Here is a 57671-nt window from a genome sequence, read left to right as displayed (position 1 = left end):
TGGCGCCGTCGCAACCGATAAGCCAGTCCGCTTCAAGCGTGTAAGGTCCATCCGGTGTCATCACCTTCAGGGTGACATGATCGTCGTGTACTTCGACGCTGTCCACACGGTTCTTGCCGCGCAACTGGATCGGGGCACCCTTGTCCTGCAGCTCGCGCAGACGGTCGATCATGTATTGCTCGAAATAAGGCTGCTGCAGATTGATGAAGGCGGGGTATTTATGCCCGTCTTCCGGCAACAGGTTAAATTCGAATACCTTGTCATCGCGATGGAATACCTTACCGAGATTCCAGACAACGCCTTTTTCGAGCATCGGTTCGCCGCAGCCATAGCGGTCGGCCACTTCCAGGCAGCGCTTTGCGAAACAAATCGCCCGACTGCCCATGCCGATGCCCTCATGATCATCAAGCACAACCACCGGAATACCCTGGCGGCCGAGGTCCAGGGCTGTGGCGACTCCGATCGGCCCGCCGCCCATGACCACAACCGGGTGACGCACCGGTGCGTCAATATCCTGATCGGGCGACTTCTCGTATGGATAGCTCTTGTAGGCGAGCGTGTAACGGTCATCAAACATTGGAAAATCCCCTCCCTTCAGGCGTTCAGCCTTGCAGTTGCTCCCACATTTCCAGATCCCGCTGCGCCGTCCAGATACGTGGCGTGTCGATGCCGCGGGCTTCGTCATAGGCGCGCGCAACATTGAACGGCAGGCAGTGTTCGTAGATCGCGTAGTCAGCGAATTTCGGGTCGCACGCGTCACGTACAGCGTCCCAGGCATCTTTCAGGCTGCCGCCGCTAGCGGCGACACGAGCGGCCGGGCGATAGGTGCTTTCGACAAAATCCCGGGTGGACTCGATTGCTGCTTCAACCATGTCTTTTCCGAGCAGAGCATCACCGCGGCCGGGCGCGATAGCATCGACGTCAAATGCGGCGATATTGTCCAGAGTGCCACCCCAATCGTTGAAATGGCCGTCGCCGCAATAGCAGGCCGAGTGGTACTCGACGATGTCACCGGTAAACATGACGTTCTGGTCGGGGACGTGAATGACGATGTCCCCGGCAGTATGAGCGCGACCAAGATGCATAAGATCGACGCGTCGATTTCCAAGGTAGACGCTCATGCGATCCTTGAAGGTCGTGGTGGGCCAGGTCAGTCCGGGAATGCTTTCATGGCCTTCGAACAGACGTGGAAAACGCTGAAACTCACTGTCCCAATCTTCCTGACCACGCTCGACAACCTGCGCCCGGGTTGTTTCGGACATGAGAACCTGATCTGCGCCATATGCTGAAGCACCTAGAACACGAACCGCGTGATAGTGAGTTAGCGCCAGATGTGTGATCGGTTTGTCGGTAACTTCACGGACCTTCTCAATCACCTTGCCAGCCAGACGCGGCGTGGCCTGCGCTTCGACAATCATGACACTATTATCGCCGATGATCACGCCGGAATTGGGATCACCTTCAGCAGTAAAGGCCCAAAGCCCTTCACCCACTTCGGTGAAGCTAATCGTCTTTTCACCCAAATCTCCCTGAGATGCGAATGCCTTAGCCATTGTGTTCTCCCGAAGTATGTCGCTCACGTGACTCGTTTTGTTTCATTTGCAACGAATATCGTTACATATGAAACTAAAGTCAATGCCGTTTCGTTTGGAGTTACGTGTTTGAACTATTGTTGCTGAGTGCATTCGAAGATTTTTTGCGAAGTTGCCGGCGTAGAAAAATGTTGTCCATTCCCGCTATTTTTGCAGCCAATCATGCCGACCGCCGTAAAGAACTGCTGTTCAATTAAGCGTCTGATGGACCCAATGTGGTGGTTCAAGGCTTAGCGCTGACGGCGATCATGGTTGAGAAGCTTCTGAAACAGAAACGACACCGGCGACGCTACATTTTTCGCCATGTGAGCCGGAGACTGCCTCAGTGAGTCACAGGTCTACGCCCACCAGCATCCAGCACCCAGCATTTGGTGCCTTCGAACACGGCGGTGGTCAGGGCGTGGCCATAGCCTGCACCTGTATCCAGATTGACACGGTTTCCATGATGTTCAGGTGCGGCCACGTGGCTGTGGCCATGGACTACCAACCATGGATGTGGATCTTTATGGTTCAGGAATTCCTCACGAATCCATATCAGATCGTCGTGGTCTTGCTGATCCAGTTTCACCCCGGGTCGAATACCTGCATGCACGAACAGCAATGCGCCGTCCTGATGGAACGGCTTTAGCCCGTTCAGAAAATCTATGTGAGCCTGAGGGACGGCCTTCTTGGCCTTGGCGTGAACTTGATAGATTCTGTCCACGTTGGTGGTTTCAACCCCATAGGACTGCAGCGTTTCGATCCCGCCGATCCGAGGATGAAGCCAGTGATACCCGACCAGCAGGCGCGCATCATTGCGCGGATAGTCCTCCATGAACATTGCGCACATCTGGTCATGATTGCCACGTAGAAAGACCCAGTTCTTACCGTCGGCGTTCCCCCGGACCAGCAGATCCAAAACCCCGCAACTTTGCGCACCCCGGTCCGTATAATCACCAAGAAACACGATCTTGGCGTCTGGTCCTCCATCCCGCTCGATCCGGCCCAGTGCGTCTTCAAGCATCCCCAGTTGGCCATGGATATCGCCGATTGCGTAAATCGGATCTGACATGAGTGTTCCTTGTAGTCGTCTTCAGGCGGTAGTTGATTTGGGATCAGCCCACCCAGTCAATGCTAATGTCTTCGCGAAAAGCAAACCGTACCAGATGCGCTTCGATGACTTCCTGCCAGCGGGTCAGATCTCCGCGAGGGCCGGTTTCAGCCGTCAGCGAAAGGCTGGATTCACCCGCGACCAAGGTCAGCCGGTTTCCGCCCGGAAATTCCACGCTGCCGTGGTTGTCGTCGAAAGCCACCTGGGCCTTGTGGGACCAGTGCTTGCACAATTGCTGCAGGTATTTGCTGGCTGCTTCCGTTTGGGCAACACCCGAGATGCTTTGGTCAGGTAGCAACGCCAAGGCTTCATCGGCGGCACGGCGCACCGCCTGCGCGAACAAAGTAACGTCGATGTTTGTGGCCAGGAAGGTCGCCCCCAGATCCAGACATTTACGCTGCATGGCCGGATCAAGTGTCAGTATCCCGGCAAATTTGCCTGCCGCGACGACCCGAGTTATCGCGTCCAAAACAGCCTCTACCACTTCTGTATGACCAGCATCACCGATATGGCCCATATCAGCGGCCAGATCGGAGGGGCCGAGAAAGACCCCATCAACATCAGAGGCAAGAATATCGTCCAGTGCCTCTAACCCGGCGCGGTTTTCCACCTGAACGAGCAGGCAGATCTGTTCATCCGCAGTTTTCAGATAGTCCGGGATCGCCGCAAAGCGCGAGGCCCTGGCCAACGCTGAACCTACGCCCCGAACTCCGTGGGGCGGGTATCGCACCGCCCGCACCAAATCCCGCGCCTGATCTCCGCTTTCGACCATCGGCACCAGAATATTCTGAACGCCGGCATCGAGGTATTGCTTGATCATCCAGGTTTCACCGATCGGCAAACGTGCGACCGGTTGGCTGCCGCTTCCTTCGATGACCCGCACCTGTTCCAGGATTGAGCGAAGATCGTTTGGGGCGTGTTCTCCGTCAACAAGCAACCAGTCGAAATGGGACGTGGCCGCGATTTCGGCGGCATAGGTGTCGGCCATTCCAATCCAGCAGCCGACCTGCGGCTGACCAGCCTGCAGCGCGGCCTTGAAAGCGTTTAGTGGCGCAGGCATCCCGGCCTCCTTCAGGCAAAGTTGATATCGACCGAGCCAAATGGTCCGAAATCAGCGTGGATTTCGGTGCTCGGCGGGCATTCGACGGGTCGAATAAAGCTACCGGACAAGACCACCTGGCCCGGTTCTATGTTTTGGTCGTACTGCGCCATGCGACGGGCCAGCCAGACGACGCTTTCAACCGGATCATTGAGAACACCCGCACCCAGACCGGTTTCCTCGATCTCACCATTGCGGAAGGTCAGAGCGCCGACCCAACGCAAATCAAATGCGTCTATCGCGTGACGCTCAGGGCCTAACACGATGCCCGCATTGGCGGCGTTGTCGCTGATTGTGTCATAGACGGTACGCGTCTGTCCGGTTGCGGGGTCGGCACGCTGAATACGCGTGTCGAGGATTTCAATCGAAGGCGCGACGTAATCCGTGGCGGCAATGATGTCGTCACGGGTGACGTTCTCTCCGCCTACCGCAGATTTCATGACAAAAGCAATCTCGGCCTCGATCCGGGGCTGGATGAACCGGCCCGCAGGAACGGTTCCACCGTGATCGAACTTCATATCATCGAACAAAATTCCGCTGTCGGGGATGTCGATATTCAGCGCATATTGCATCGCTTTCGAGGTCAACCCGATTTTCCAGCCGATCACCTTGCGCCCTTCGGCCAATTTCTGTTGATAGATGGCGTTCTGCACCTCATAGGCGTCGCTCATTCCCATTTCGGGATGGCGCAGTGTCAGAAGGCCAATCTGTTCGTGCGAACATTCAGCCTGCAATAAGTCGGCTGCGGCACGAGCGTGATCTTCCGGGGTCATGCCCTCTCATCCTCTACTGTGTTGCGCAGAGTGCCAATGCCCTCGACTGAGATTTCCACTACGTCACCCGGTGCCAGGTACTTCGGTGGATCAAACCGCGCGCCCGCACCCGTCGGGGTGCCGGTGACGATGACGTCACCGGGCAGAAGCGTCATGAAGGTCGAGATATATTCGATCTCGCGCCGGATCGGGAACATCATGCGATTCAGCGTATCGTCCTGGCGCAACTCACCATTCACATGGGTCTGAATTCGGGCATCGTCCAACTGGGCCGCGTCGGTGAATGGCACTAGCCACGGACCGATGGCACCGGAATTGTCCCAGTTCTTTCCCTGTGTGACGTTGAACTTGGCATGGCGGACCCAGTCGCGAATTGTGCCTTCGTTACACAAGGTTAGGGCTGCGATGTGGTCATAGGCATCTTCCTGTGAAATTCGCCGACCGGATTTGCCAATCACGATAACGACCTCGCCCTCGTAATCCAGCGTGTGGTTTTCTGGAGGACGGATCAGCGGGCGGTCGTGCCCGGTGAAACCGCTGGCAAAGCGCGGAAACAACGACATGTATTTCGGTTGTTCGCTGCCGTCTTTGTATTCTGCGTTGCGGTCGGGAAAGTTCACTCCGACGCAGAGGATGCGGCGGACATCCGGCATCACCATTTCGTAAGTGAATTCCTTGTGGGTTACTTCCCGGCCTGCTGCGGCCTCGGTCAACTGTTCAAACGTGCCCGCGGCGATCACCTCATAAAGGCTGGCCTGATCGGGAAAGGCGTCGTTTAGCGCAATTGCACCGTCCTTGGTGATCGCGCCGAAAAAAGTTGCTCCGTTTGCGGTGAAAGTTGCAAAGCGCATCAGGCCTCCTCGGCGGCGTCAATGCCACCCATGCACAAGTATTTGAGTTCCATGAAGTCATCCAGCCCATGGCGCGACCCCTCGCGCCCCAGACCTGACATCTTAACGCCTCCAAAGGGCGCTTCGGCAGTTGAGATCAGGCCGGTGTTGATCCCGACCATGCCATATTCCAATGCTTCTGACACGCGCCAGACACGGGCCATGTCGCGCGAATAAAAATACGAAGCGAGGCCGAATTCGGTATCATTGGCGGCTGCGATAACTTCGCTTTCCCTGTCGAATTTGAACAAGGGCGCGACTGGGCCGAAGGCTTCCTCGGTCGCCACCGCCATGTCTGCCGTCACGCCAATCAGGATGGTCGGCTCGAAGAATGTGCCGCCAAGGGCGTGCGGCTTGCCACCCAGTGTGACTGTTGCACCCTTGGCGGTTGCGTCCTTGATGTGCTCAGACACTTTCGCGACTGCGGCTTGATCGATTAGTGGGCCAAAGACGGTGCCCTCGTCAAAGCCGTTTCCAGTTGGCAGTTTTGCGACCTTAGCGGCCAGTTTTTCGGCGAACGTGTCGTAGACCCCAGACTGGACATAGATGCGGTTGGCGCAGACGCAGGTCTGGCCGTTGTTTCGGAACTTGGCGATCACCGCCCCTTCGACGGCCGCGTCCAGATCTGCGTCGTCAAAAACGATAAACGGCGCGTTGCCCCCCAATTCCAAACCTAGTTTCTTGATCGTGGGTGCGCATTGCGCATAAAGCATCGCGCCGATTTCGGTGGACCCGGTAAAGGTCAGTTTCTGCACGATTTTGCTCGAGGTCATCTCACCTCCGATGGCGCGCGCTGATCCAGTGATGACCGAGAACAATCCTGCAGGCAACCCAGCTCGTTCGGCCAGAACTGCCAGGGCGATAGCCGAGAACGGCGTCTGGCTGGCAGGTTTGAGCACCATGGAACAGCCTGCCGCCAGTGCCGGTCCCGCTTTTCGCGTGATCATGGCATTGGGGAAATTCCACGGCGTGATCGCGGCGACAACCCCGATCGGTTGTTTGATTGTGATGATCCGCTTGTCCGGCGCGTGGCCGGGGGTGACGTCGCCATAGGCGCGGCGGGCCTCTTCAGCGAACCATTCGATGAAGCTGGCACCATAAGCGATTTCACCCTTGGCCTCAGCCAGCGGCTTGCCCTGCTCGGCGGTCAGGATAGCGCCAAGATCATCCTGGTTTTCGATCATCAGGTCATACCAGCGGCGCAGAATTTGGCTGCGGTCCTTCGCTGTGAGCTTGGCCCAGCCCTTCTGTGCACGGTGCGCTTCGGCGATTGCTTCGGCCGTTTCGGCCGTCCCAAGATTGGGGACTCGTCCGATTAGATCACCAGTTGCCGGGTTGGTCACTTCCAAATAAGTGGATACCTCGTTGGCACCGACCCATTTGGAGCCAACCCGCGCCGCTTCGATAAGCAACGTGGGGTCGTTGAGACGTAAGTCTGTCATTTGCAGGATTCCCGTGTCTCGGCCTCAGACCGAAAAGCTGATATTTGCCTGACCCGTTCCGGAACTACCGAAATACGGGGTGTAGATGTCGATCTCGCCTTTGTAACTGCCCCATCCCAACGCACCGAACAGCAGGGCAGTGTCGTTCATCGCACACTCGCCCGTACATTTTTTGGCGTAATCTGGCAGAAGTTCCAGGAACTCTTCGAAACGGCCCTGCTGCCACAATTCGAGAACGCGCATATCCATCTGGCGGTTGAACTCGCCATTCACTGCGTTCAGACCTTCGACAGAGCGCTCATTCGGCGTGAAGTCATGACTTAGAGACCCGGATGCCAGAATAGAAACATTGCGGTTCGAACGCCGGATGCCTTCGGCGATGGCTTCACCCCAAACGCGGTTCTCGGCGATTGACGAGAACTGGTTGACCGCAACTGGCAGCACCCGGGCATTCACACCTTCATTGATAAAATGCATCGGCAAAAGGGTACCGTACTCCATTCCCATGTCGGGATGCGAATGACCCAGTGCCCGTTCCCCTCGCTCTCTCAGAACGTCAACGATAGTTTCACCAAGGTCGTGATCACCGCGATAGTCGAACTCCATATCCGCCAGCATGTGTGGCAGTTCGTGGCTGATGAATCGGCCTTTATGGCGCTCTTTTGTGTTCAGGTGAAAGCCCTGATTGGTGATCCAATGTGTATCGAAAACGATGAAGGTGTCGACCTCGCGGTCAATCGCGTCCTGACGCAGACGTGCGTAACCATCTATCGCAGGTTGCCGGATACCTTTGTATTTCGGCATCGTGTGGGACATCCAGATGCTGGGCACATGTGTGATCTTAGCAGCCTGTACAATCTTTCCCATGACAGTTCCTCCTCATATAAGGTGGCGTCTGACCGCTTTGGAAGGGAGAGCGGACGACCAGACGTCGTTTGGTCCGACTCTCAAAGAGTTCATGGACCATAGATGTGCGCGAGTATCCTAACTTTTTACGAGCGGCACCTTGTCCAGACGTCGCTCGGAAGGCGTTACTTTCCCAACTGCATAATCTTGTGCTGACCAGTGGCAAAGCCCACGTGTTTCTGCTCCATATAGAAGTCAAAGCTCCAATCACCGCCGTCGCGACCGATACCTGACGCCTTTACCCCGCCAAAAGGTGTGGGCAGGTGGCGAACATTTTCCGAATTCACCCAGATCATCCCAGCTTCCAACTTATCGGTAAAGCGCAGGGCACGTGTAAGGTCATTGGTCCAGACATAGCCGGTTAACCCATAGGGCGTGTCATTGGCGATCTGCAGCGCTTCTTCTTCGGTCGAGAATGGAATGGAAGTTAGCACGGGGCCAAATATTTCCTCTCGCGCGATGCGCATGTCGTTGTTGGCATTTGTAAACAATGTCGGGCGTACGAAATATCCGTCATCACCAATCTTGACGCCACCGGCCGCGACGGTCGCGCCATCCTCTTTTGCGATGTCAAAATATGAGGTCACCTTGTTGCAATGCTCCTCGGTGACCAGCGGGCCGATCTCGGTCGCAGGGTCCAGGGGGTGTCCGACCCTGATGTTGTTCACTCGCTCGACCAGTTTGGCCTCGAACTCTTCCTTGATAGTGTCCTGCACCAGCAGCCTCGAGGACGAGGTGCAGCGCTCACCGTTGATCGAGTAGATCATGAAAATCACTGCATCCAGAGCCCGGTCCAGATCGGCGTCATCAAACACGATAACGGGGTTCTTACCCCCCAGTTCCAGGTGCATCCGCTTGAGCGTATCGGCGCCCTGCTTTGTGATGATGCTGCCTGTCCTGCTTTCTCCGACAAAAGCGATGGCTTTGATCAAGGGATGCTCTGTCAGCGCCTTACCGGCATCAGGGCCAAACCCGTTCACAGTATTCAGCACGCCCTTGGGCAGACCCGCCTCTTCGGCGATTTCCACCAACAGGCGGGCGGACAAAGGCGAGTCTTCGGCTGGTTTGTGGACCACGGTACAGCCCGCGGCCAGAGCTGGCGCGATTTTCCAAGTCGAAAGCATGAAGGGCGTGTTCCACGGAGTGATCACACCAACTGGGCCAATAGGTACACGAGTGGTGATATTCATCAACGTCGGCGATTTCAGGTGTTGCCCGTCGCGAGCCTGCACGACTTGATCCGCAAAGTAGCGAAAATTCTCGGCACCGCGCAGCGCCGCCTTGGACATGAACCGCAATGTCTGACCCGTATCCCAACACTCACACAGCGCAATTTCTTCTGCCCGGGCTTCGATCGCATCGGCAACGTTTAGCAGGATCCGGCGGCGTTCGGTGGCGGGCATGTCACGCCATTCAGTAAAGGCAGCATGGGCCGCTTTGACCGCCGCGTCGATATCGTCGGACGTACCGTGCGCAACGTCGCAGATTACTGATTTATCCACCGGAGAGGAGGATTGGAAAACACCCGCTGCGCCGTTCCGGTCTTCGCCTGCGATACGGTTCTTGATGCCTGTTACTTTGAACCGGGCCAGAAAGCCTGCCAGTTTCTCGATATTCGTATCCAGTACGCTCATGCGTCAGGTCTCCTGCTTTGTCGCAGCCAAATGATTCCGGATTGTGCCGGTCTTGGGCGAAAGGTCTGGGTCGATGTCACGCATCTCTAGTGAAAGCGCGATAGAGTGTTTCGAGAAGGCCTGTTCCAGATACGCCTCAACCGCGTCAAAGATACGCTGTGTTGCGTCCTTCTTAACGTCGTCAAGACGGCCAGCGCGCAGGCGGATTGAGATGTCCACAAAGCCATGCTTGGGATCTCCATCCGCAATGGAAAAATAGTCAACACGCGTGGCGCGGACGCGAATTCCCGGCATTGGAAAAGCCTCAATCCCCGCAGCGGTGTCTCGTATGCATTCGCACAAGCCACCGATGTCGACCCGATCGTCCAGATTGCCGGAGTATTCGACGTGGAAGTGTGGCATGACCTCTCCTTTACTACTTAACATGTTTAGTAAATTGTATCGCGACCGTCAAGAACTTGCTTTGTTAATCTTTGCAATTCCTGAAATGGCGTTCTAGAAGGCTGGAATGAACCGACAAAGCCATACCACGAGAACCTCTCGCGCTCTTCCGATCGCCCTGCTGCGCGCACGCGAAACCGTTATGGCCCCAATTCGGGATATGCTGCAGGGGATACAGCTGACCGAGCAAAAGTGGCGTATCCTTCGTGTTCTGGACGAAATGGGCGAAGTGGAACAAAGCACTATTGCAAATGAGGCCTGCCTTTTGCTTCCCAGCCTGACGCGAATTCTACGAACGATGGAGACTGATGGGCAGATATCCCGCCGTCAGGGCAGCACGGATAAGCGCCGCACCATGGTGAAGATCACCGATGAGGGGCGTCAAATTCTTGAAGAGAACCTTGCGACCTCGCTGGCGATTCACAATACAATCGAGGCGCAAATGGGACAGGAAAAAATCGACAACCTGCTGAATCTACTTGAGGAATTGCAGGCCGTAAAGGTTTGACCCCGACCTTGAAGACCGGGGCCAGCGTGATCACTACAGGCTCGCTAGTCCTGTATCTAGGGCTGACAGGATCTTGGCTACGTCATCAGACGTGATGACCAGCGGTGGAGACAATATGATGTTGTTTCCAGATACACGGACCATCACGCCATCTTCATAGGTCGCTTTTTGAACCTGCAGCGGATGATGTTTGGCAATTGGTGCCTTGGTCGCACGGTCCGAAACCAACTCTAGCGCACACATCAGGCCTTCACCCCCTCGCACGTCACCGACTACGTCGTATTTGTCGGCCAGTTTTTTCAACCCGGCAAACAACTCATCCCCCCGTGCAGCTGCGTTTTCCCAAACTCGCAGGCGGTTGATCTCGGCCAGCGTGGCCAAGGCTGCGGCCGCGCCAACCGGGTGCCCGGAATAGGTGTAGCCCTGATCGACAGAAGCTCTGCCGGTAGTGTCGCTTTCGAACACCTCCGCAACCGCGCCAGAGATCATTGCCGCGCCGAATGGGAAATAGCCGTTTGTGATGGCTTTGGCCGTTGTCATGATATCGGGCTGCACCCCCCAGTGTCTCGCGCCACTTTCGCTGCCTGTACGCCCAAAGGCAGTAATGATTTCGTCCGAAATCAGCAGAATTCCGTGTTTCGAGCAGACCTCACGCACCATGGGCATAAAGCTCTTGTGCGGCGGGATCACTCCGCCTGCGCCCAAGATTGGCTCCATAATAAATGCGGCGACGGTGTTTGCACCCTGGAATGCGATTTCGGCCTCCAGCGCTTTTACGCAAAGCTGCGCAAGACGCTCAGGGTCCGTCTCATCGAACGGATTGCGATAGGTCCAGGGTGCGGGCACGTGGAAACAGCCCGGCATCATCGGCTCATAAGCCGCGCGGAACTTCTGATTGCCATTGACCGAGGCAGCAGCGAAATGGGTGCCGTGATAGCCCTGTTTCAGGCTGATGAACTTGGTACGGCCAGCCTCGCCCCGAACTTTGTGAAACTGACGTGCAAGTTTCAGCGCGATCTCAACCGAATCCGATCCACCCGAAGTAAAGAATGCACGGGTCAGCCCGTCAGGCGCAAAGAACTGCGCCAGCTCATAAGACAATTCGATCGCCTTGTCGTTGCTGGTGCCGCGAAAGGTTGAATAATAGGGCAATGCGTTCAGCTGATCGGTGATGGCCTGCTTCACCGGATCACAGGAATAGCCCAGATTGACGTTCCACAAGCCACCTACTGCATCCAGCGCCTTGTGACCATCTACATCAATGATGCTGACCCCTTCACCTCCGGTCAGAATGGTCGGCGGGTTTTTCTGGCTGTCGGCCGGGTGCGCCATTGGTTGCCAGAAATGTCGGGCGTTGTTTTCCTTCAGAAAGTTGGAGTCTTTCATGTAGCGTGTCTCCGGAGATTAAGTCCGCCCGTCAATCATGGGTGGAATTCGGTTGGGAAAGTTTCGGGCATCTGGCCGCCAAAGTTTGCGGTCAGTTCTTTCGAAAGGGTGTGGAGTGAGGTCAAAATCAGCGGCTGTCGCGCGCTGGTTGCACGAATTTCGGGAACGGCAATCGCAATGGTTCCAATCGCGATCTGATCAATGCCGAAGATAGGCGCCGCATATCCGAAGACACCATCTTCAAAGCTGCCATTACTATTGGCCCAGCCGGCCTGGCCGATTTGTGTAACGCGGTCACGAATAAGTTCCGGGTCCGTCACTGTGGCCTCGGTAAATCGGGTGAGTGTGTCGGATTCCAAGCGTTCCAGAAGGAAAGCCGGACCGAAGCTCAGCATGCATAATCCCGAAGCAGTCGCGTTGACCGGAATAATTTCGCTAGGGTCGAGACTTACGCGAACGCTGTGCTGCGTGGTTTCAACCACCAGCGCGGTTTGCAGAGTGTCTTTTTCAAGTAGAGTAAGGTGCAGGCTCTCGCCAACCTCATGCATCGCGGCCTGCATTTTCTGGCGTGCACCATCAAGGCCAGGCTTGGCAATTTCGCGTAGGGCGGCCAACCGTAGAGCAGCTGGTCCGATGGCATATGATTTCGTCTGCGGATTCTGCTCGATCAGGCCGAACTCTTCCAGTGCTCGTAAGTGGCGGAGGGCGGTCGCCTTGTTCAAACCAGCCAGGCGCGCAATGTGACTCAGCCCGATTTCCGGCTGAGAGCTTGAAAAGTACTCTAGCATTTTCAAGGCATTAAGTGCGGTGCCCATGTGTTTTGCCTCCTCCCGGTCAGGTTATACTTGACAGAATTAACTTAACAACGCAACATTATTATTGTTAACGCGGTTCATTTATTGAACCACTAACGGGAGGTGTCAATGAAGAAATTTCTAGCAACCGCCGCATTTGTAGCGTCAGCAACCGCTGCACTGGCAGAGTATCCAGAGAAACCGGTAACTTTCGTGGTTCCATGGCCTCCGGGCGATCTTGAGGACGTGCTGACGCGAATGATCGCGGACGAATTTCAAGCCATGTACGACGTCCCGGCCGCGGTCGTGAACAAGCCCGGCGGCGGCGGCGGTCCGTTTCCAGGTGCAGTCGAAGTCGCCACCGCCCCGGCGGATGGTTACACCATCGGCTCTTTCGTCATTGGCGTTCCCGTCATTGGACCGGAAATCGGTATCCCTGAACTGAACCCGAACCCGTTTGATCCGATCGGTATTTTTCTGACGTACCCGTTCGTAATCGCATCCAGCAAGGATGCGCCGTTCTCGAACTGGGAAGAACTGGCGGAACACGGCAAGGATAACGATTTGGCGCTTGGTCACTTCGGCTCGGTCTTGCCGCCCACGCAGGTCACCTTTGCTGCTGCTGTCAGCAGCGGATTTGATTTTGCAAGTGAAGCAGCCTTTGATGCGTTGGATTGCAACACGCTGGCATCGGGTGACGTAGACGTCATCAACACCACGCTTCAACTTGTACTACCTTGCCTGGATGACGTGAATATTCTGGCGAGCATTGGCGGCGAGCGGATTTCGCTGATCCCCGATACGCCGACGATCGTCGAGCTCAACCCGGATCTGCCGCTGGCATTGTGGAACGGCCTGTTCGTTCACAGGGATACACCACCCGAGGCACGCGAAAAAATCACTGCAGCAGCACAAAAGGCGGTGCAGTCGGACAAGGCCAAGCAGCTTGCTGAGGAAACCGGTGCTCTGATCTACTGGCAGGACCCAGACGCATCCAACGCTCAGATTGAGCAAGACAAATCCTCTTTCGCTAAGATTGAAGAAATTCTGGGCGAGTAAGATCCAGAATGGGCGTGGGGCACTGCCTCACGCCTCTTTCAGGTTGGGAGGAAACGATGATTGCAAAGACTTTACAGGACATGTTCAAAAGATATCGCCGACCCGGCGATGTCGTTTTCGCCGTACTGTTTCTGGCATTCGCGGTGTTTCTTTTGTCCCAACTGGGTGATCAGACCAAGGTCGTCAAACGAACCAAATGGTTCGCGCAGCCGGGTCTTTGGCCCACAATTGCAATCTGGTGCATGGTGGTGTTCGGGTTTCTGCATTGGCTTAGCTCGGCCTTGTCAGACCGGATCAGCGGCCGCTGGACCGAGGTCGGGTTTTGGGTTCGTTCGTTCGAATATGTTGCCTATTTCCTGATCTATGTGCTGGTGGTTCCGCAGCTAGGATATCTGCCCTCAACCATGTTGTTCGCAGTCTTCCTGACCCTTCGTGTAGGGTTTCGTGGTGCAAATGCTATCGGAATAGCTGCGTTGTTCGGCTTTGTGGTCACCATCGTTTTCCGTGGCTTTCTTCAGGTCAAAATCCCCGCCGGAGCGGTCTATGAATACCTTCCGGATTCCGTGCGCGCCTTTGCGCTGACCTATCTGTAAGGGGCCACTATGGAAACGCTTCTTTCCGGTATTTCAATCCTGCTACAATGGCAGGTAATCGTGGCCCTGCTGATCGGTTCGATCGGCGGCGTCATCATCGGGGCATTGCCCGGCGTGGGTGCGGCGGTGGCCATCGCAATCCTGTTGCCTGCCACCTTCGCGTTCGAGCCCATCGTAGGACTAACCCTGTTATTGGGTATCTACGGCTCGTCCATGTATGGCGGCGCCATTCCCGCGATTCTGATCAACACCCCCGGCACAGCGGTGAACGCGCTGACCACTTATGACGGATATCCCATGACCAAACGGGGGCAGGGCCACCGTGCGCTGTCTCTGGCGTATTCGGCCTCGTTCTTCGGGGGCGTGTTTGCGATCATCTGTCTGATGGTGTTGTCACCGGTTCTGGCCCTTGTCGCCCCACATTTCGGCAGCCGCGAGATTTTCCTGGCCGCGCTATTGGGTATCATTCTGGTTGTGCTGGCCCACCGGGGGCAGATTTTTGCCGCTGGTATGCTGGCGGCCTTCGGTATTTTCCTGAATTCGGTGGGGTTGGAGCCCGTGAAATACACCCGCCGGTTCACCTTTGATCAAAGTTGGTTGGCTTCGGGCGTTGATCTCATTGTGGTCGTGCTGGGTCTGTTTGCGATTAGCCAGGCATTTCTGCTGCTATTGGAAAAGAACCACGCGCCAGGCGACACCCATGTAAGTGGCAATATCTTTGCTGGCCTCAAAGAACTTCTGGGCGTGAAACGCGTTGCTACTGTGTCCTCAAGTATCGGTGTTTTCATGGGCATGGTGCCGGGCACGGGCGAGTTTACATCGCAATTTTTGTCCTACACCTATGCTCAAAAGACGTCAAAGAACCCAGAAAAGTTTGGTGATGGCTCACCCGAGGGACTTGTAGCGTCCGAGGCGGCGAACAATGCCGTCCCAGGCGCTGCGATGATTCCTCTGCTGGCTCTGGGTATTCCCGGCGAGGCGCTGACGGCGATGATGCTGTCGGTGTTTTACGTCCACAACGTGATCCCCGGACCGCAGCTGTTCGAAAATCAGATGGATTTCGTATTGGCCCTGTATATGGCGCTGATCCTGCTTAACGTGATCGTCCTAGTGTTCCTGCTGTTTTCGACGAACTTGCTGCTCAAGATCATCCAAATCCCGACCCGGTTTCTTGGTGTCATGATCCTGATTTTGGCATTCGTGGGGGTCTATAGCCTGCGCAACTCGATCACCGACTGCGCCATCGCCGCTGGGTTTGGTGTCTTTGGTCTGATCCTCAAACGGCTGGACCTGCCAATTGTTCCAATCATTTTGGGCATGGTTCTTGGCGGTATCATGGAAACCAAGCTGCGCAGCGCAATGGCACGGGTCAAAACGCCGCTCGACTTCATCGACCGGCCCATCGCGGCAATTCTGTTTGGTCTGATCGTTCTGATCCTGATCCTGCACTGCCGAACGCTGTATTTCGAATTCAAAAACAAACTGCGACCGGAACCTACGATGCAACCCGTGGATTCCGATAATCCGAACCAGCAAGGATAAGCGACCTATGGATCAACTTGCCATCGACGCGCTACGTGGTCAGCCCGTACAGGCCCGGAGCCTTCTGATTGATGGGCGTCACGAGGCCGCAGCGGCAGGAGGGCAACTGGATGTCCTTTCTCCAATTGACGGTCAGGTTCTAACGCAAATTGCCGAGGGCACCCCCGAGGATATGGAGCGGGCTATTGCGGCGGCCCGTACGGCGTTTGAAGACGGACGCTGGTCGCGGGCTGCACCTTCTGTACGCAAGAAGGTGTTGTTGAAACTGGCCGATCTGATTGAAGAACACGCTTTGGAACTGGCCGTTCTGGGCGTGCGGGACAACGGCACTGAGATCAACATGGCCATGAAGGCCGAGCCGATGTCGGCTGCGGGCACGTTCCGCTATTATGGCGAGGCCATAGACAAGATCTATGGTCAGATTGCGCCCACAGCTGAAAATGTGCTGGGTCTTGTGCATCACGCGCCTGTCGGCGTTGTCGGGGCGATTGTGCCTTGGAACATGCCAATGATGATCGGTGCGTGGAAGATCGCGCCGGCGCTGGCGGCGGGTAACTCGGTGGTGTTGAAACCTGCGGAATCGGCCTCGCTATCACTTTTGCGATTGGCCGAGTTGGCGCTTGAGGCAGGTGTGCCGGACGGTGTCCTGAACGTCGTCACAGGCAAAGGCAGCGTGGTTGGTGAAACACTGGCCCTGTCGATGGATGTAGACATCATGGTTTTTACCGGCTCGGGCGCGACAGGACGGCGGCTTCTGGAGTATTCCGCGCGATCGAACTTGAAACGTTGCTACTTGGAACTTGGCGGAAAGTCCCCCAACATCGTGTTCAACGACGCCCCCGATCTCGCGCAGGCGGCCAAGGTCTCCGCCGCAGGTATTTTCCGAAATTCAGGTCAGATTTGCGTCGCGGGATCGCGCTTGCTGGTTCAGGAGGATATTCACGAAGACTTCGTCGCCGAGATCGTTAAACACGCGCAGGCCTTCCGCGTCGGCGATCCGCTGGATTTGAGCACTCAGATCGGGGCAGTACACTCATTGCCGGAATTGGAAAGCAATCTGGATTTTGTCGCCCAAGCCGAAGCTGAAGGTGCTGAGCGCCGTGCCGGCGGTGACCGAATTCTGACCGAAACGGGCGGCTATTATATGGCACCCACTGTAATTAACGGGGTCAAACCTACAGACAATCTGTTCCGCAATGAGGTCTTTGGTCCGGTTCTGGCCGTGACACCGTTCAGGGACGAAGATGAGGCATTGCGCCTGGCAAATGACAGCGTTTATGGATTGGCCTCGGGCGTGTGGACTGCAAACCTGAGCCGTGCGCATCGCATGGTGGCGGGCATTCGCTCTGGCGTCGTTCATGTCAATACTTACGGCGGTGCTGACGCCACTGTGCCTTTGGGTGGTGTAAAACAGTCGGGCAACGGCCACGACAAGTCTTTGCACGCAATGGAAAAGTACTTCGATCTGAAAACAGCCTGGATTCAGTTGTAAGACGATAGCCTGCGAGGAGAAGATTACCATGGGCGACAAGACTATCTTGCTGATCGGCACCTATGACACCAAAGACCCCGAGATGCGCTACATCGAAGAATGCATCACTGCGCAGGGTGGCAACGTGCTGACCATGGATGTCTCGGTTCTTGGGTATCCGACCACGCCCACAGACATTTCCAAACATGATGTGGCCGCGGCAGGTGGTATGACCATAGAAGAGGTGATCGCGCTCGGTGACGAAAACAAGGCTTTTCGCGTGATGTCGCAGGGCGCAGCAACGCTTGTGGCGCAGGTCTACGCCGAGGGCAAATTTGATGGTATGCTCGCAACAGGTGGCACGATGGGCACCGATCTGGCGCTGGATTGTGCGCAGGCTTTGCCAATGGGCGTGCCGAAATACATCGTTTCTACGGTCAGTTTTTCACCGCTGATTCCGCCGCACCGTTTGGCGCCGGATATTCAGATGATCCTGTGGGCGGGCGGGCTTTATGGTATGAACTCGGTTTGCCGCTCATCGCTAAGCCAGGCCGCAGGCGCTGTTTTAGGCGCAGCCCGCGCCGTCCAACGCCCCCGGCGCGATCGCCCGATGATCGGAATGACCTCGTTGGGCTCATCCTGCCTGCGTTATATGAAAACCCTGAAACCTGCTTTGGAAGAACGGGGATACGAAGTGGCCGTGTTCCATTCAACGGGCATGGGCGGTATGGCATTCGAGAAGCTTGCGGGTGAGGGTGCGTTCTGCTGTGTAATGGATTTCTGCATGCAGGAATTTGCCAACATGCTTGCAGGTTCGCTGGTGTCCTCGGGGCGTGACCGGCTGACAAATGCCGGGCGCGTGGGCGTGCCGCAAATGGTGGCCCCTGGCGCGCTGGATCTTTTGGATTTTGCCGGTTGGCAGGACATTCCCGACCAATATGCCGACCGCCCGTTCCATGAACATAATCGCCTGATCAAAAGTGCGGTGTTCAATGCAAAAGAGCGACGGGCCGCTATTCGGGAAATGGCTGATCGTCTGAAACAAGCCACCGGCCCAACCCATTTTTTCCTGCCCACCGGCGGTGTTGAGGAATGGGATCGCGAAGGTCAGGAAGCGCATGACCCGGAAGCGCTTGCCGAAATGGTGGACGAGGCCCGCAACGTGATGCCTGCGGTTGCATCAACTACAGAAATTGATGCCCATATCAATGACGACGCCTTCTGCGAGGCTGCACTCAAACAGTTCGACAAATGGATGAATGAAGGGGTGGTTAAGGCGACATGACCAGAAAAGCCAAGAACATCCTGTTTATTATGTTCGATCAGCTGCGGTACGACTACCTGAGCTGCACCGGACATCCGAGTTTGAACACCCCCCATCTGGATGCGCTGGCGGCCAAGGGCGTGCGGTTTTCCCATTGCTATGTTCAATCGCCCATCTGCGGTGCTTCAAGGATGAGCTTTTACACAGGGCGTTACGTACACAGCCACGGCGCTGCCTGGAATAATTTTCCGCTCAAGGTCGGAGAGGTCACGCTGGGTGATCATCTGCGCGAACGTGGGATGCATAGTTGGTTGATCGGAAAGACGCATATGAGCGTGGATCAGGCAGGGATGGACCGTCTGGGCATTTCGCGCGACGGAGTGATCGGAGCACGTGTCGCGGAATGTGGTTTTGATGTCTTCCTTCGTGATGACGGCTTATGGGGTGAGGGGCCGCAAGGCTTTTATGACAAAAGACGTTCGCCCTATAACGAGTATCTGAAAGGGCAGGGGTATGAGGCTGAAAACCCCTGGCAGCACAATGCCAATGCCGGGGTTGACGAAGATGGTGGCGTCGCTTCGGGTTGGTTTATGCGGCACGCTGATAAGCCTGCAAACATCAAGGAAGAAGATAGCGAAACGCCGTGGCTAACGGGACAGGCGATTGAATTTATTCAAACGCAGGATGCAAATTCGGCTGGGCCATGGATGTGCCACCTTTCCTATATCAAGCCGCACTGGCCTTACATTGTTCCAGCGCCGTATCATGACATGTACGGCGCGGAAGATGTTTTGCCAGTGGTTCGCTCGGATGGCGAGTTACAGAACCCACATCCTGTCTACGAACAATTCATGCAGAACGAAATCGGCCAAACCTTTAGCAAGCCGGGTGTGCGTGAAAAGGTGATACCCGCCTATATGGGGCTGATCAAACAGGCTGATGATCAGATGGGCCGCCTGTTCAGTTGGCTGGAAGAAAATGGTCACATGGAAGATACGATGATCGTCGTGACCTCCGACCATGGGGACTACCTTGGCGATCATTGGATGGGTGAAAAGGATCTCTTCCATGACCCGTCGGTGCGCGTTCCACTGATCATCTATGACCCGTCACCAGAAGCAGACGCAACACGCGGCACTGTTTGTAGCGCACTGGTCGAAAGTATTGATCTGGCGGCAACATTTGTTGATCTGGCAGGTAGCGATGTCCCGGATCACGTTATCGAAGGCCGCTCGCTACTGCCGTTACTGTATGGCCAAAACCCCAAGGCATGGCGCGAGTATGTGGTTAGCGAATATGATTATTCCGCCACGCCCGAAGCCGCGGCTCTGGGTCTTGACCCCAAACAGGCACGCCTGTTCATGTTGACGGACAAAGATTGGAAGTTCATCTTTGCCGATGGCGGGTTTCGCCCGTTATTGTTCGACCTGAAAAACGACCCTAAAGAGTTGAATGATCTCGGTGCCGACTTGGGCCATGCCGAGGTGATCAACATGTTCATGAAGCGCTTGTCAGAATGGGCGCGCCGTCCATCGCAACGTACAACAGTTTCAAATGAAACGTTGCTGAAGAAGCGAGACGGGAGTGCGGCTGATGTCGGTATTTTTATCGGTGTTTTTGATGAGCGTGAATTGCCCTACGACGTAATAGAGAAAACGATCAAGCGTCGGTAAGTCTTGCAGGGGTTTCGTCATGTTGTGGGTCTTTTGCGGATCTGTCGCAAAGTTGTTTAGGCAGTTGCGATGACCCCATTCAACTATCTTCAAGGCAACAACACAAACAACAACAACGAAAATGAGAGTAAACGGCCTGGATCCGGGAACATGGTTAATCAGCACCAGGCTCTTCAACTTAGTCAGATAAATGGGTGGTATGGTCTGTAGTTCTCTTAAAAAAACGAACCACAGGTCATACCGACGGTTGTCGGACGGAATTGTCGGTTTAGGGCTGGAACAAGACGCTCGCTGCGCAAGCATGGATCAATTGTCAGCATTGTCAAAACAGTCTCCGCATATCTAAACAGACGCTAGACGGTAATTAAAAAGCCGACAACACGTTCAACGCTCAGGACTTCGCCTAACAGTTCCTCAATAGAAAATAGCCGATCCCATTGATGCCATTCGGCAGTGGTTCAGGAGTACCCAGCCGTTACAGTCTTTTCGACCTTCAATAAACTGCGGGCGAGCTTGGACTCTCCGCAAGCCCGAGCAGGAGTGTGGCCCTCGGGTATCCATGTGTCCCAAACGGCGTTTTCCTCAGCAACGTCCGCCATGCCTGCCAGCCATATCTCGCATTTCAGAACGCGGGATTTATCGCTGCCCGCCTTATTCAACAGGTTCTCGATCCTGGTCAGGGTTTCTCGCGTCTGTTCTGCCACTGTAGGTGTGCCGACGTCTGTCCGCATAGATAGGCCACGCCATTATGTTTGACGATCCTGCTCAAGCGCTGGCCAGCTTCAATACGAGTGATTGTCATGTCTTGTATCTGCCTTTTTTCAAAAAATTGTTGTGATGCTGGCTGGTCTGGTTACGCGAAGCCTGAAATAATCTTTCGAGTTTCATAGAGACACAGATGGCTCAGCACTGGGATTTCAGGAATATCGTTTGGGTACCAAAGATCGAGGCAAGAAAGTTTCTGAAACGTATGAGGACTGCGAACGCTTCAAGTTGGGTTATCGATCAATTCACTTTGATATCCAAAGAGCGCGGGCAATCCACCCGTGTGTAACAATACGATTTTTTCGCCTGGTTTGATCTTCCCACTTTCGACCAGGTTCAGCAAACCAGCGAACGTTTTTGCAGAATAAACCGGGTCGAGGAAGACCCCTTCCTTCCGGGCCATCTTTTCCAATGCAGCGCGCGTTATTGCATTCACTTTGCCATAACCCGGCGGCAATGCTTCGTCAAAAACATCAATCTTGCCTTGTAGAAGTCCTGCGTCGACATCCAGCAGGTCCGCAAGTTTCTGCAGAACGACCTTCATTCGGGCCTGCTGCTTTTCACGATCTCTGCGCACGCAAATCCCAAACACCGAGGCAGTGCTTTCTTCTAACGCCAGACCAGTCAGCAGTCCGCCATGTGTGGCACCGCTACCTGTGGGGACGACGACCGCGTCGAAATCCGGCATCTGCTGATACAATTCCTGTCCGGCCACGACGTAGCCCAAGGCACCCAAGGGCGGATGGCCCAACCCCAGATGAATAACGTACGGTTTGTGACCTTTGGCTTTCAATTCAACTGCGCGCGCATGCAGCGCTGCGTCGGCTCCCGCTTCGTCTTCACCTTCTGGGTAACCCATATGCTCGGCACCCAGGATTTGTGCCAGCAGCACGTTCCCGGACGAATAGTAATCCGCCCCCATGTCAGCGACACGCTCTTCCAACTGAAGCACGGATTGCATGCCCAGTTTGGCTGCCGCAGCGGCCGCAGACCGAACGAAATTGGATTGGACAGCGCCGGTGATCAGAATGGTATCAGCACCTTGTTGACGCGCATCTCCGAGATAGAATTCAAGCTGCCGTGTTTTGTTGCCACCAAAACTAAGCCCAGTCAGATCATCACGTTTCAGCCAAAGGTCGATATCCAGTTCTGCCGACAAGTTGTCCAGACGCTCCAAAGGAGTTGGGCCGGACATGAGTTGGGCGCGTGGAAATCTGTGCAGATTATCGTTTCGTGTCATTGTGTCACCTTCAAGACCAAGCCAATAAATGCGCGCGATAGAACAAAACACAGCAGGCAATCAGGGACACCACGCGGATCACTGTTATGACCACCGACTGTGGTAAGTAAGGGCCTGCCGCACGACCAAGTAGGCTGCCGATCAGAGTTATAGCAACGAACCCCAGTATTTGCGGTTCATATGAGATTGCCTGCGCGTTGGACAAGCTGTGCAACAAAAATGCGATGCCATATGCCACCAGCGCTATGGGTTGAACCAACTTTGCAACTTCTTTGGCGGAACGACCCTTTGCTATCAAACCGAACACCATTAGCGGGCCCGGTGTCGCCGCCCAAACAGTCGCAAGCCCAGACAGTCCTGTAACGACTGAAAACCCAGCGTTGCCAATGGAGCCCCGCAATGGAAGCAAGGTCGTAATCAACCCGATCAGCAATAGACACGCCGTCAGGGAAAGAACAAATGCTTCGCTCAAAAAGGGATACACAACAAGGCCAGCGGCCACTCCGACACAGCAACCAATGACCGCGTTGCGGATTAGTTGACGGTTGTTTTTTAGAACATGCCGGTCTGTCGCTACCACTGATACAAACGTGTTCAGCAAAAGCAAAACGGGAACCGCTGTCGACGTGCCAAGCAAAATCATCATGGGCGGTCCCGCGATAATGCTGAACCCGATGCCAACGCCGACTTGCAGCATTGCGCCAAGGCAGATGGCAATCATCAGGATGGACAGGTCAACGAACACTCAAATCTCCTATGGACCAAAGCAATGTCGCAAGCCCTCAGATATCCTGAGTTCCCGGCCAGGGTCCATCATTGACCGTTTTGGCACGGTCAGCGCTGCCACGGCATCAGTCCCGAGTATTGCGCCCGGGTCGTCACAGCGTGCGCCATTTGCGCCAGTGTGGTCAGGTCAAAAACAGGAAGCTGCAGTTCTTCCTGAAGCCGCGATGCATAAGGCGGCAAGTCCGTGCATTCCAAAACCAACGACCGAATGTCCGGAGCTTCAAGAACCAGACTACGAGCCGCATTCCAGACCTCGGTTTCGATCAGGTCCGTGTCCATCCGGGTCCGTGTGTTCCGCAAAATCACTTCGGCGAATTCTGTTGTATCCTCCAATCCCTTCACGGCCACAGGAACACCTGATGCACCAACACCTTCGAAATGCCGGTGCGTCAATGCGGATGCATCCGCGGTTAGCACGCCTACTGGCGCGTTGGCACCGGTCATTTGAAAGGCCAGCGGCACTTGGATCAGGCTGGAGGCAAAGACTGGCACTGAAACCGCAGCTGCTAATTCATTTTGAAACAAGGCTAGAAAGCCGCAACTGCCAGTGATGGCTCGCACGCCTTCAGCCTCAAGCCGCTTGGCGCCTTCGATGAACGGTGCCAGTAACTCGGGCGAAGGGTTGTTCAGTAAGGTCGGGACCGTCACACCGTCGATCATCTCATACAGAACCGGAAATGGCAGGCTGGAAGGGTTCTTGATATGGCCCGGTGGTTTTGGAAAATAGCTTTCGAGGCACAGAACACCAATTGACGCCCCGCAAATGTTCTGACCACCGTGGTAGATTGGCATTGTCATCTGATCCTTTTGATTTGAAGGTTCAAAACCGGGCCAGCGAAAACGGGGCCAGATCGATGTTTGGGCTGCGACCGGACACAAGATCGGCCACAAGCTCGCCGGTTTTTGGGGCCATCATCAGCCCATAGTGAGAATGCCCGAAGGCAGTATAGAGCCCTTCTCTGCCGTTAACTGGTCCAATCGCCGGCAAACTGTCCGGAAAAGATGGGCGGCGACCCATCCAAAACTGTGCCTCGCCGGTATCGAGGCTTGGCATCATGGCCTTGGCTTGTTCGGTCAGGATTTTTTTCTTGCGTGGATCAGCGGGCGCGTTGACGCTACCAAATTCAGCTGTGCCAGCGACTCTCAGACCGTCCTGCATCGAACTTGCGACCACCTTTGCGTCTACATCCATGACCGAATTGTTCAATTGGGCAGAGGGGGTCGGGAATTCGACATGGTAACCCCGCTCTGCCACAAGGGGCACAGGCATCCCCAGGGGTTTTAACAGGTCGGCGGACCACACACCTGCCGCGAGGATAATGCTGGCGGCACGCATCGTGCCTTGCGAGGTCGTAATCTGCCAACCACCATCTTCTGCCGGTGCCAGCTTGGTGACTTCGGTTTTTACTATTTCAGCACCTTGCGCGCGCGCTTTTTCAGCCAGAACTGCCCCCACACGTCCTGGTGAAGTTACGCGTGCCTGACCTTTGATCACGATCGCGGCTTGGAATTCCTCTGACAGTGCAGGTTCCAGGCCGCGCAACTCGGCACCATCGACAAGCTCCAGATCGCCTCCTTTTTCCTGGCGGATCAGATATCCAAGCCCATTCAGATCAGCCTGCTTCCGGTGGCGAAAAGCGTGAATATAGTAGCTGTCAGTGATCAGGTTTTCGTGCCTGGTGCCTTGAAGATGACGACGATACAGGTCGATAGAAGGGCGGCACAATAGCTCCATCGCGTCCGAGATTTCGCGCACTGACCTTTCGCTGGAGTTTCCCAGAAACCGCAGCCCCCAGGGGATCATTTTTGGCCAGAAACTGGTTCTGACCGAAAGCGCGCTTTTGGGGTCCAGTAGCATCTGGGGCAGTGACTTCCATATGCCGGGCATCGCTTGCGGAATGATTGACCACGGCGACACTACACCTGCGTTCCCGAAAGAGGTTTCCTGCCCCGGTTGACCGCGGTCAATCAGCCGAACCGGAATGCCGCGCTCTTGTAACGACAAAGCGCAACAAATGCCGACGATCCCTGCGCCGATGATGGTCACTTGTTCTGTCATCGCATCAGGCCGGAGAGTGGCTTCGGTTGCGGGCGATCAGTTGGGTGACGATGACAGGAGATGCCACGGCCAGCGCGATCAGATCAGCAGTCAGGCTGGGCGCGACAAAGATAATCCCAGCGATGGCCAACAGAATGCGCGATGCGATATTCAGCGGACTCAACCAATACCCAACCACAGCCGCCGACAGGGCAATAACCCCGGCGATGCAACTGGTCGCGGTATAGGTGAACTCCCACAGGTTAAACCCGGTTGAGGACACGAATAGCAGCACCGGCGCATAGACAAAAGCCATAGGAGCGATCACTTTGCCCAATCCAAGGGTGAAAGCAGAAAGACCAGTTCGGAACGGGTTCGAGTTCGCAATGGCAGCCGCGGCATAGGCTGAAGTACAGACCGGCGGTGTAATCTCGGACACCACGCCATAGTAGAGCACGAAAAGGTGGCTGGCGATGGGTGGAACGCCCAGTTGTGCCAGCGCAGGCTGCGCCACTGACACCAGCATGATATACAGCGCGGTGGTCGGAATGCCGGCGCCCATCAGGATACAGACGACGGCGATGAACACCAATGAGATGAACAATTGTAAGTCTTCCATCGCAAAGAATTGGAAGCTGCCGAACGAGATCATGTTGTACAGATCAGATGCCAGGTTGCCTGCGCCTTGCGTAACCATGAAACCGATGCGAAAACCGATGCCTGTGGTGTTGATCACGCCTACCACGATACCAACCGCAGCAGCGGCGGCGCCCACTGCCAGCGAGTATTTCACACCCAATTCTACCGCCTGTAGCATCTCGGGCACTTCGATGCGTTTCTGAGGGTTCATTGTTGCGACCACCGTCAATCCACACAGGATTGTTGTCATGGTCAGATCAAAGCCGCCGTCTGAGAATTTCCACAGTACAAAGCTAAGGAACGCTGCCGCATAGATCAGCGTCGGAGGTTGCCTCAATCGAGACATGCCAGCGATTACCGCAAGTGATATACCGCAGAAGGCCGACATGAAGGGCGTGTAACCCGTGAACAGAACGACGAGCAGGCCGATCAGGGGCACTATGTTGGCCCAGCCTTCGGCCCAGACGGCTTTGAGCTGCGGCAGTTGCTCTTTGGTCAGACCTTTGAGATTCAGTTTGCGTGCCATCAGGTGCACGACAGCAAAAACGCCAACATAGTGCAGAAGCGCAGGGAAGATCGCAGCAATCACGATGGTGGTGTAGGGAACCTCGAGGAACTCGGCCATAATAAAGGCAGCGGCCCCCATGATCGGCGGGGTGATCTGGCCACCCGCCGAAGATGCAGCCTCGACCCCACCCGCAAAATGGCCGGGGTATCCAAGGCGCTTCATGTTGGGAATTGTCAGCGCGCCGGTCGAAACGGTGTTGGCCACCGAAGAGCCCGAGATCGTGCCGAAGAAGGCCGAGGATACCACCGACACTTTTGCCGGACCGCCGGTATAGCGGCCCGCCAAAATGGTGGCGTTATCGATGAAAAGTTGCCCCAACCCGGTGCGTTGCGCGATCACGCCAAACAGCACAAAGTGGAAAACGATTGTTGAGACGACCCACAGCGTGACGCCGTAGATGCCTTCTTGTGGAAAGTACATCGACGACACGAAGGTTTTGAAGTTCACGCCGGGGTGCTGTAGCAACCCGGGAAAATAGGGGCCCAACAGCGCATACGAGATGAACACACAGATAATCAGTGGCAGCACCCAGCCTAAAGTGCGGCGCGCGATATCGAGCACCAGCAGGATTATTATGACGCCCAGTACTACGTCATAGCTATTTGGGTTGCCCATGCGGAACGTCTGTTCCTCAATTCCCAGAAACGGAATCCCACGCCAGGCAACACCAACATACAGAGCTGCAATGATCCCAAGGGCCATAAAGACCAGATCGTAAAGAGGGATGTTGCCGATGCGGAACCGGCTGACCCTGAGCGCATAAAGGCTTTTAGCCCCGATAATCGGGATTGTCGCGTAGACCAGAATGAACAGCAGAGCCAGATAGATGCCCATGTGCCAGTGATCGGCCGGCAGGCCAAAACCGGCCGTGAAGAATTCGTAAAACGCAAAGATCAGGGCCACAACGCGCAGGACCTTGCCGGTTGTCGGCGTAACCTGCCGGACAGCGGCACCCTCGTCGAACTGTTCTTCGATAGCCGCTAGTTCTTCGGCTGTGAGTTCGTGGTCATCAAGATTCTGAATCGTGGACATGATGGCCCCCTGATTTCGCGCATTTCGGGTGTGCGGTGCCCCGAATAAGGGCACCGGACGATGAGTTGAGATGAGAACAGGTTACTGAAGAAGTCCGGCTTCTTTGTAGAACTTCTCAGCACCCGGATGCAGCGGAACGCCCAGTGCTTCGACACCATCCAGAGCGGTATCAGGGGTGATCTGCTTGCCCTTAGCATGACCGTTATCCAGCAGCTTGCGGGTGTTGTCGTTCCACATCGCCTTGGTCAGCTCATAGACCAGGTCGTCAGACAGGTCCGACGACACAACCAGCATCGCGCTGACCGCAGGGGTCTTGGTTTCGCCGTCGATGCCTTCATACACGCCACCTGGAATGGCTGAGGGGATATAGGCCGGAATGATCTCGTTGATCTTGCCCAGATCTTCGTCCGAGAAGGAATGTAGGTTCATACCTTTGGTCGAAGACAGCTGCACCATCGCAGCAACCGGCCAGCCTGCGGCATAGAAATAGGCGTCAAGCTGACCGTCGGCCAGACGTTCGGCGCTCTGACTATTGTTCAGCTCGGCCTCATCCATGTTGTCACGGTTGACGCCCCAAGCATCCAGCATCTGCAAAACGGCAACCTGCGTGCCGGAACCAGCCTGCGCAATACCAACGCGCTTGCCTTCCAGATCACTCAGATCGTTAATCGTTGAGCCGGCCGGAAGCACCAGATGCAGGTCTTCGGGGAACAGGTTGGCCACGATGCGCAGTTTGGGATGGGGTTTGCCTTCGAACTTACCTTCTCCCAGATACATCGAACGGGTGACGTCGGCTGCAGCCAGCCCGGCCTCAAGTTCTCCGTTCTGCACGGCGGCATTGTTGAAGACCGAAGCGGTGGTGGATTGCGCGATCGCGATCAGGCCCGGAACACCACACTGGCCGCCTTCTTCACACGGGCGCGATCCCGGCGGGGCGGAGATTCCATTTGCAATGGTGCCACCGATGGGGAAATAGGTTCCGCCAGCGCCACCAGTGCCAATACGGAAGAACGTTGGGTCCTGCGCCAGCGCGGGTGCTGCCAGCGCGCCCGCCAATGCAAGACCAGTCAAGCATTTCACAAATTTCATTATCATCTCCCTTGTTGGAATTTCGGTTTTGGTTTTCCCAAACTTCGATCCTGCAAGCGTAGAGACAAATTGCATAAATACAAATTTGTTATATTTCACTAAACTAAAGTTTTGCTTATGTTTAAGATTATGAACCTGACTCAGCTAACCGTATTTCGTGAGGTGATGGAGACCGGCTCCATCTCTCAAACCGCCAAGAAACTAAATCGCACGCAGCCCGCGATTAGCCTTGCGTTGAAAAACCTTGAAAAGACATTGGGCCTGACGCTGTTCGAACGTAAGGGAAGACGATTGGTGCCAGTCCCCGAGGCGCACTATCTCTTAGCAGAAACTACGGGTATTTTGGACCGCCTCGCGACGATCTCCAGCACGATGGAAGGACTCATCAAAGGGCATGCCGGAAGCTTGAATATTGCAACGATGCCAGGTCCATCTGCCTTTTTGTTCCCACGTTTCATAAGCCAGTCAGTTGGTGAAAACCCCGATATTCGCATCACGCTTTCGACACGCAGCTCACCGCAGATTATGGAGCTTGCCGGGACGCAAAATATCGACTTTGGCTTTGCTGACTTCGAGCATTCAGCCGGCAAAGAACCCCAGTATTCCGCTGAACTTATCCGGGCTGATTGCTTCTGTGCTATTGACTGTGAACATCCTCTTGCGTCGCGCAAGATCCTGACACTATCGGATCTTGACGGAACGCCAATGGGCGGCCTGCATCCTTCACACCCGTTCCAACGGAAAGTCCGGCAGGAGTTCGAGGACGTTGCCGCGGAGTACAATCAGACTGTTACCTGCCAGTACTTTCTACCTCTTATCCCCTTTGTCAGTTCGGGGCAGTGTTGCAGCATTGTTGACCCGCTGACAGTTGCAACCGAACGAGAGCTTAATCTATCCAACGGAAAGCTTGTGTTTTTACCTTTCGAGAAACCGTTAAGGTATGAATACGCTCTCCTCGAACCCGACCACAGGCCACCGTCCCAATTGGCAATACAGATCAAAGCAGGCTGGAAAGCCGAAGTCTTGAGGAAGTTGGAGGCGGTGACGGCAAACCCTCGCGCAACATCGATTGATGACGTGCGAGGCGAACAGAGTTGAAGTTGTTTGGATTGCGACCCTAAATCCAATGAGAACGAAAGGCTGCTCTGGGCTGTCTGCGTGGTCAGATTTTGGTGGGGCAGGGGTACTGAGGCACTTGCTCTGAGGTTTGCTGTAAGCCCTCAAAAGACCCATATTGCAGTTGTATGAATGATGGCGGATCATCAACGAATACAGCGGACGATCCGTGCTAATTTTTGGTACTGTGGAGGAAGGCATTTCAGCTATATACAAAGGTTGAGCAATGCAGGAAGAATTGGCGACAGAATAGCAGCTCTATCGTGATAGAGGCTGAATCAGCGAGACGCCGGGGGTCGCCAATGGCGGCATTGCGCTTTCTATTATTCAGCCGGATGATATTGGCTGGGCGAAAACTTCATCGTTGCTAAGCGACTATGGCTTTCTTGCCTTTGCTGCGGCAAACAAGCGGACAATTTTCAACCAAATTCGTGATGAGCTCGCCGACGAGGGTGATCTGCCCTATTGGGACACTTTCATCGCTGCAGCTTCGAAAATCCTTCCAATCTGCCGAGAGATTGCCGAAGGCTTAGGTAGGTCGATTGTTCTGCATAGTGACCAAAAACCAAAAAACCGAAACAATTAAAGAGGTTATTGGTCTCAATCGTGACATTGGTGTTTCACCGCTCCTAGATTGGTACATCCGTGGAGAGGGGCCGCCATCGCTCAGGAGTTGGATTAGGTCGGCGGATGGTCGCATGATCGCCTGCGCCAACGGGAGCATGCGATTCTATGCCGAAAGCCGCTTGGCGGGGACGTACTATGTGGGTTCAGTAGCCGTTGCCCCATCGGAGCGACTTCAGGGGTTAGGAAACTTGGTCACGGCTTTGCGCATCCGGGATGGGATTGAGGTGTTCGAGCCCAAGGCTGTAATCGGTATCGCGCAACCTGCCAACATTCCTTCGCGTGCAATGCTTATGATATGTGGGCTTATTTACGATCCAAACCGGGCAACCGTTGTCTATTATCGGTCCGGTGCATTTCACACACGGAGAAGCACCGAGCAGCTTGATTTGAGGCCTTTGACCGACACAATCTACACCGTTGCAATCAAAAACCGCCTCGTTCTGCACACTGTGAGTTCGCCTAAAAATTGATCTCGAGCTCGCAGCGAATGGAAGCATTGCGGGCGTGACCGTAGTATTAAGATACTGTGCTTAAGGTCGGCTGTGGGCTACTAGCGGCCGATTGCACTGGCAGCATCCCAATTCAACAGAAGTGTCTGGTAAGGGTTCGTTTCACCAGTTCATGCAATCTGCGGAGAATGACGGCTGCAGAGAGGCATACTGAAGAGGCTCCATAAATGGTCACGGATTTGCCGATACACAAGGTGAACGCTAGGTTGAAACCAATTCTTTCATCAGTATCGGGGCTCTGGAATAAGCGTTAGGCCCATGAACGTTGTAATACCGTCGCCAAGTGGTTATATAAAGCCCACTAAAGTTCTGGTTTTCTGCGGCCTAGGCGTATCGCCTGCTAGAGTGAACTAAGTTCTTCCATCATGAAAATTCAGCTGTCACGTCCTCTACTTGGATCTGATGTTTGGGAAGGTTGCCGATGCTTTCGCGCACGACCACATCGCTTGTGACGTTAGTAGATCCGTTTGTAGTGATCAGACGTACCGATGCCTTGCCAAAGCACCACAGCGCAACTGTTGAACGAATGAGATTCCGGTAGGCCCAAACTGTCCCTTCGGTCATCGCGGTTTGGCATTGGCTCGGGCACGAGATCAAGATTGCGTACAAAGACACAAAACAGCGAGGCGGCGCTTTCTCCGCCAGAGGATCTAAAATGACATTTCCAGAATGGACGAAACCAGGCATCTATGGTGCTTTGTGTGGTGCGATTGCGGTCTCAATCCTTGGCTTTACCTGGGGCGGTTGGACAACCAGCGGTAGCGCTCAAGAATTGGCGAAGGACCAGGCAAGCGAAGAAGTGACGCTCGCGATGGTGCCGGTTTGCCTAAACAGGTCAGCTGCTGACCCCAGGCGCGAAGAAATTATCGCAACTCTGCAAGAGGCCTCTGGCTTCAACCGCCGCAAGGCTATGATGGATACGGGTTGGGCTACGCTGCCAGGGTCGGAAACGCCAAACCGCGACCTTGCAGATGCCTGTATCGCGGAGCTTGCGCTGGATGGATCATAACTCAAAGGCAATGCCGCAACTCTGTCGGACGATCTGGGGAGCGCATCTGCCACCAGGCATTTGGATGATTGCGGCTCTGATCGCGCTCCCAATCTGTGCTCTGCTTCTGTTTTCAATGCCCGCACACGCTCAATCGCCATCGCAAACCGTGCCTAGTAATGCCACTGCAAGAAGTTACGGTGACGGTTGGAAATGTAACGCCGGGTATAGTCTGAGTGGCGACACCTGCGCCGCAGTCATAGTGCCAGAGAATGCGTATCCGACCAACCGCACCTATGGTTCTGGTTGGGAATGTCTACATGGTTTTCGCAAGAAGGATGACACGGCCTGTGTTGCGGTGATTGTACCTGATGGCGGGTTTCTTGATCCATCAGGTGAGCGCTGGCATTGCTCTCGCGGTTTTCTCAAAATCGACGACACGTGCCAAGAAATTATCGTACCCGCAAACGCTTACCTGGCAGCTACGACATATGGACCCGCGTGGGAATGCAAACGTGGGTATGAAGCATTAGACGACCTTTGTGTCGCCATTGTTGTCCCGGCCAACGCTTTTCTGAATTCATCAGGATACGGCCAACCCTGGACATGCGAACGTGGGTACTTTGCACTGGATGGGTCGTGCGCGCCCGTTGTGATCCCTGAACATGCCTACTTTGACGATGCAAGTTACGGAACGGGATGGAAGTGCGAGAGGGGATACGCTGCCTCAGGTGCGAGCTGTGACGTAATAGACCTTCCTGCGAATGCCCATCTCGACAGGTCCGGAAACCGTTGGGACTGCAACAAGAATTTCAAGTTATCCAAAGGACTTTGCATTCTCGATAACTGAGCGTGCGGCACGACATTCTCGACTTCATTACCCAATGGTGACGGCAGCGTTGCCTTCGGCGTCGACCACAAAAAGGAAACATCATGAAAACCGACTTTAGCGCGGCTAACACTATCCGTCGTCCAGTCAGCGGTGCACAAGCGCCGCCATTGACCAGCGATGAACCCATAAGATCAACCTCTGCCACTCAGATCGTCTTGCCGCCAACTGCGATTGTCTATTGCCAAGGTAACTTCGCCAACATTGATGGCAAAACTGCAAATGGCCTTGTTCGTCATTCACAGGCCTACAGGATCCTGTCTGTCATTGATAGCGACCACGACGGCGAAGACAGTGGGCAGGTTCTTGACGATGCAGTAAACCACATTCCGATCTTCAAAAGCTTGGACGCTGCTGTCGCCCATGAATCCGTCATCCCAGATACCCTCATTTACGGGATGGCACCCTCTACGGGGAGACTCTCATCGACAGATCGCGACGTTGTTCTCGACGCGATTTCACTAGGTATGAACATCGTCAGTGGATTGCATGAATATCTGAGCGATGACCCTGAAATCGCGTCTTTTGCGGTCGAACGCAAAGTCACCGTACGCGATATTCGAAAACCTAAACCCAGCAAGGATATGCGCCTGTTCGACGGAAGTATTGCAGGAGTGAGGGCACTGCGCATAGCGGTTCTTGGAACCGATTGCGCCATTGGAAAACGGACAACAGCGACCGTATTGGCCCGCGCTTTGAACGCAAGGGGCATCAAGACTGTTCTTGTTGGTACGGGCCAGACGGGTTTGATGCAGGGTGCAAAATATGGAGTGGCAATGGATGCCGTGCCGCCGCAGTTTTGTTGCGGCGAGCTTGAAGGTGCGATTGTTGACGCTTCCGAGGCTGAACAACCCGATGTCATATTGATCGAAGGTCAAGGGGCGTTAAGTCATCCGGCGTTCTGCACATCCGCCTTTATCCTGCGGGGCAGCCAGCCGGACGCCGTGATCCTTCAGCACGCTCCAAAGCGCGCACATCGCTGTGATTTTCCCAATATGCCAATGCCCAAACCTGCAAGTGAGATTGCCCTCATCGAAGCGTTTGCTGACACAAAAGTCATCGGCGTCACGCTCAATCACGAGGGGATGTCTGAGGCCGAGGTTACCGAAACCATCGCCGCACAGTCACAAATACTCGGGCTGCCTGTAACGGATGTACTCAGCCGGCCAGCATCGTATTTGCTTGCAATGGTTGTCGCCGCCTATCCTGGGTTGCATCAACCCACACCTGTGGCTGCGATATGAGTACACCTCGCATTGAGGTGCATCTGAGCAAGATACGCCACAATGCAAAGACTGTGATCGGGCGCCTCAAGACTCGCGGCATCAGCGTCACCGGTGTGACCAAAGCAGTGTGCGGGCATCCAACCATCGCTCGGGCCATGCTGGACGGTGGCGCTGTGGGGCTTGCAGAAGCGCGTCTTAGCAACGTTCGGAAGCTACGCAATGCGGGCATGACATGCCCGATCACCTTGATCCGTACACCAACGCTGAGCCAGGTCGATCAGGTGGTCCAGTACTGTGAGGCAAGCTACAACACAGAGATCCTCGTGATTACCGCTCTGGCCGCCGCCGCGATCCGGAAGGACTGCATTCACGGCATTATCCTGATGGTTGAGATGGGCGATCTGCGCGAAGGGATCATGCCAAAATACCTCGGCGCAATTGCGCAGCAAGTGGTGGATATGCCGGGTGTCGCGCTAAAAGGCATCGGAGCGAACTTCGCATGCCTGAGTGGAATCGCCCCGAATGCAGCAGACATGGACGCCTTGTCTGTCTTGGCGAATGACACAGAGGGGCAGTGCGGCCCCTTCCTTCAGACGGTATCTGGCGGTAACTCGGCCAACCTTCCTTGGGCCTTCAGTGGGCACCCAGCTGGTCGCATAAACGATTTAAGGCTGGGGGAAGCAATACTTCTGGGCGTTGATCCGGTTTCCGGAGATCAGATAGGCGGGATGTATACGGATGCCTTTACGCTTGTCGCCGAGGTCATTGAAACAGGGTCCAAACCTTCATCTTACCCTCAGAGCATCTGCGACCCGGTATTCAAAAGACTTCACCTTGTTCCAAAAAGTGGACAGAGCACACAATTAGTTCTCGCCATTGGTCAGCAAGATACGGACGTTTTGGGGCTTTCTATGCCTCCTAGAAACAGACTCATCGGTGCAACAAGCGATCATCTTGTCATCGGCACATCCCATTCGACACAAAACGTAGGATCGGAAATGAGGTTCCAAATGAACTATAGTGCGTTGATGAAAGCTATGTCCGCTCCTGACGTTCAGACAAAGCTGCTCCATCGCAGTCCTTTACGACACGCGCGTGTCTCTCAAGGACCAGGCAATCACCTGGCATCAATTTGAAATACTCAACTGACAAATGCGCCGTTGAAAACGGATAGGAGAATAACCATTGGCAAAGCAGAAAAAAACAACTGCCTTCAATGCACACGTTCCCAAGGCGGAAACGCCGATGGACAAAACAACGCGGGTCGTTAGGGAAATGGTCAACGAAGAAGCAGAGCAAAGACAGATCAAGAACGCTCGGCTTCGCAAAACTCGGCTCGAAAGGGATGCGAAGACACCGTCTGAAGCCAGTCCGCCGAAGCCCGTCAAAAAGCGGTGACAGGATCGTTGGCCCTTCTCTTCGCACAAATTGATTGAGCGAAACACAATCAAAACCTCTAGCGAGCCCTACTTTTCTCATGCATCAGTAGCCCCGGTACTCGTTTCAAGGATATTGCTATGACAAACTCAGATGAGAGCTCAGAAAAAGTTCACTATATCTGCCAGACATATGTCGAACAGAAGCCAGGACGCGGAGGGCAAGGAAGCCTGAAAATAGGCAAGCAATTTGAATACTCCACGGCAGCGGAGGCACAAAACAGAGCAGAAAGAGAAGCGCAATCCGACGATTGCGCGGGCGCCGATGCATACATGGTCAGTGAGGATCCGAACAGTGGCGAAGTTGGATCGCCAAGTTTCCTCATTCGGCTTGGCAATGTCCCGGAATTTGATGAGTTTTAGATAGGTTTTGAGTTGAACTAGTCATTGCATGCAAGAAAATGAAAAGCAGCATCGCCCCGCTAACCAGTTATTGAACTCAAAAAATGCTGCGCTTTTCACGAATGGCTGCTCTTGGGAAGTCAGCTAGTGAATTCTGGAAGATGGCGAATTCCGGTTTGGGCCGTTGTTGCCGCCGTCGCCATGTCCAATATAACTGGTGGTTTTGCCCGCTTTACCTGTTCAAACCCGTTGCGCTCAATTCCAGCCGATTACATTTGTGACCTTCCGTTCGCACGCTCTTTACAATACATTTCGTTCATCCAGAAACTTCATTGTTTTTTCCAACCCTTGCCGCATGTGGTCTTCAAGGTGGTCCAGCATGTCCTCTAAGCTGCCCCCGTTGGCAAGCTCGATGTACTTGTCATGGGATTCCCGCAGTGGCCCGTCGCGACCATGTGCTTTCTGATGCGTAGCAAAGTAGAATTGGAGGTTGGGTTTAAGGCGCTCCCAGCTTTGCAGCAGAAGGTTATGCCCCGAAAGTTCATAGCACCATGAGTGAAGGTGCATTTCGGCCATGATCGCGCCGTAGGGATCGTTGTCCGAGATGCAATCGCATAGCCTGTCGTTGCGCATTTGCAGGTCGGCGAGGCTCATGAGGTCACGTTTGTCCCAGCAGAATTGAAACGCCATCTTCTCGAGTCCCGTTCGGAACGAATAGATTTCGTCCAGATCAATCGGATCCAGTGTACGAAGGAAAGTTCCGCGGAAGGGGATGTTAACAAGAAGCCCAATCTCACTCAATTGAACCATCGCTTCGCGCAATGTGGCGCGGCTGACATCCAGTTGAGCGGCAACCTGGGTTTCAAGCAGTTTTGCACCTGGTTCCAGATCTCCGGTCAAGATCAGCTTCTGGAGCCGCTCCAGCGTTCTGTCTTTCAAAGTATCGCCGGATTTCTCCGCTGAGAATGCTTGTCGTGTCATGTCGATTCCGTTGATGGAACACCCAATGGATGGAAGGCGAGATTACGTCTTAAAGCCAGGATAGCCAGAAAAATGATTACAGTTGAACTTCCCATTTCGGTCCAATGGTTACTTGCTGCAGATCAATCTCAAGGTAGCTGGGCACCCCTAATATTGTCGACAATAGCTTAAATTGTCGACAATATTAGGGGCGCATTGTATCATTCTGGCAGGTGGGGATTCGAAAAGCTCCGAACCTTGGCTGCGATTGCCCACTCCATCGGCAAGAGATGATCACCCGGTCTGGAACCGCGGTGACGCAACAGGTGAAAAGGGAGTTATTCATGCTGTCGAACGGCATCCTCAAAAAGAAAATACATACCGGACTTGCGGCATTCAGCGCGGCGGCGCTTCTGGCCGGTTCCCCGGCGAAAGCGGAAGAGTTTCTGACAATCGGCACTGGCGGTGTCACTGGCATTTACTATGCGGTTGGCGGCGGTATCTGTCGACTGGTCAATCAGAAACGCAAGGAACATGGCATTCGCTGCTCGGTCGAAAGCACGGGTGGTTCGGTATACAACCTGCGCACCATGCGCGAGGGTGAGTTGGAAATGGGCATTGTTCAGTCCGACTGGCAATTCCACGCCCTGAACGGGACCAGCCTGTTCGAAGAAGACGGCCCGGATTCCGAACTCCGCAGCCTGTTCTCGCTGCATCCTGATACGGTCATCATCGCCGCTCGCAAAGACACCGGCATTGAGTCCCTTGACGATCTCGGCGGTCGGACCATCAATCTGGGCAATCCTGGCTCCGGCACTCGCGGCACCGCGGAAGTGCTCGTAGACGCGATGGGCTGGGACATGGATCATTTTGGGCTGGTGACCGAACTGAAGTCCGCAGAACAATCTTCGGCCTTGTGCGATAACACCATTGAAGCGTTTTTGATGGTCGCCGGTAACCCGGTGGCAAACGTGCTGGAAGCTGCCACAACATGCGATATCAACATCATTCCTGTCGACGGCGATGCAGTGCAGACGCTGGTTGAGAGCAAGCCCTACTATGGGAACGTCACCATACCAGGCGGTCTTTACCGTGGTGTAGATGGAGATGTTCCGTCCTTCGGTCTTCCGTCCACTTTCGTGACCTCCTCAAATGTACCGGAAGAAACCGTGTACGTGATGGTCAAGGCGGTCTTTGACAACTTTGATGCCTTCAAGTCATTCCACCCGGCTTTTGCCAACCTCAAGAAAGAGGAAATGGTGGTAAATGGGTTGTCCGCACCAATGCATCCGGGCGCCGAGCGCTATTTCCGCGAAGTCGGGCTTATAAACTAAACAAACAACCGAGGCGGCGGTTTTCGTCGCCTCTTCACCCTTTTATGCAACGCCCACCTACGAGAAAAAACATGAGCGAGCAAAGCCCGAGTCATTCCACTCATGACGCGCAAGAAGACGCGCGCAATCAAGACATTAAGATCTTTCTCAACGGAAAGATCGTGCCGCGCAGCGAAGCGGTGGTGTCCGTCTATGACTCTGGCTTCATGCTGGGCGATGGCATGTGGGAAGGGCTGAGGCTCTACAATGGCACGTGGGCGTTCTTCGACGAACACATGGACCGGTTTTTCAATAGCTGCAAAGCCGTTTCGATCGATGTTGGCATGACCAAGGACGAGGTCCTGCAAGCGCTGAATGAGACCGCTAAAGCCAACGGTATGACAACGGACGCGCATTGCCGGTTCATGGTGACCCGCGGGCCAAAGGACAAGCCGTTTCAGCATCCCGGATTGTCTCGATCCGGACCCACGGTGGTCGCGATCATGGAACATTCGAAACCGGCAGACAGCCTAATGAACAAGGGCATTCGCCTGGCCACGGTGCCTCAGGTGCGCGGCCTGCCGATGAGCCAGGACGCCAAGTACAACAGCCATTCAAAACTGAACTGCGTTATTGCATGTCTGCAGGCTGAACAAGCTGGCGCAGACGAAGCCCTCATGCTGGACCCACTTGGGTTTGTGAACACCACGAATGCGTGCAACTTCTTCATTGTACGCCGTGGTGAGGTTTGGACCTCCTTCGGCGACTACTGCATGAACGGGGTCACTCGTCAAAAGGTCATAGACCTGTGCAGGGCCAACGACATCCCGGTATTCGAGAAGAACTACTCGCTCTATGAAGCGTATGGAGCCGATGAGGCCTTTTTGACCGGCACTTTCGGTGCGCAAACACCTGTCGCTTCAATTGACGGGAAAACGATCGGAGAACATGAAGGTGCTGGCCCGATGACACGTCGCTTACGCGAGCTCTACAAGGATCTCGTGCAACGAAGCACCCTGAAGGTTGCGAGCTGAGTGCTTGGCACAAACCGCGGATTCAGCAAGTCGGAGCCGTTTGGACGTCGGCCACCGTAGATTGTTGCTTCAAGGCTGTGGCAAAGATGGGCTCGGCATTGTTGAGCGGATGGCTCAATGCCGGGCTGAATCCCAAAAAGATCAGTGTTTTGGATCCGCGTTCATCTGACTGACTGCAGTGCCTTACACATCGCGGCTTGCGCCTGAACCAACAGCCAGAAGACCCGCCTATTGTTGTGGTCATCGCAACGAAGCCTCAGGTCATGACTTCTGCAATGTCGGGCCTGAATTCACTTGGGTCCTGGCAATCTCTTTTCGTAATAGTCGCTGCCGGCACTCTGATTTCTACCTACGAGGAATTGCTGGGCTCGCAGAGGCCAATTGTGCGCATAATGTCGAACACACCAGCATCATGGTTCTGGCATTACAGCACTTGTTGGTGACGCCTGCACGACAGCCACATGGTTCTCGGAAACAACCGATGCAGGCAGTTGGAGAGCCCCTGGTTCTCGTTGATTAGGACATGTTTCACGCCGTAATTGCGATCTCCGGGAGCGGCGATCTTCTGCGATCCAGCCCCCTGTCACCAGCCGATCTTCGAAATGAGGTTAATTCCCCAATTGGGACCACGGAGGCGGGGCTGCTGGAGTTTGTGTCCCTGGAGAAATGGGTGTTCCTGCTCATTCAGAGGATTGTGCAGGCTGCTCATAGTCGCAGTATCGAGCTGTCTCAAAGCAAAGACGGGACATGACGTCCAAATCGCCATAAGTAACTCGGCGCGGCGCAATTGAAATGACCCATTTAGGTTTCGCGTTATATTCAAACTAAAGGGTTGATTCTAAATCGACATCTAACAAATGATCGGTTTCTCGAGCCTATGACAATGCTATGCAACAAATCCAACGTCTGCTTAAATGACGCTGCGATGCTGCGGTGCAAACAGTATTGAATGTCTGCACTGGGCCGTTCGCGCTTGGGCACCGTATCAGAGAGCGCGAGTTGCTGCACCGCATCCGGGGTCTGCTGCGAGCCCAGAGTCACCGATGCCGCACTTTGATCCTTTGCCCATGCAGAAAGCCCAAAGCGACGGAATTCGGAGGTTGGAATTGCTGACCATGACGGTCACGTGTGTGGGTTAAGCTGTGGTTCACACCAGGGCAGCAAAACGGCATTTCTCAGCCTGAGAAACATCCCAATTAGGCGGTTTTGTGCGCCTGGACTCTCGATGGGTTGGAGAGAGGTTCAGCAGGTCCTACATGTCCGGAAGCAAGATGCCATAACATTCGAGAACGTGAGGAAGCCGACATGAAGAAAACAACAGTAGCTTGCCTGCTTGGTGGCATATTGCTTCTAGCGGCATGTGGAGCCCCGACAACGCAAACTCAAGCTCAGATACAAAACGACGCTCGCTGTGCCGCTGGTGTTCTGGGAGGTGCGGCCGTCGGTGGCATCTTAGGCAACCAGATTGGTTCAGGCACGGGCAAGACCCTTGCAACGGCAGCTGGTGCTGGACTTGGGATGTATGCGGGCCAATCGGCTTGTAATTGACTAACGGAACAAACCGCAACGAGAGAGGCCGGCAGGAAGGCTGGCCATTAGCCTTGCTCCTACGAAGTCGCGTGCTGAATCGCGGCGTCAGAGCTTCAAATGAAAATCCGCTCAGTGTCCGGCGTGCTGTCTCACGAAGAACCTTTCCTGCCGTTGCCGCAAACTTGTGTGCTGAGAATGCAATTGGCAGCTTTGGTTGGACGGTATCCGTCCGGTTTCGCCGCTCTGACGGCTGATGGAGTGTGCTGATAGTGTCCACCATAGATAGTGGACATCATAGGGCACTCTATGGCTGGCAAGAAGGGGCAAAAGAAGCGGTATTGGTCGGTTGACGAGAAGAGTTCGACCTGCGCGCAAACGCCGGCGGCGGGCGTATCGGTTGCGCAGGTGGCGCGTCGTTATTCGATGAACACCAATCTGATCCACAAATGGCTTCGTGATCCTAGGTTTGCGCCTGAAGAAGAGACCGGTGAGGTGCTAGATGCCACTGAGGTGGAGTTTGTGCCTGTGGAGATTGCGGATGCCATGCCTTTGCCGTCGCATTGCGCTACTCTGGTTTCCGCCCCAGCATTGACCGCGCTGGTCGGGACGATAGGCGGTTCTGAGCCCAACCTTGTCACTGTGATTATTCTCTGCGCGCATCGAGGCTGGAACGGTCAATTCACATGGAGCGGACTTAACATCCTTTCGCTGCGCGTTCTTCAAATGACTGGTTACGGTAGTTTCAAGGACGGCTTTTTAGGTGCAGCCATGGCCAGTGGGTCTTTTTGGCGAAACATTACTAATCAAGGTCAAGCATCGCAGCCTCAAACTCCTTACTCAGCGCTGCGGCCAATTTGACTCACTTGCATCCAACAATTCGATATAAACATTTATGATATCAGTATTTGTTCAATTCGGTTGTGGATATGTCTCGACCAAACGAAACTTGGTTATGTCAAAAGGCATTAACGAGGTGGCAATGAGCAACTACGCGGATCTAAAACTGTTTATCGGCGGCGAATGGCGAGATACGCCTGAGCATATTGCTGTTGTTAACCCAGCCACTGAAGAAGAGCTTGGGTGCCTACCACGCGCGCGAGTTTCGGATTTGAAAGACGCATTGAGTGCCGCCGAAGCCGGATTGGAGATTTGGCGGAGAACATCGCCTCGCACACGCGCTGACATCATTCTTCGCGCCGCCGGGATCATGCGTGCAAATCAGGAAGAAATCGCGCAGTCGATTACAGCCGAACATGGTAAACCGCTGGCACAGGCCCGGCTGGAAGTCATCCGAGGTGCCGAATTCTTTGAATGGGACGCAGGCGAAGCCATGCGGGTTTATGGGAGGGTCATCCCATCGGCGCCCGGCACCAAAATTTCAGTCCACCACCACCCTATCGGCGTGGTCGCGGCATTTTCTCCCTGGAATTTTCCGATGAGCCAGCCGGCCCGCAAAATTGCAGGTGCTCTGGCCTCTGGTTGTTCTATTATTCTGAAGGCCGCCGAAGAAACCCCTGCCGGGGCTATCCACATTGTTCGCGCCTTTGAAGAAGCAGGCCTGCCAGCGGGTGTCTTGAACTTGGTCTTTGGTATTCCGTCGGAAATCTCGGAATTTCTGATCCCGCAACCTGCGGTGCGTTTGGTTGCTTTGACCGGATCAACGACAGTGGGCAGGCATCTGACAAGTCTTGCCGCAAAACATGACACGCGTGTTTTGATGGAACTGGGCGGCCACGCGCCTGTCATCGTTTGTGAAGACGTAGATGTTCAGAAAGCAGCGATCAGCGGCGCTGTGCGCAAGATGCGCAACGCGGGACAAGTCTGTACCTCGCCTACGCGGTTCTTTGTGCATGAAAGTATCTTTGATGAATTTGCCGAAGCATTCGCAAAACGGGCGGCGCAAACCGTAGTTGGCAATGGCGTTGACGCTGGTGTCGAAATGGGCCCAACGGCCAATGAGCGCCGGATTCCTGTCCTTTCGGCGCTGGTTGAGGACGCAATTTCTAAGGGAGCGCAACTGCGTACGGGTGGCAAACGGCACGGCGACAAGGGGTATTTCTTTGAACCAACGGTTCTGACCAATGTGCCAAACACGGCGCAAATAATGCAAGAAGAGCCTTTTGGCCCAATCGCCATTATCAACCCTGTCAGGAATCTGGATGATGCTATCGCACAAGCCAACTCCGTTCCATACGGGCTTGCCGGTTACGGCTTTACCAATCGTGCCGATTATATCGACCGGATGATTGATGAGGTTGAAGTGGGCAATTTCTCCATAAACACGCTGGAAGCCTCTTTGCCAGAAACGCCCTTTGGTGGCGTCAAATCCAGCGGCTACGGGCGCGAAGGCGGTACTGAAGGGCTAGAGAGCTATTTGACGATCAAAAACGTATGGTACGCAACCAACGGCACCTGAATCCCCTCACATAAATGTAGAGACCCAATGACCGACTTTAACAAGACCCGTTCGATGTTCGATATCCCAGACGGGATGACCTATCTGAATGGCAACTCGCTTGGCCCAATGCCAAAGGCCGCTCCAGAGGCGATGGATCGCTTTCTGAAAGATGAATGGCGCACAGAAATCATCAAAGGCTGGAACACCAAGGGTTGGTTCATGCAGACCAATACCTTGGGGGACCGCGTTGGGAAGTTGATCGGCGCGCCGGCAGGTACCACGGTGGTGGGTGACACATTGTCGATCAAGGTTTTTCAAGCGGTATCTGCCGGATTGGCCCTAGTCCCTGATCGCAGGGTAATCTTGTCGGATAACGGGAATTTCCCAACCGACCTTTACATGGTCGAAGGCCTGATGAAACTTAAAGATGACGGGTACGAGCTTCGCATCCCCGATCCCGAAATGGTTTTGGACAGCATCACCGAAGAGGTGGCGGTGGTCATGGTTACCGAAGTGGATTACCGGACCGGGCGCAAACACGACATGAAAGCAATCATCGAAAAGGCGCATAAGTGTGGTGCTGTGGTGGTCTGGGATCTTGCGCACTCGGCAGGTGCAATCCCCGTGGACGTTGGCGGGTTGGATACTGATTTTGCAGTCGGCTGCACGTATAAATACTTCAACGGCGGTCCCGGCGCTCCGGCATTCATCCATGTCGCCCAGCGGTTGATGGATGTTGTCGAACCCTCCCTGTCAGGTTGGTACGCCCATGAAGCGCCCTTTGCCTTTGACACAGATTTTCGCCCCATGCCCGGCGCGATAGAACGTATGCGGATCGGGACACCTTCCATTGCTTCATTTGCAATCCTTGAGGTCGCACTGGACATCTGGGACCATGTCGACATGAACGACTTGCATAAACGGTCCATTGAGCTGAGCAATTTGTTCATCAAAGAAGTAGAAGCGCGTTGCGAAGGTGTCACCTATGCCGGGATCCGGGACCCGCAGGCACGTGGCAGCCATGTTTCTTTCCGGTTTGAACACGGTTACGCTTGTATGCAGGCACTCATTGCTGAAAAAGTCATCGGCGACTTCCGTGCGCCAAATGTCATGCGTTTTGGGATCACGCCGCTGTTCATCGGCGAGGCGGACATCCACAAGGCCGTCGACACGATGGAAGCCGTTATCAAGAACGAAACATGGCGTGAAGATCGTTTTCAGGCACGTGGGTTAGTGACCTGAAACGAAAATAACGCTGTCCGGAAAACTGAATGCCCTGCCAAATCTGGCAGGGCATTTCAAGTCTCTTTGTACTGCTGAGTAGTTGTACTGCTGAGTAGTTTTAAATGGCCTGAACATATATGATACCACTAGAGTATTTGTCTCTACAGTGCTTTGGCTGCCTGTCGTAGCGCCCGAACAAACGCGCGACTGGCAGGGGACATGCTCTCGTCGCTTCGAAACGATACTCCAACGGGCCCTTCCCCAAAGGGAACATTCCAAGCCAACGGTTTCAACACCCCGCTCGCAATATCATCGGACACAACATGCGCAGGCATGAGGCTGATCAGATCACATGATTGCAGCAAAGAACGGTTGGCAAGATATGAAACGGATTCAACATATTGGGGTGGCGTGTACTGCGTCTGACTTACAAAGAACTGATCTATCTGTCGGCGCAATGTTGTCTCTAGTGGGGGCAAAATCCAACTGAAGGACTTGATCTGTTCAAAGGTGACCGATGGTGCGTCAGCCAAAGGATGTTGATTGCCCACAACACCTTGGATGTATTCATCATATAACTTTTCTTGAATAATCTTGTCCCTGAAACGATGGGACGGCAGGCGCCCCACAACCAAATCAATCTCACCGGACAACAGGGCTGGCATCAAAGTTTCATTGGTGCCTTCGACAACCTTGATTGCGACTTTTGGTCGATCCTTCAAAAGGATTTCGATCGCTGCTGGTAATAGATTGGGGGATGCGGCCAGTAGGGTTCCGATGACCACGCGACCACTACTGCCCTCATTCAGATCATCCAGTTCTTGAGCAGCACTGGAGACCTGTGCAAAGATCAGTTTACCATGGCGAATTAGCGTGTCACCAAAGACGGTTGGAATCGCGCCGCGATTGGTGCGTTGAAACAGTTTAACCTCGAAATCAAGTTCTAGGTCCTGAATCATCTTGGTAGCTGCAGGCTGCGACACACCCAATTCAAGCGCTGCATTTTGAATGTTACCGTGCCGCCCGACGGCGATCAGCAGCCGAAGTTGCCGCAGTTTCAGGCGGGTTAGAGCACGATCAACAATGCGGGTGTGATTGGCGACCATATCAGGCCCTATAGTCTGATGGGGTTAGCAAGCTGTTCCAGCTTACTGACCACACTCATAGCGGCCAGCGCGGAACTACGCGGATTGTCTGGAAGGGATTTGCCGCGGATCTGGAACTGAAAGCTGCCAAAGTCACCGTTTGCCTGAATTTCATGTATGTTTTCTGGAATGTCTGCATCCACGATGAGTCTTACATTGGTCTTGTCAAAGCCCACGCCAGCCAGCGCCACTGCGGCAGCAACATTAGCGTTCTTAGGGTAACTGATCGCTGCTTCCCGCGCGTTCCCTTCAAAATGAACGGCAGCCCCTTTGGTCAGGGCTGCAAGGTCAACCACCTGTTCTGCGGGTGATCCCGCCCAACCCGCGGGGGGCTTTCGCCCTACATAAGTAACGTTCTCCAATTGCCCTGTTCGTGCCGCTTGAAGACAATCCAAAGCTCCAATCGCGCCGCTCGCAAGGTGAAGCTTTGCGTTGCCTTGCACTGCAGCACGTCGCAATTCATCATGCAGGTTCTGATCTGCCAATGCGCCTAAAGAGACTGTGATCAAGTCAATACCGCGCCGCAATATGTCTGCACCGTTCGCCGCCAGGGCGGTGTGTCCGGCACAGTCGATCATAATATCAATACCCTCAGGCAATTCTCCTACTGAGAAGATGTATTGCTCTTCCTGATACTCGGATGCGTGCTTGGGTCGCATCAATACAGCGCTTAGGGCATGATCGGATGATGCAATATGCTCCCTTACATGGCGCGCAATCGCTCCGTCGCCGATAAGTCCAACTCTCATTGCCACCTCCGCTGTGTTGATGCAAGTTATCAGTAACTCAATCAAAACTGCTATATGCTTTTTCGATATCCAGTTTAGGTGATTGAATTGGCCAGCACCTCAATTTGCGCGCAGAAAAGGCGATGAATACAACCATTTTTACACAAGGCTCACGCTATGAAATATTCCAAGTTTGGCGCTAAGGAGTACGCCCGCGAAAACATGCGTGGAATTTGGGCCGCAGCCCTGAACCCATTTCACTTAGATGGTTCGTTCAATGAAGCTGGGCTGCGCAGTAACATCCGCCACTGGATTGACGATCTGGAAATTCAGGGCTTGTTCATAGCCGGCAAGCAAGGCGAGTTCTTTTCAATGAGCCTTGAAGAACGCAAACGCAATATGACTGTTGCCGTAGAAGAATGTGGCGACAAAGCCGGAACTATCATGTCGATCTCGGATCAGAACGTAAACACTGTGCTTGAATTGGGACGGCATGCTCAAGACTGCGGCGCAGATTATGTCGTTGTGCACGCACCGGTGCTAAGCTTTTGCAGCGATCGTGATGAGGTTCTTTTTAACTACTACAAGTACCTATGTGACCGCCTGGATATCGGCATTGCAATGTGGAGCCATCCCGACAGTGGCTACTTGATGGAACCGGAAACCTGCGCGCGCATCGCTGAGCTTCCGAACATAATGGCGATCAAATATTCGGTGCCCCGTGAGATGTATGTGCGCCTAAGCCGAATGATTGGCGACAAGATCCACGTTTCAACATCTGCCGAGCCTGAATGGCTGGATAACATCGAAGAGCTGAACTGGAAGCTCTACCTCTGCTCATCCCCGCCCTATCAGTTGCAAACGAAGAACGACATGCGAATGCACGAATACACTCAACTGGCATTTCAAGGCAAATTTACCGAAGCGCGCAAGGTGCGCGATAGCCTAAATCCGGTGCGAGAGGCCATAAGCCGTACAAAACCAGGTGGCAAACCCACGGCCCACGGCAAGTACTGGCAAGAGCTTTTGGGTCAAGTCGGTGGCTCTGTTCGCCATCCGATGCTCGACTTGAGCGACGCTGAAAAAGCCGCCACGCAGGCTGCGTTCGAAGGCTGTGGCCTGAAGCCATGACACTACGCACGGACCGGACACGGCGCTAATGCCGGGTGAAGTCCTCGCGTTGTTGTCGGCATTCTTTTACAGTGCTGCCAGCGTCGCGATCGTACGCGGCAATAGCACCAAATGCCGTGACAATGGCGTCTTTTTGCCAGTGCTTCTGACGGTGGTGATGAGTGGCCTAATCTGGGTGTTCTACGGGCATGCAGGGGCAGAGCAGGTCAAAACGCTTGAGGGCCGCTGGGGGCTAATGATCTTTGCCTTTGCGGGGATTTTTTCCACAATCTTTAGCCGTATCTGCCTGTATCGTACGACCGAATTGCTTGGAGCTGTAAGGGCAAGCCTTCTCAGGCGTTTGACCCCTGTCTTCGCAGTACTATTTGCCTTTGTCACTTTCGGAAGCGTCCCTGAATGGCGCGACATTCTTGGCGGTTGAATTGTGTTAGCCGGAGTGTTGCTGTATTTTGGACCTTTACGCCAATTGTCTACAGCCGCGCCACTGGGCTATCTGGTGGCAATAGCGTCTGCTGCTTTTTATGCCTTGGCGTATTGCCTGCGAAGCTTGGGATTGGAAGACATTCCAGACCCCGCACTGGGAACATTCGTCGGCGCGATGGCAGGGCTTGCATGGTTTATGGCTAAGTGGTTGTTTCCAAAACGGGCTGCGAAAGTCGCCACTGCGATCTCTGTCGATGCGCGTTCATTGGGCATTCAGAATGCCGAGATTTGCACAGTCAGCGGCGAAATTTCATTGTGGACCCTACTTCCCCAACGTTGGCGGCGCAGCAAATGTCCCCTATGCCGCGTTTATCGCTCTATGGAGTTCCGGAAAAGAGATGGTGCAAAGCGACATTTAAAACTTGTGGTCGGCGGCACGGGTTTCCTCGGGGGAGCCATTGTTGACGCATTTGTTGAGAATGGACTTCGGGTCGCCGTGCTTTCGAGAGGTGCTACCACGCGAACACTTTCGGATCGTGTCGAAGTCCTAAAAGCTAGTCGCCATGGCAGCTTGAGCGCGCTTGAGGGACGCCATTTCGATTGGGTCTTTGACACCTGCGCATTCGCGCCGGACGCCGTGTCAACTTTTCTGGACGCACTGGAAAATGAGCTTGAGCGATACGTTCTCGCTTCATCTCTTTCGGCGTATGGTTGTTATGACAAGCCCGGCCTGATTGAAGCCGCTTACGTACCAGACGCGACCCGAGATGATTTTGAACGGGCGGACGCCGTGCCACTTGAAAACCGTGGGTCAGCTGCTGCCTACGGACCATCGTATGACCCGTTGAAACGCGCTTGCGAAATCGTTGCCGAACAGAAACAAGGAGACAGAACAACTGCGTTGCGGATAGGGCTAATCGTTGGCGCAGGAGACTTTCCCGACAGACTTACCTGATGGGTTCGTCGAATTGATGATGCCGGGCGCTCAAAATGTCCAACAGTGGTTGCACTGCTGCCAACGGACCGCCCCGTTCAAGTGCTTGATGTGCGTGACGCCGCAAAATTCGCAGTGCTCTGTGCCGAAGACGACCTTGGCGGCATCTGGAATGTGAATGACGATGCAGGATATTCTTAACGAGATCCATGGAACCACTGCATCGGCGGGTGAAATTCGCTGGGTTTCTGCCGGTGTTTTCTTGGATGCAGGTACCGAGCCTTGGACAGAACTGCCTCTTATGGCGCCCGACGCCCCAGCTTTCCGCCAATTTCTCGAAGTGGATGCCAGCCGCGCGCGAAACGCAGGTCTCAAAGCCCGTCCTCTGCGGGAAACTCTTGAACTACTCTTAAAATGGGATTGGGCAAGGCGTGACAAGGCCTGATTTGCAGACTTAGCAACGGGCAAGTGAATGAAGTAACATAAGCTGTGGCCTCGAAATCGCGGCGACATCGACTGTAATGCAGCGATGAGCGTGCCGCACCTGCGCGTCGATGCTGCACCAGCAAACACCCAGAGGGGCAACGATGGCAAAGCCCCGCAAAGCCGATCTTGGAGCAAGCCGCAACGAATAGTCGCATCGGTCCGGATTTGTCACAGATCGCGTACGCAGCCGTCTAGTACAGCAGCACTTTTTGACTAACGCTCCAAAAACGGGAGGTCGGAAACTGGGGCGATTGTCCGAGATGTTGAGGGAAGTGACGGTTTTTCGAGTGACCAAACCTTTGATAGGAATCGACATTCAACAAAACAGGACCCGACTGGTGTCCGTGAAACACCACTGTTGATTTCGCGGCCCCTTTCCAATTGAGAATCTCTCAAGATTTGGTCCCTTTTTCAGGGGATCCCTCTGCCTCATCCAGATCCAACACCGCAGGGTCGATCATGCGCTTGTCGGCGCTCATCTTGACAGAGTTTCGCATGGCCTTGCTTCGCCGCAGCAAGCGCCGGAAACTTGCCTCGTCGAGCATAAGCAGCGTCGACGGTGCCAATGCCCGCACGTTTACGCGACGGGGCCGTTTCAATAACATGGCCAATTGCCCGAACATTTCACCACGGCCCAGCCGCGAGGTGTGCCGGCCGAGTTCCACTTCAACCGCTCCGGAAGCAATGAAGAATACACTCTGGGCGAAATCGTCTTTGGAAATGATGGTATCACCCGCGTTGGCATATCGGGTACGCAGCGCCCGGCTGAGTTTCCTGAGCGAAGACTTGTCGAGATCGGAAAATAGCGGGAACTGCCTGACCAGATCCCGTCCTTTAAGAGTGATGTCCAACTTCGGACGTCCTTCAGAAAACGTACGTCGCGTCGCGACTTCCTGCATCAACACAGAATAAAGTTCTTCGCCCACAAGGCCGTCTTCGCGCATGACCGCATATTCACGTTCTTCAAGGCGCAGCGCGGTTCGCTGGATGAATCGTCTCTCCAACTTTTCGGCGTAGCCGGGAAATTGCAGTCGCAGACCATCAAGCGCCGTCTCAACCGCCTCGGATCGACGCGCCAACACTTCATCCAGCAATTCCGCAACCCGGCGACCGTGGATCCGACGGATGCGGCCGCGGACGAACCCATCGAGGTCCTGCAGGATCAGACGTTGCATGAGCAATCTTTCGAACCTATCCGTTGTGATGCGCGTGAGCGGGAACGAAATTCGAAGCCGGTTGTGCAAAAACACGGCGATCCGAAAAGATCTGCCATAAACGACCGACCGATTTGATGCGCGCTGATAGCCGATCCGCCCGCCAGTCCGCGCGCCTTCAATGAGCCGATCCGCATCGGACAAAATCTTCTCACTCAGAACCGATGACATGGTGCGTTCTCGCATCCTGGCCAATACAGAGTCCCGCTCTGCACCGGCCAGCGCAATAAGACCAAGCGTGACCCGGTCACGATCCAGGATCTGCGCACTGTCTTCGGCGGCCTTTACGGCCTCGTCCAGGCGTTCACTAAACTGTTTGGCTTCGTTCCTGACGATATCGTGCGTCAGGTTATAGTTTTCTGCTGTGCGGGACACGTCCTCGCGAACCGATTGCAAGGCGACGGCGACCACCTGACGCGACAGGGCGGAATCAAGCGGAGAAAGCCTGTCGAGCCCCAGTTTTGTGATCACCATGCGCAAGGTTGTACCCTGAACAATCAGTGTAAACAGCGTAAAGCCAGTGGCCAGAATGCCGACCAGGCGCTTGGTCTCGAGCGGGATATGCGTACTTTCGGTGACTGCCAGCGCCAGCGCCAGCGTCACGGCACCACGCAGCCCACCCCACAGTATTGCGGTGCGATAGGGGCGTTCGACAGCGGGCGACAGACCGATTGCCGTAAGCAATGGCAGCAGCCCGAACAGAATTGCCGCCCGCGCGAACATGGCGGCCAGAACCACTACAACCAGCAGGCCAAAGTCGGACGGCCGCACCTCTTCCAGCAATCGTGGGATCAGCAAGGCTGCAAGAATAAAGATCAGCGCACCTGCCCAATGTGCCAGAAGATCCCAAACTTCTTGCAGATTTGTCCAGGCGACCGGTGACAAACGACCGGGGCCTGTGAGGTTGAGCGTAAGACCTGCAGCCACCACCGCAATGACGCCCGAAGCCCCGACGCTTTGCTCTGCAACGATATAGGCGAGGTAAGGCAGCGCGATGGAAATTGAAATCTGCGCCATTTCCCAGCGATCTACAAAAGCCATTAGCCAGACCGCCATGCGCCCCATGAGCCAACCGGTGAGTGCTCCGCCTACAATCAACAGCGGAAACTGCCCCACGGCTTCACTTAGCAATGGATCGGGTCTTCCGAGCATGACAAAGCTCATGAATAGCCCGAAAAGAGCAACCGCAGCAGCATCGTTAAGAAGGCTTTCACCCTCAATTATTCGCGACAGTCTGCGCGGTGCCGAAATCGACCGGAAAATGCTGACAACTGCCGAGGGATCAGTTGTCGACACAATCGCGCCGATCAACAGGCAGGCGGCCAGCGGCAGCGCACTTGCCCAACTCAGCGCATAGCCAATGGAGAGGGTCGCGACAATCACTGCCACAACGGCCATCATCAGGATGGGCATCCAGTCATCCAGCATCCTGCGCAGGTTCATGCCGAGTGTTGCCTGAAAGAGCAGCGTGGGCAGGAAGACATAGAGGAAGACGTCCGACCGGATCGGCAGATCGATAATTGCCTGCGCCCCCGGGTTCAGCGCATCGGTCAGGTCTGTGTCGAGAAAGAACGTCGCGCCAAGCCCGATCACTATCCCCAAGACGGCGAGGATAACACTGTAGGGCAGGCGCATTCGCGCGGCCAGCGGTTCCGCCACGCCGATTACAACAAAAAGAGAAGTGATGATGGTCGTAATGACGACGATATCCATAGTTACGTATTACCTGAGAACTCGAGTAAGTGGAATCCACTCTTAAAGCCGGATCGACCACGTGGAATCAATGTATGAACTTTCGCTCATCCAGTCTGCGCAATTGCAGCAAATGTCAGGAAGAGGGGCCGCAATGCGACACCAGCGCGGTGAGTAGACGACTGGTAGGGGCCGTGAGTGAAGCTTCATTAAGGCAAAATGCACTCCTTGAAGGTGAGAACGGCTTGCCAAGACCCATTCGACTCGCAAGAATTAGGATTCTCAGTTGTCGGCCTGGCAGCGAGGGTTAAGAAATTCCGACAGATGCAGAGCGCTCAAACGGTGGACACGTTGAACAGATTTGGACATCTCAGCACGCTGCCTGCCGGACCTTTTCGATTTATTGCATTGGACGTCGAAACGGCGGGCAAATCTATCGATAGCATATGCCAGATTGGGCTTTGTTTTGTTAGCGACACTGGTTCCATGCAAACCTATTCTGTACTGATTGACCCCGAGGGACCATTTGAGGTTTTCAATACTGAGCTTCACGGGATTTCCGCCGAAACCGTGATTGGGGCTGGAACATTCCCAACGGTTTACGCGTCCTTATTTGAAGTCCTGAACACCCACAACCTTGTGCAACACAGTACGTTTGATGAAAAGGCGATGACGGCTGCTTGTGCCCGGTATGGCCTGCCAATGATCTCGTCGCATTGGACAAATAGTGTGACGATTGCCCGTCGAGCATGGCCATCGTTGAAAGGCGCCGGTGGGCACGGGTTGGCAAATCTCAAGAAATACCTCGGCCTCGAGTTTCATCACCATGATGCAGGTGAAGACGCCCGCGCATCGGCTTCTGTGATCTTAGAAGCAGAGGAGACTTTGGGGACACCGTTGTCTTATCTCAGGACGAACCGCCAGTTGAACTTCCAATTCGGAAATCTATCCGAGAGATAAGCGGCCAAGGTCTTTAAGGTCCTGCTGAACGACGAACTAACCGTACGATGTTATGCAGTGTACGAATGTCTGGAACGGGCCAGGTCGCTTTGAAAATGGGGCTTGGATTCATCAGCAGTTTCCTGCCACACCGCAATGCAGTTTCCAGCCACGAGCGGATAGGATTGCGCTTGATAGCAAGCGGATTTGCGCACTTGTTATTGGCCCCCAGGCGTTTTGGTTTTACGGAGTAAAAAACTTATCGTGCCTGGACAAGCACCGCTTGAGGAATAACCTGCTCGCGACACAAACGCATTTAACTGTTTTCTACCTAACTATTTTTTGCGACCGCATCCTGATATACCTTGGCTAAGTTGGAAGCTGTCGAGCAGGGGAAGAAATGCAGCCAACGACGCGATACGCAAAGAGTGGAGACGTGCATGTCGCCTATCAGCTTTTTGGCGATGGGCCAAAGAACCTTGTTTTTGTTCCTGGGTTTATCTCTCATATCGAAAACTATTGGGACGAACCCAGATGTGCCCGGTGGTTAGATAGATTGGCGGCATTCGCGCGCGTCGTAATCTTCGATAAACGAGGGACCGGGCTTTCGGATCGGGCTGGTAACCTTCCGAGCATGGATCAGCGCATGGATGATGTTCGGGCCGTTATGGACGCGGCAGGCATGCAAGAAGCCATCGTATTTGGCATATCCGAAGGCGGCTCGTTAGCATCCCTGTTTGCGGCGCATCATCCCGAACGATGCCAAAGCCTTATTCTTTATGGCGCATTCGCAAAGTTTAAGTCCTGGTTCCCAACTGACGAAGCACTGGAAGCGCTTTTTCAGTACATCGACACAGCTTGGGGAAGCGGGGAAAGCCTACCGATGTTCGCTCCGTCCATGGTGGGCGATGCTGCCTTCCAGCAATGGTGGGGTAAATTCGAAAGGCTGGGCGCAAACCCGGGAGCTGCAACCGAGATCATGCGCATGAACAGTGAGATCGATATAACCGATGTGCTCCCAACCATACAGGTTCCGACGCTCGTGCTTCATCGCACAGAAGATGTGAACGTCGATGTGACGGGGGGCCGTATGTTGGCAGAGTTGATCCCAAACGCGCGCCTCTTGGAGTACCCGGGTACTGACCACATCTTATTCGTGGGGGAGAATGCCGACCAGATCGCATCCGATATCGAAACCTTTGTAACAGGGTCGACCTCGGCACCAAGACTTGACCGCGTGTTGGCCACTGTACTTTTCACCGATATCGTCGGCTCCACGGCAAAGGCCGAGGCGATGGGAGATCAGGCATGGAACGACCTGATTTCTGTCCACGACAAGATTGTTCGTCAGGAAATTGCTCGTTTTCGAGGCTGTGAGGTTAAATCTTTGGGTGACGGTTTCCTGACAACTTTTGATGGCCCTGCACGAGCGATCCAATGTGTTCAGGCCGTTTGTCGCGGAGTTGCCCAGATCGGCTTGGATGTCCGAATTGGCGTTCATACAGGCGAAGTTGAAATTGCTGACGGTGATGTTCGTGAAATCGCGGTTAACATTGCGTCACGGATTTCCGAGCTTGGAAACGAAGCTGACGTGCTTGTTTCGCGCACGGTCAAGGACTTGGTTGCTGGATCAGGGATACAGTTTTGGCACGCATAAACTGAAGGGTGTGCCGGATGAGTGGCCAGTGTACAAATCTGAGGTATGATTTCGCAGGGTAGAACCCTGCTCGATAGCCCTTTTTGCAAACTGATCGTCTGGAGAGTGACTAAGCGCCCGGGCGGTACAAGCTATTCACATCACATTTAGACCGCTTCAAAGATTGCGTCAGATTGGTCTGTCGTAAGTATTGCGCCCGCAGCGAACGGCCTGTTTGATGGCCCGCGCCTGCGCTACGCAAATGGCTGGTAATGCCGCCTGATGAATGGATGGTGAACCTCAGGTCATCACCAAGCAGGGCCTTGTTCGTAAAAAATCGATGAACTCAGCCCTAGTGTCGATCCTTCGCCCTTCTGCATCCATGTGTGTTGCTCAACTCAGCTCTACTAGTGTCCCGATGTTTAGTCCTTGGGCACGATAGTACAGTAGAACAAGCTAAACAATTTTACTCCTTCCACCTCGCGACTCTCGAATTTATCCAATTTTGCCACTGCAGGTGCTGGATTTTTTGGGGGAGCAGGTCATGAGAACTCCCCCAAGGTCGGTACATCGGAATGCGCCAATTGCGCAAACTAGGTCGCGTTAATGAATACGGCGGCAACTCGCCGCCGTATTCGAGCGCTCAATCCAAATGCACGACGGCATCTACCTCGAAAAGCATCGGGTCGATGGCGAGCTTCGGTACAGGGATCAGCGTTTGCGCGGGCAATGTATCGCCAAAAATCCGCTTCACGTTTTCGGTCAGCACACCCAGCTTCGACATATCGTGGTCGACCACGAACACGGTCAGCTTCACGACGTGACGGGGGCGTGCGCCGAGCGCGTCGAGGACCGCAGCCAGATTGGCATAGGTTTGCTCAACCTGATTGCTGAACTCCGGCGATAGGTCACCGTTTTGATCCTGTCCGCCCTGTCCTGATACAAAAGCAAGCCGCCCCGCAGCAGGAGACACGACTGCCGTGCTATAGCCGTTTGGCGTGGGATCATGCAGATGCGTCGGATTGACGATGATCGGTAATGCGCCGTTGGATGTATTCTGGTCTCGGGACGTCATGTTCATTCTCCTTGCTGAGTGGTCCGCGAGCGGTTTAGAACCTTACGGTGACAAAATTTGTCACCGAAAGTGCTATAGTGAATAAATGAACATCCGCCTCCGACATGATGCCATCGTGCGCACCCTTCGCCGTAACGGAACCGCAACGGTCGAAGAGCTGGCCAGTCAGGTCGGTGCGTCCAGACGAACGGTATTGCGCGATATCGGGGCGTTGCGTGATCAGGGCTTTGTCATCCATTCCGAATGTGGGCGCGGCGGGGGCGTGCAACTTGATCCGCAATCCGTGCAGACCACCGCCCGTCTCTCAGTCACAGAGGTGTTTGCGCTTCTCGTCAGTGTCGCGGCCATGCGTGCTGCGCGAAGCCTTCCCTTCTCCGGTCTCGCCGACGCGGGGCTTGCCAAGATCGAGAAGGCCCTGCCGGCGGACAAGGTGCGGGATCTGCGCAGGTTCCTTGACTGCCTGCATGTCGGGCAACTTTCGCCCAAACAAGACATCTCGGACATGGGCACGATTGACCTCGCGCTTTTGCCTGCCTTCGAGACCGCGTTTTTGCAACGGCAAAACCTGCGCTTCGGCTACCGGGACGCCAAGGGCGCGGAAACAAGCCGCGAAGTCGAACCGCAAGCTATGCTCATCCTGCCGCCGCTCTGGTATCTCGTAGCCTGGGATTCCAGCCGTGAGGACTTCCGGCATTTTCGTATGGATCGGATCAGCCGGCCAGAGATTGTCGAGGGATCATCGTTCCGGAGACGGTATGTTCCGTTCGAGGACGATGTCTGTCCTTTCAGCGAATTACCGCGCTGAACACCAGCAACGCGTGACGTCTGGGCGGCAGTGGTCCCAGCATCTTGACCCGTCAACAGCCCCAAAATGGTGAATCGTGGTCCACGCTCAACCCCTTCACCCTTTGTCGGGGTTCCTTTTAGAACGTTTCGCATCGCCCTGTTTCTTCGTCAGTGCAACACGGATGATGCGCTGAAACCGAGGGCAATCCAGATGGTTTTCAGCCGTGCAATTCATGACATGGCGAAGGCCGTCCCGTAAGGCCGTCAGTTCCTTGATCCTCACGTCAATTGCATCGGCCTTTGCTGCCAGAACAGTACGATCCAGATCGGGCCTGCCTTCTGAACCCATCGTCTCTTTGATCTCGCCGAGTGAAAACCCGGCGGTTTGCGCCAGAGAAATGAGGGAAATCCGCGTCTTCACCTCATCCTCATAGAGACGCTTCAACCCCCTTCGGCCCACCGACCGGATGAGGCCAACCTCTTCATAATAGCGGAGTTTTGAGGGTGAAAATCCGCTTACGCGAGAAAGTTCAGAAATGTCGAGCATGATCTTGACCTCAAGTGGACTTGAAGTTGCATGTTGCCCTTCCACTGCAAAACATCAACAGAAATTAAGGTCGATACCTCCATGACAACAGAAATTTTCTTCAGCGCGGTTCTGATCGGCATCGGCGCGACAGCCTTCATGGATGTGGTCGCCCTTTCCCAGAAGCTGATCTTCTCGCAGCAATCGCTCAACTACGCGATGGTCGGTCGTTGGCTCGGCCATGTGGCCCAGGGACGGTTTTTTCATCGGCCCATCATGGCCAGCGACCCTGTTCCGGCGGAGCGTTTGTTGGGCTGGAGCGTACATTATCTGACGGGCGTCGTGTTTGCTTTGGGTTTTTTGGCCGTTGTCAGTAGGGGCTGGCTTGAAGCGCCGAGCCTGCTGCCTGCGATTGCATTTGGAGTTCTTACAGTGCTCGCGCCTTTTCTGATCCTTCAGCCGGGCACGGGAGCGGGGTTGGCGGCACGGTTAACACCCGACCCACGAGCTGCGCGGCTCAAGAGCGTCTTTGCACATCTCAGCTTTGGAATTGGGCTTTGGGTCGCGGCAAACAGTGTATCCAATTTGATCTAACATTTCGCGAAGAGAATATCGAAAGCAGTCAAAAGTGCCACAGGGCGCTTATGACCGCTTTGTTGCGCATCCCGGAAACTGCAAAGCTTGGTTTGGATGTCCGCTTCGGGCTGTTACTGGTCGCCATCCATGGCGCAGAGAACGGCAACGGATAGTCGCAGATGATCCTGACCTGCTGACGGTTACCAGGTTGAGTTTGGGTCAACTTTGAACAGATGCTCCATGAACACTCGGGTGACCGCCTGTAGTTTGTCCGGGCGGGCGTGGTCGCGTTGCAGTTCCGCGGGAACGACGTTCCAGGTGATCGGCTCGACGCCGGCTTCGATCATACGACGCATCCCGTTTTCATGGCTTAACTGCGAGATTGAGCCGACGGCGTCCTCGGGCACGTAAACATCATAACCAGATTTCTCGGCTTCAATCGCGGGGTATGCCAGGCATACGTCGGTCCAAAGG

General features: G+C 54.6%; 56 protein-coding genes and 1 pseudogene (2 of these 57 cut by a window edge). 30 read left to right on the top strand and 27 right to left on the bottom strand.

All coding sequences use genetic code 11. From position 1 onward, the window contains the following. The 10 genes from AC2FIS_RS12770 to AC2FIS_RS12725 form a co-directional block, all read right to left on the bottom strand. On the bottom strand, positions 1–577 hold the beginning of the coding sequence (locus AC2FIS_RS12770; RefSeq protein WP_496773711.1) for an FAD-dependent oxidoreductase. It extends 1058 nt beyond the left edge of the window; 577 of the gene's 1635 nt are visible here — the first part of the coding sequence; its start codon is at positions 575–577; its stop codon lies beyond the left edge, outside the window. A 25-nt stretch (positions 578–602) separates the two neighbouring features. Next, positions 603–1553 (bottom strand): MBL fold metallo-hydrolase, encoded by a 951-nt coding sequence (locus AC2FIS_RS12765; RefSeq protein WP_496773709.1) that lies wholly within the window; start codon positions 1551–1553, stop codon positions 603–605. 361 nt (positions 1554–1914) lie between these two features. Beyond that, entirely contained in the window at positions 1915–2643 is a 729-nt protein-coding gene (locus AC2FIS_RS12760) for a metallophosphoesterase family protein (RefSeq protein ID WP_496773708.1), read from the bottom strand. Between the two features lie 43 nt (positions 2644–2686). Next, complete coding sequence (locus tag AC2FIS_RS12755) at positions 2687–3742, bottom strand: aldolase/citrate lyase family protein (protein ID WP_496773707.1); 1056 nt, start codon at positions 3740–3742, stop codon at positions 2687–2689. An 11-nt stretch (positions 3743–3753) separates the two neighbouring features. Then, positions 3754–4554, bottom strand: a complete 801-nt coding sequence (hpaH, locus tag AC2FIS_RS12750; protein ID WP_496773706.1) for a 2-oxo-hept-4-ene-1,7-dioate hydratase — start codon at positions 4552–4554, stop codon at positions 3754–3756. Beyond that, positions 4551–5405, bottom strand: a complete 855-nt coding sequence (locus AC2FIS_RS12745) for a fumarylacetoacetate hydrolase family protein (protein WP_496773705.1) — start codon at positions 5403–5405, stop codon at positions 4551–4553. Before AC2FIS_RS12745 ends, hpaH begins: the two co-directional genes overlap by 4 nt. Beyond that, the gene (locus AC2FIS_RS12740; protein WP_496773704.1) at positions 5405–6886 is read right to left on the bottom strand and encodes an NAD-dependent succinate-semialdehyde dehydrogenase; all 1482 of its coding nucleotides are present in this window, start codon (positions 6884–6886) and stop codon (positions 5405–5407) included. The genes AC2FIS_RS12745 and AC2FIS_RS12740 overlap by 1 nt, the downstream gene beginning before the upstream one ends. A gap of 24 nt (positions 6887–6910) precedes the next feature. Then, positions 6911–7753 (bottom strand): 3,4-dihydroxyphenylacetate 2,3-dioxygenase, encoded by an 843-nt coding sequence (gene hpaD / locus AC2FIS_RS12735; protein ID WP_496773703.1) that lies wholly within the window; start codon positions 7751–7753, stop codon positions 6911–6913. 164 nt (positions 7754–7917) lie between these two features. Continuing rightward, complete coding sequence (hpaE, locus tag AC2FIS_RS12730) at positions 7918–9426, bottom strand: 5-carboxymethyl-2-hydroxymuconate semialdehyde dehydrogenase (protein ID WP_496773702.1); 1509 nt, start codon at positions 9424–9426, stop codon at positions 7918–7920. A 3-nt stretch (positions 9427–9429) separates the two neighbouring features. Further along, positions 9430–9828 carry a 5-carboxymethyl-2-hydroxymuconate Delta-isomerase gene (locus tag AC2FIS_RS12725; protein ID WP_496773700.1) on the bottom strand — a complete coding sequence of 133 codons (399 nt, stop codon included), beginning with the start codon at positions 9826–9828 and terminating at the stop codon, positions 9430–9432. 106 nt (positions 9829–9934) lie between these two features. Here AC2FIS_RS12725 and hpaR point away from each other — a divergent pair, with 106 nt between their 5' ends. Then, the gene (gene hpaR / locus AC2FIS_RS12720; protein ID WP_496773699.1) at positions 9935–10375 is read left to right on the top strand and encodes a homoprotocatechuate degradation operon regulator HpaR; all 441 of its coding nucleotides are present in this window, start codon (positions 9935–9937) and stop codon (positions 10373–10375) included. Between the two features lie 33 nt (positions 10376–10408). On the opposite strand, the gene AC2FIS_RS12715 is transcribed toward hpaR, so the two are convergent. Next, positions 10409–11761, bottom strand: a complete 1353-nt coding sequence (locus AC2FIS_RS12715; RefSeq protein ID WP_496773698.1) for an aminotransferase class III-fold pyridoxal phosphate-dependent enzyme — start codon at positions 11759–11761, stop codon at positions 10409–10411. Positions 11762–11796: 35 nt separating this feature from the next. Further along, positions 11797–12576, bottom strand: a complete 780-nt coding sequence (locus AC2FIS_RS12710; RefSeq protein ID WP_496773696.1) for an IclR family transcriptional regulator — start codon at positions 12574–12576, stop codon at positions 11797–11799. Positions 12577–12684: 108 nt separating this feature from the next. Here AC2FIS_RS12710 and AC2FIS_RS12705 point away from each other — a divergent pair, with 108 nt between their 5' ends. Genes AC2FIS_RS12705 through AC2FIS_RS12680 form a run of 6 tightly spaced genes read left to right on the top strand, consistent with a single transcriptional unit; the run spans position 12685 to position 20157 of the window. Then, the gene (locus AC2FIS_RS12705; protein WP_496773695.1) at positions 12685–13614 is read left to right on the top strand and encodes a tripartite tricarboxylate transporter substrate binding protein; all 930 of its coding nucleotides are present in this window, start codon (positions 12685–12687) and stop codon (positions 13612–13614) included. Positions 13615–13670: 56 nt separating this feature from the next. After that, on the top strand, positions 13671–14207 hold the full coding sequence (locus tag AC2FIS_RS12700) for a tripartite tricarboxylate transporter TctB family protein (RefSeq protein WP_108859824.1): 537 nt from the start codon (positions 13671–13673) through the stop codon (positions 14205–14207). A gap of 9 nt (positions 14208–14216) precedes the next feature. Continuing rightward, positions 14217–15749, top strand: a complete 1533-nt coding sequence (locus tag AC2FIS_RS12695; RefSeq protein WP_108859823.1) for a tripartite tricarboxylate transporter permease — start codon at positions 14217–14219, stop codon at positions 15747–15749. 7 nt (positions 15750–15756) lie between these two features. Beyond that, positions 15757–17241, top strand: a complete 1485-nt coding sequence (locus AC2FIS_RS12690) for an aldehyde dehydrogenase (RefSeq protein WP_496773694.1) — start codon at positions 15757–15759, stop codon at positions 17239–17241. 28 nt (positions 17242–17269) lie between these two features. Then, complete coding sequence (locus AC2FIS_RS12685) at positions 17270–18505, top strand: Tm-1-like ATP-binding domain-containing protein (protein ID WP_496773692.1); 1236 nt, start codon at positions 17270–17272, stop codon at positions 18503–18505. After that, positions 18502–20157: a sulfatase-like hydrolase/transferase gene (locus tag AC2FIS_RS12680; RefSeq protein WP_496773691.1), complete on the top strand. Its 1656-nt coding sequence runs from the start codon at positions 18502–18504 to the stop codon at positions 20155–20157. The genes AC2FIS_RS12685 and AC2FIS_RS12680 overlap by 4 nt, the downstream gene beginning before the upstream one ends. Positions 20158–20615: 458 nt before the next feature. Here the strand turns inward: AC2FIS_RS12680 and AC2FIS_RS12675 are convergent. The 7 genes and pseudogenes from AC2FIS_RS12675 to AC2FIS_RS12645 form a co-directional block, all read right to left on the bottom strand. Then, positions 20616–20959: pseudogene (locus AC2FIS_RS12675) on the bottom strand (RidA family protein). A gap of 186 nt (positions 20960–21145) precedes the next feature. Then, the gene (locus AC2FIS_RS12670) at positions 21146–22117 is read right to left on the bottom strand and encodes a D-cysteine desulfhydrase family protein (protein WP_496773690.1); all 972 of its coding nucleotides are present in this window, start codon (positions 22115–22117) and stop codon (positions 21146–21148) included. Positions 22118–22172: 55 nt separating this feature from the next. Continuing rightward, positions 22173–22907 carry a TSUP family transporter gene (locus tag AC2FIS_RS12665; RefSeq protein WP_496773689.1) on the bottom strand — a complete coding sequence of 245 codons (735 nt, stop codon included), beginning with the start codon at positions 22905–22907 and terminating at the stop codon, positions 22173–22175. An 89-nt stretch (positions 22908–22996) separates the two neighbouring features. Then, a complete protein-coding gene (locus tag AC2FIS_RS12660; protein WP_496773687.1) occupies positions 22997–23746 on the bottom strand; it encodes an aspartate/glutamate racemase family protein in 750 nt (249 codons plus the stop codon). Between the two features lie 22 nt (positions 23747–23768). After that, positions 23769–25007 (bottom strand): NAD(P)/FAD-dependent oxidoreductase, encoded by a 1239-nt coding sequence (locus tag AC2FIS_RS12655; RefSeq protein WP_496773686.1) that lies wholly within the window; start codon positions 25005–25007, stop codon positions 23769–23771. Between the two features lie 4 nt (positions 25008–25011). Further along, entirely contained in the window at positions 25012–27225 is a 2214-nt protein-coding gene (locus AC2FIS_RS12650) for a TRAP transporter permease (RefSeq protein ID WP_496773685.1), read from the bottom strand. 81 nt (positions 27226–27306) lie between these two features. Then, positions 27307–28314: a TAXI family TRAP transporter solute-binding subunit gene (locus AC2FIS_RS12645; RefSeq protein WP_113788396.1), complete on the bottom strand. Its 1008-nt coding sequence runs from the start codon at positions 28312–28314 to the stop codon at positions 27307–27309. Positions 28315–28443: 129 nt separating this feature from the next. Here AC2FIS_RS12645 and AC2FIS_RS12640 point away from each other — a divergent pair, with 129 nt between their 5' ends. Then, a complete protein-coding gene (locus tag AC2FIS_RS12640) occupies positions 28444–29412 on the top strand; it encodes a LysR family transcriptional regulator (RefSeq protein WP_496773683.1) in 969 nt (322 codons plus the stop codon). Positions 29413–29984: 572 nt separating this feature from the next. Continuing rightward, positions 29985–30527, top strand: coding sequence for a GNAT family protein (locus AC2FIS_RS12635; RefSeq protein WP_496773682.1), 543 nt, complete (start codon positions 29985–29987; stop codon positions 30525–30527). A gap of 402 nt (positions 30528–30929) precedes the next feature. Here AC2FIS_RS12635 and AC2FIS_RS12630 read toward each other — a convergent pair whose 3' ends face one another. Further along, entirely contained in the window at positions 30930–31130 is a 201-nt protein-coding gene (locus AC2FIS_RS12630) for a hypothetical protein (protein WP_496773681.1), read from the bottom strand. Between the two features lie 91 nt (positions 31131–31221). On the opposite strand from AC2FIS_RS12630, the gene AC2FIS_RS12625 reads away from it, so the two are divergent. From AC2FIS_RS12625 to AC2FIS_RS12605, 5 genes are all read left to right on the top strand, one after another. Then, on the top strand, positions 31222–31575 hold the full coding sequence (locus AC2FIS_RS12625) for a hypothetical protein (RefSeq protein WP_496773680.1): 354 nt from the start codon (positions 31222–31224) through the stop codon (positions 31573–31575). 912 nt (positions 31576–32487) lie between these two features. Beyond that, complete coding sequence (locus AC2FIS_RS12620; protein ID WP_496773679.1) at positions 32488–33687, top strand: N-acetyltransferase DgcN family protein; 1200 nt, start codon at positions 32488–32490, stop codon at positions 33685–33687. Next, positions 33684–34805 (top strand): alanine/ornithine racemase family PLP-dependent enzyme, encoded by a 1122-nt coding sequence (locus AC2FIS_RS12615; protein ID WP_496773678.1) that lies wholly within the window; start codon positions 33684–33686, stop codon positions 34803–34805. Before AC2FIS_RS12620 ends, AC2FIS_RS12615 begins: the two co-directional genes overlap by 4 nt. Before the next feature lie 49 nt (positions 34806–34854). Continuing rightward, positions 34855–35067, top strand: a complete 213-nt coding sequence (locus AC2FIS_RS12610) for a hypothetical protein (protein ID WP_496773676.1) — start codon at positions 34855–34857, stop codon at positions 35065–35067. 119 nt (positions 35068–35186) lie between these two features. Then, positions 35187–35468 (top strand): hypothetical protein, encoded by a 282-nt coding sequence (locus AC2FIS_RS12605; protein WP_282119865.1) that lies wholly within the window; start codon positions 35187–35189, stop codon positions 35466–35468. Positions 35469–35747: 279 nt separating this feature from the next. On the opposite strand, the gene AC2FIS_RS12600 is transcribed toward AC2FIS_RS12605, so the two are convergent. Beyond that, entirely contained in the window at positions 35748–36428 is a 681-nt protein-coding gene (locus tag AC2FIS_RS12600) for a GntR family transcriptional regulator (protein WP_496773675.1), read from the bottom strand. A gap of 323 nt (positions 36429–36751) precedes the next feature. On the opposite strand from AC2FIS_RS12600, the gene AC2FIS_RS12595 reads away from it, so the two are divergent. From AC2FIS_RS12595 to kynU, 7 genes are all read left to right on the top strand, one after another. Beyond that, entirely contained in the window at positions 36752–37741 is a 990-nt protein-coding gene (locus AC2FIS_RS12595) for a TAXI family TRAP transporter solute-binding subunit (RefSeq protein WP_496773674.1), read from the top strand. Between the two features lie 71 nt (positions 37742–37812). Beyond that, entirely contained in the window at positions 37813–38754 is a 942-nt protein-coding gene (locus AC2FIS_RS12590) for a D-amino acid aminotransferase (protein ID WP_496773672.1), read from the top strand. A gap of 523 nt (positions 38755–39277) precedes the next feature. Then, positions 39278–39505: a pyrroline-5-carboxylate reductase dimerization domain-containing protein gene (locus AC2FIS_RS12585; RefSeq protein ID WP_496773671.1), complete on the top strand. Its 228-nt coding sequence runs from the start codon at positions 39278–39280 to the stop codon at positions 39503–39505. Between the two features lie 554 nt (positions 39506–40059). Continuing rightward, the gene (locus AC2FIS_RS12580; RefSeq protein ID WP_496773670.1) at positions 40060–40302 is read left to right on the top strand and encodes a glycine zipper 2TM domain-containing protein; all 243 of its coding nucleotides are present in this window, start codon (positions 40060–40062) and stop codon (positions 40300–40302) included. Positions 40303–40590: 288 nt separating this feature from the next. Next, the gene (locus tag AC2FIS_RS12575; protein ID WP_496773668.1) at positions 40591–41142 is read left to right on the top strand and encodes a transposase; all 552 of its coding nucleotides are present in this window, start codon (positions 40591–40593) and stop codon (positions 41140–41142) included. Between the two features lie 121 nt (positions 41143–41263). Continuing rightward, positions 41264–42700, top strand: coding sequence for an NAD-dependent succinate-semialdehyde dehydrogenase (locus AC2FIS_RS12570; protein ID WP_496773667.1), 1437 nt, complete (start codon positions 41264–41266; stop codon positions 42698–42700). A 27-nt stretch (positions 42701–42727) separates the two neighbouring features. Beyond that, entirely contained in the window at positions 42728–43924 is a 1197-nt protein-coding gene (kynU, locus tag AC2FIS_RS12565) for a kynureninase (protein ID WP_496773666.1), read from the top strand. A gap of 143 nt (positions 43925–44067) precedes the next feature. Here kynU and AC2FIS_RS12560 read toward each other — a convergent pair whose 3' ends face one another. Beyond that, a complete protein-coding gene (locus AC2FIS_RS12560) occupies positions 44068–45012 on the bottom strand; it encodes a LysR substrate-binding domain-containing protein (protein WP_496773665.1) in 945 nt (314 codons plus the stop codon). Between the two features lie 8 nt (positions 45013–45020). Then, complete coding sequence (locus AC2FIS_RS12555; protein WP_496773664.1) at positions 45021–45800, bottom strand: aspartate dehydrogenase; 780 nt, start codon at positions 45798–45800, stop codon at positions 45021–45023. Between the two features lie 156 nt (positions 45801–45956). On the opposite strand from AC2FIS_RS12555, the gene AC2FIS_RS12550 reads away from it, so the two are divergent. From AC2FIS_RS12550 to AC2FIS_RS12530, 5 genes are read left to right on the top strand one after another with little or no spacing between them, the layout of a single operon-like run. Further along, entirely contained in the window at positions 45957–46910 is a 954-nt protein-coding gene (locus AC2FIS_RS12550) for a dihydrodipicolinate synthase family protein (RefSeq protein ID WP_496773663.1), read from the top strand. A 28-nt stretch (positions 46911–46938) separates the two neighbouring features. Further along, a complete protein-coding gene (locus AC2FIS_RS12545) occupies positions 46939–47331 on the top strand; it encodes an EamA family transporter (protein WP_496773662.1) in 393 nt (130 codons plus the stop codon). 15 nt (positions 47332–47346) lie between these two features. Beyond that, positions 47347–48288 carry a Rossmann-fold NAD(P)-binding domain-containing protein gene (locus tag AC2FIS_RS12540; protein ID WP_496773661.1) on the top strand — a complete coding sequence of 314 codons (942 nt, stop codon included), beginning with the start codon at positions 47347–47349 and terminating at the stop codon, positions 48286–48288. 45 nt (positions 48289–48333) lie between these two features. Then, positions 48334–48468, top strand: a complete 135-nt coding sequence (locus AC2FIS_RS12535) for a hypothetical protein (protein ID WP_496773660.1) — start codon at positions 48334–48336, stop codon at positions 48466–48468. Next, positions 48446–48712, top strand: a complete 267-nt coding sequence (locus tag AC2FIS_RS12530; RefSeq protein WP_496773659.1) for a hypothetical protein — start codon at positions 48446–48448, stop codon at positions 48710–48712. The genes AC2FIS_RS12535 and AC2FIS_RS12530 overlap by 23 nt, the downstream gene beginning before the upstream one ends. A 433-nt stretch (positions 48713–49145) precedes the next feature. Here AC2FIS_RS12530 and AC2FIS_RS12525 read toward each other — a convergent pair whose 3' ends face one another. Next, complete coding sequence (locus AC2FIS_RS12525; RefSeq protein WP_496773658.1) at positions 49146–51680, bottom strand: cation:proton antiporter; 2535 nt, start codon at positions 51678–51680, stop codon at positions 49146–49148. Positions 51681–51983: 303 nt separating this feature from the next. Here AC2FIS_RS12525 and AC2FIS_RS12520 point away from each other — a divergent pair, with 303 nt between their 5' ends. Further along, entirely contained in the window at positions 51984–52619 is a 636-nt protein-coding gene (locus tag AC2FIS_RS12520) for a 3'-5' exonuclease (RefSeq protein ID WP_496773814.1), read from the top strand. A gap of 379 nt (positions 52620–52998) precedes the next feature. Beyond that, positions 52999–54255: an adenylate/guanylate cyclase domain-containing protein gene (locus AC2FIS_RS12515; RefSeq protein WP_496773657.1), complete on the top strand. Its 1257-nt coding sequence runs from the start codon at positions 52999–53001 to the stop codon at positions 54253–54255. 622 nt (positions 54256–54877) lie between these two features. On the opposite strand, the gene AC2FIS_RS12510 is transcribed toward AC2FIS_RS12515, so the two are convergent. After that, complete coding sequence (locus AC2FIS_RS12510; RefSeq protein ID WP_496773656.1) at positions 54878–55309, bottom strand: RidA family protein; 432 nt, start codon at positions 55307–55309, stop codon at positions 54878–54880. 85 nt (positions 55310–55394) lie between these two features. Between AC2FIS_RS12510 and AC2FIS_RS12505 the strand changes: the two genes are divergently transcribed. Next, positions 55395–56114 (top strand): helix-turn-helix transcriptional regulator, encoded by a 720-nt coding sequence (locus tag AC2FIS_RS12505; RefSeq protein ID WP_496773654.1) that lies wholly within the window; start codon positions 55395–55397, stop codon positions 56112–56114. A gap of 96 nt (positions 56115–56210) precedes the next feature. Here the strand turns inward: AC2FIS_RS12505 and AC2FIS_RS12500 are convergent, their stop codons facing one another. Beyond that, the gene (locus AC2FIS_RS12500) at positions 56211–56642 is read right to left on the bottom strand and encodes a helix-turn-helix domain-containing protein (protein ID WP_496773653.1); all 432 of its coding nucleotides are present in this window, start codon (positions 56640–56642) and stop codon (positions 56211–56213) included. A gap of 30 nt (positions 56643–56672) precedes the next feature. On the opposite strand from AC2FIS_RS12500, the gene AC2FIS_RS12495 reads away from it, so the two are divergent. Then, positions 56673–57215, top strand: a complete 543-nt coding sequence (locus tag AC2FIS_RS12495; RefSeq protein ID WP_496773652.1) for a DUF2938 domain-containing protein — start codon at positions 56673–56675, stop codon at positions 57213–57215. Positions 57216–57397: 182 nt separating this feature from the next. On the opposite strand, the gene AC2FIS_RS12490 is transcribed toward AC2FIS_RS12495, so the two are convergent. Continuing rightward, positions 57398–57671 carry the 3' end of a hydrolase gene (locus tag AC2FIS_RS12490; protein ID WP_496773651.1) on the bottom strand. Its footprint extends 482 nt past the window's final position, so only the last 274 of its 756 coding nucleotides appear in the window; its start codon lies beyond the right edge, outside the window; its stop codon occupies positions 57398–57400.

The organism is Ruegeria sp. CDSB113, from assembly GCF_059611045.1.
Note: the sequence above shows the minus strand (reverse complement) of the source record. Positions and strands in the feature narration are given on the sequence as shown.

Coding starts and splice junctions, on each gene's coding strand:
- AC2FIS_RS12700 (WP_108859824.1), top strand. CDS start 13,671: ATGATTGCAAAGACTTTACAGGACATGTTCAAAAGATATCGCCGACCC.
- AC2FIS_RS12620 (WP_496773679.1), top strand. CDS start 32,488: ATGAAAACCGACTTTAGCGCGGCTAACACTATCCGTCGTCCAGTCAGC.
- AC2FIS_RS12580 (WP_496773670.1), top strand. CDS start 40,060: ATGAAGAAAACAACAGTAGCTTGCCTGCTTGGTGGCATATTGCTTCTA.
- kynU (WP_496773666.1), top strand. CDS start 42,728: ATGACCGACTTTAACAAGACCCGTTCGATGTTCGATATCCCAGACGGG.
- AC2FIS_RS12690 (WP_496773694.1), top strand. CDS start 15,757: ATGGATCAACTTGCCATCGACGCGCTACGTGGTCAGCCCGTACAGGCC.
- AC2FIS_RS12640 (WP_496773683.1), top strand. CDS start 28,444: ATGAACCTGACTCAGCTAACCGTATTTCGTGAGGTGATGGAGACCGGC.
- AC2FIS_RS12555 (WP_496773664.1), bottom strand. CDS start 45,800: ATGAGAGTTGGACTTATCGGCGACGGAGCGATTGCGCGCCATGTAAGG.
- AC2FIS_RS12515 (WP_496773657.1), top strand. CDS start 52,999: ATGCAGCCAACGACGCGATACGCAAAGAGTGGAGACGTGCATGTCGCC.
- AC2FIS_RS12680 (WP_496773691.1), top strand. CDS start 18,502: ATGACCAGAAAAGCCAAGAACATCCTGTTTATTATGTTCGATCAGCTG.
- hpaD (WP_496773703.1), bottom strand. CDS start 7,753: ATGGGAAAGATTGTACAGGCTGCTAAGATCACACATGTGCCCAGCATC.
- AC2FIS_RS12660 (WP_496773687.1), bottom strand. CDS start 23,746: ATGACAATGCCAATCTACCACGGTGGTCAGAACATTTGCGGGGCGTCA.
- AC2FIS_RS12745 (WP_496773705.1), bottom strand. CDS start 5,405: ATGCGCTTTGCAACTTTCACCGCAAACGGAGCAACTTTTTTCGGCGCG.
- AC2FIS_RS12630 (WP_496773681.1), bottom strand. CDS start 31,130: ATGACCGAAGGGACAGTTTGGGCCTACCGGAATCTCATTCGTTCAACA.
- AC2FIS_RS12600 (WP_496773675.1), bottom strand. CDS start 36,428: ATGACACGACAAGCATTCTCAGCGGAGAAATCCGGCGATACTTTGAAA.
- AC2FIS_RS12605 (WP_282119865.1), top strand. CDS start 35,187: ATGACAAACTCAGATGAGAGCTCAGAAAAAGTTCACTATATCTGCCAG.
- AC2FIS_RS12710 (WP_496773696.1), bottom strand. CDS start 12,576: ATGGGCACCGCACTTAATGCCTTGAAAATGCTAGAGTACTTTTCAAGC.
- AC2FIS_RS12590 (WP_496773672.1), top strand. CDS start 37,813: ATGAGCGAGCAAAGCCCGAGTCATTCCACTCATGACGCGCAAGAAGAC.
- AC2FIS_RS12545 (WP_496773662.1), top strand. CDS start 46,939: ATGCCGGGTGAAGTCCTCGCGTTGTTGTCGGCATTCTTTTACAGTGCT.
- AC2FIS_RS12570 (WP_496773667.1), top strand. CDS start 41,264: ATGAGCAACTACGCGGATCTAAAACTGTTTATCGGCGGCGAATGGCGA.
- AC2FIS_RS12495 (WP_496773652.1), top strand. CDS start 56,673: ATGTTGCCCTTCCACTGCAAAACATCAACAGAAATTAAGGTCGATACC.
- AC2FIS_RS12505 (WP_496773654.1), top strand. CDS start 55,395: ATGAACATCCGCCTCCGACATGATGCCATCGTGCGCACCCTTCGCCGT.
- hpaH (WP_496773706.1), bottom strand. CDS start 4,554: ATGACCCCGGAAGATCACGCTCGTGCCGCAGCCGACTTATTGCAGGCT.
- AC2FIS_RS12765 (WP_496773709.1), bottom strand. CDS start 1,553: ATGGCTAAGGCATTCGCATCTCAGGGAGATTTGGGTGAAAAGACGATT.
- AC2FIS_RS12520 (WP_496773814.1), top strand. CDS start 51,984: ATGCAGAGCGCTCAAACGGTGGACACGTTGAACAGATTTGGACATCTC.
- AC2FIS_RS12655 (WP_496773686.1), bottom strand. CDS start 25,007: ATGACAGAACAAGTGACCATCATCGGCGCAGGGATCGTCGGCATTTGT.
- AC2FIS_RS12500 (WP_496773653.1), bottom strand. CDS start 56,642: ATGCTCGACATTTCTGAACTTTCTCGCGTAAGCGGATTTTCACCCTCA.
- AC2FIS_RS12625 (WP_496773680.1), top strand. CDS start 31,222: ATGACATTTCCAGAATGGACGAAACCAGGCATCTATGGTGCTTTGTGT.
- AC2FIS_RS12695 (WP_108859823.1), top strand. CDS start 14,217: ATGGAAACGCTTCTTTCCGGTATTTCAATCCTGCTACAATGGCAGGTA.
- AC2FIS_RS12755 (WP_496773707.1), bottom strand. CDS start 3,742: ATGCCTGCGCCACTAAACGCTTTCAAGGCCGCGCTGCAGGCTGGTCAG.
- AC2FIS_RS12715 (WP_496773698.1), bottom strand. CDS start 11,761: ATGAAAGACTCCAACTTTCTGAAGGAAAACAACGCCCGACATTTCTGG.
- AC2FIS_RS12685 (WP_496773692.1), top strand. CDS start 17,270: ATGGGCGACAAGACTATCTTGCTGATCGGCACCTATGACACCAAAGAC.
- AC2FIS_RS12585 (WP_496773671.1), top strand. CDS start 39,278: ATGTTTCACGCCGTAATTGCGATCTCCGGGAGCGGCGATCTTCTGCGA.
- AC2FIS_RS12530 (WP_496773659.1), top strand. CDS start 48,446: ATGACGATGCAGGATATTCTTAACGAGATCCATGGAACCACTGCATCG.
- AC2FIS_RS12560 (WP_496773665.1), bottom strand. CDS start 45,012: ATGGTCGCCAATCACACCCGCATTGTTGATCGTGCTCTAACCCGCCTG.
- AC2FIS_RS12525 (WP_496773658.1), bottom strand. CDS start 51,680: ATGGATATCGTCGTCATTACGACCATCATCACTTCTCTTTTTGTTGTA.
- hpaR (WP_496773699.1), top strand. CDS start 9,935: ATGAACCGACAAAGCCATACCACGAGAACCTCTCGCGCTCTTCCGATC.
- AC2FIS_RS12575 (WP_496773668.1), top strand. CDS start 40,591: ATGGCTGGCAAGAAGGGGCAAAAGAAGCGGTATTGGTCGGTTGACGAG.
- AC2FIS_RS12615 (WP_496773678.1), top strand. CDS start 33,684: ATGAGTACACCTCGCATTGAGGTGCATCTGAGCAAGATACGCCACAAT.
- AC2FIS_RS12550 (WP_496773663.1), top strand. CDS start 45,957: ATGAAATATTCCAAGTTTGGCGCTAAGGAGTACGCCCGCGAAAACATG.
- hpaE (WP_496773702.1), bottom strand. CDS start 9,426: ATGAGCGTACTGGATACGAATATCGAGAAACTGGCAGGCTTTCTGGCC.
- AC2FIS_RS12705 (WP_496773695.1), top strand. CDS start 12,685: ATGAAGAAATTTCTAGCAACCGCCGCATTTGTAGCGTCAGCAACCGCT.
- AC2FIS_RS12725 (WP_496773700.1), bottom strand. CDS start 9,828: ATGCCACACTTCCACGTCGAATACTCCGGCAATCTGGACGATCGGGTC.
- AC2FIS_RS12510 (WP_496773656.1), bottom strand. CDS start 55,309: ATGACGTCCCGAGACCAGAATACATCCAACGGCGCATTACCGATCATC.
- AC2FIS_RS12595 (WP_496773674.1), top strand. CDS start 36,752: ATGCTGTCGAACGGCATCCTCAAAAAGAAAATACATACCGGACTTGCG.
- AC2FIS_RS12760 (WP_496773708.1), bottom strand. CDS start 2,643: ATGTCAGATCCGATTTACGCAATCGGCGATATCCATGGCCAACTGGGG.
- AC2FIS_RS12670 (WP_496773690.1), bottom strand. CDS start 22,117: ATGTCCGGCCCAACTCCTTTGGAGCGTCTGGACAACTTGTCGGCAGAA.
- AC2FIS_RS12740 (WP_496773704.1), bottom strand. CDS start 6,886: ATGACAGACTTACGTCTCAACGACCCCACGTTGCTTATCGAAGCGGCG.
- AC2FIS_RS12645 (WP_113788396.1), bottom strand. CDS start 28,314: ATGAAATTTGTGAAATGCTTGACTGGTCTTGCATTGGCGGGCGCGCTG.
- AC2FIS_RS12650 (WP_496773685.1), bottom strand. CDS start 27,225: ATGTCCACGATTCAGAATCTTGATGACCACGAACTCACAGCCGAAGAA.